Below are 56,391 nucleotides of genomic sequence, written 5' to 3'. Positions count from 1 at the left end.
CTTTGTCGCGAGGCGCCCCCTTCGCGATCGCGGCCCGTGCAGAGGCCAACGGATCGCCTGAAGGTTGTGCCGAGCTCTGCGGCTGAGCGGACTGCTGTACGGATTGTGTCGGCGCATTCGCCTGTGCAGCCTGCATGTGCGCCAGCATCTCCGGTGGGACCGGAACGCCGTTCGCCTGCATGATGCGGGTAATCTGATCGGCAGCGCCCGCGGACGAACCTTGCAAGGCTGCCAAGGCGGTGTCGCGCGCAACCTTCTTGTCGGCGATTGTCTGCGGATCGTCGCCCGGCAGCGGAATGAACACGCGAGCGTAGTTCTGGAATTCCTCGCGCCCGAATGCCGCGCCCGTATCTGGCCGCAGCACGGACAGCATGAAGTTCATGGCGGAATTGTAGAACTGCCGCCCCTCGGGAGAGACGAGGTTATTCGACAGGGAGAGCGGCAGGACATCGCCGGTCTTGCCGAGCATCAATTCGTAGTCGGCGGCGCCCGGCGCATAACCCTTGTTGTTTTGCAGATCCTCGAGGTTCGCGGCGGCAGATGCGGCGCGATTGTAGAACATCGCGTTTTTCTGCGTGAACTCGCTCTGTTTCATGCCGATCTGGTCGCTCGTGCCGACGGGCCGCGCCTTGTCGAAAACCTGAATGTCTGTGGGGATCGGCTGGCCGTCGGCAGTGCGATAAATGCTTTCGTTCGGGCGGCGGAAAACCTGCATCGTCTTGCCGTTCACAAGCGCCGTGCCCTCGACAAGCGACTTGTCGGCAGACTGGTCGTAAGGCTGTGCGCCGGTACGGGTGGCGGCGCCAGGCGTCATGAAGACCGGCGTCTTCCCATCCGGCCCAACTGCCTGGACGGGCGTCTCCTTGCCCATGATCGCATCAAGCAACTGCTGGTCGCCAATGGCGCCCGACTGGCGCAGACGCTCCGCGTTTTGAGCCTGCCATTCGTCCGTCGTGAGGGGCTTGGCCGCTCCCTTGGCCTCGTCGATCGCTGGCAGACCGACGTGAGCGGCGATATCGGCCGGCACGGCGGGCCTTACCTGTCCTTCGCTCAGCGGGCCGTAAAGCGACGCGATCGCCGAGCGCTGATTGTCCATGGCGCTCGTCTGGAGAGCGCGCGCGTTGTCTGCTGCGTTGTTTGCCGTCGACGTTTGCGCCGCGATATCCTGGCCGCGCCGGGTCGTCGCGTTGCCTTGATCCACGCTGTAGTAGGACTGGCTCGGTGCATATGCGCCCGCGCCCACACCCATGCGGTCAAAGACGGTCTGGTTGAAATTCGGGTTCTTGGAGTAGTCGAAAAGCTCGGCTAGCCGCGCCGCTTCCGCGCGCTTTGCGCCGGCCGCTGCGTATCCCGCAAGGTCGCTGCCGCTAGGCGGAGCGAAAAGGGTCGCCAGCGAACTGAATGCCTGGCCGATTTCCGGATTGTTGTAGTAGCGATTGGCGACAATGGATGACATCGGGGGCGCCTTACTGGAGTGAAACGTTGTGGTCTGCCGGCGCTTCCCATGCGCGCTGCGCGGTGACAGCACGCCCGAGGGGATCATTCCGACGTTTGAGTTCAGAGCGGCAGACGGCAGCCCTAAGTTCAGCGGCTATAAGCCCGGCGTGCAGAATTCGATCGGCGTGCAGGTTGTCCGGTTTGGCTGTCAGCAATGCAGCCCCGGCGGCCAGGCCAAAATAGACGCGATCTGCGGCAATCGCGCCGGCAACGCCTTCAGCGACGCGCGGCGCTATCGCGAACGCGAGCTCGCTTACCCTGGCCGCCAATCCGGGTTCGTGGTCGCCGAGATCGGGCCAAGCGACCGCCGCCGTCACCAGATCGTCGAGCGCGCGAATTGCCGGAACGACTGCGTTCTCTGCCGTCAGAGCGGAGCGAAAATGCGCGATTGCCGTTTCGACGAGGCGGCGGGCGGTAGTTGGCGCGTCCATCGTCATGCCGCTGCCTTCCGGAGCATGTCCGCGACAAGTTCGCTCCGGCGTTCAACGGCGCGTTCGCGGATCTCGTTAAGCAGGCAGTGGTTGTGACAGGCGTTTCGCAGGCGGCGCGCATATGCCCGCATGTCGAGATAGACATGCTTGTGCCGAGCGCTGCGCTGCGCGTCGTCTTCATTCCAGTAAAAGATCAGGCCGGCCATTGCATCGACGCCCCGTGACGCCAACTCCCGTTCGCCTGGGCTCGGGAAAAGGGCGAGGATTGCCGGGCGCGCAAGGATCAGAGCTTCAAGCAGCCGGTCGCGCTGGCCTTCTGTGATACGCGGCGCGCGACGGGATATTCCGGTCTGGAGAAAGAGCGCGGCGTGGGACGCGTTCCACGCGACGTCATCGCCCCGAGCAACGTGGCCGAGATAGGTTTGCAGCATGTTGACGGAGTAATCGAGCTCCGTCTCGCCAGCGCCTATCACGATGTTGTCGGGCGGCAAGCCGTCGTAATCTTCGCTGTGGTGCGTCCAGATCGTCATGCACTGAATAATGGTCGTCCGGTTTGTTCGTCTCAAACAGAAACGACGCACGCAAAGTCGAACAAATCTCCCAGATAGTGCGGTCAAAAGTTCCAGCGTGGCGCAATTTTGTGTCGGCGGCGGTTGCTGCTTTTTAGGAATAAATTTGGACTATGCCAGGGGGCGACCCCCGGTTTTGGAGTATGTCCAGACGCGCTGTCGGCGAAACTGGAGAAAGTTGAAAGTATGTTTGTTGGTTGTGTCCGCTTTGTTGGCCAACATTGGCAGACAATACGCAACATTGACCGACGCGTTTCTTGCGAGTTAGGCATGTTATTAAATATATTCGAACCACGTGTGAAGATAATGCTTGACTTAACGAACCACGTAAAAGAATCTAGCAGCACTCACCGCTTCACAGAGGGCTGCTATGAACAACGTTATCGATCTCGCCGAATACCGCTCACGCAAGAGCGCGTCCAGAACGCCGCACGAAAGGGAACTTGCATTGCTGAAGCGCGCCTTGGCGGCAATGGAGCTCGCAAAAGCGCAATGCGACGCGGACGAACTTGCGGACTGGTGCGACGAACTCGAGGTACTGGCGCTTTACACCGAACACTTCGACGTCCGCGAGAGATGCAAGCTGGCCTTGAGGGCTGGCTAGTTCTTTTGGGTCTACCTCAAGGAAACCCCTTGTTACCCCATAGAACCGCCGCCGAAATCATCACTGAAACCACCCAAAACGAACCGGATGCAAACGAACCATCCAAATCGAACTACGAGGGGAATGGACATGTTTATACGGGCGTACCTCCGCGCGAGTACAAAGGAACAGGATGCTCTGCGCGCAAAGGCTCAACTCGAGGACTTCGCCAAAGAGAAAGGTTTTCCGATCGCCGCGTACTACGTCGAGAATGAAAGCGGTGCCTCTCTGAAGCGGCCGGAACTCTTCCGATTGCTCAGCGACTGCAGCCCCAATGACACGCTGCTGATAGAGCAAGTGGACCGCCTAAGCCGACTTAATGAGGCTGATTGGGAGGCGCTTAAACGCGAGATCGATGGCCGCCAGGTGCGCATCGTTGCACTGGATCTGCCCACCTCGCACGCAATGCTGACGAATAGCGACGACCCGTTCACCGGCCGCATGTTCCGCGCGATCAACTCCATGATGCTCGACATGCTCGCGGCGATCGCGAGGAAGGACTACGAAGACAGACGACGCCGGCAGGCGCAGGGGATCGAAAAGGCGAAGGCTACAGGGCGCTACAAGGGCCGCCCGGAAGACGCTGACCGAAACGCTGCCATCACCCGAATGTTGAAGGCCAAAGCGAGCTGGAATGACATCGTAAAGGCGACAGGCTGCTCGCGGTCCACGCTGCTCCGACTGTCCAAGCGGCTCAAGGAAAGCGAGAGAGCAGCGTGACACAACAACGGTTTTTGACCGAGCCGGAAGTCGCCGCCATTCTTCGCTGCAGCCGGGAGAAAATTAAGCGTCTGCGCCTGGCGGGGAAGCTCGCTTATTTGCCGGGGCGCCCCGTCTTGATCGACGAGGCGGATTTGGCGAGCTACATCGAAGCCGAGAAAGCACGGATCGCCGCAAAAGCCGAAGCCGCTAAGCCACGTCCGCGGCTGACTGAAACGGATGCGCGGAAATGGGCGTTGGAACAAGTGTTGCTTCGCAGAGGGAGACGAAAGCCCTAGCGACCCCGCGCGGTCGAGAGTATCTTTCGCAGATCCAACAATAACTCCGACCGACACATGAGACCGACGACATGGTTCTACCCGCCGATCAGCGCGCGCATTACATCACCCGTGTGACGAAACTTCTTACTGACCAAATCCGGGCCTGTAATTTGCCCACCGAAACGAGCACCCGAATTTTTGGGCTGCTTGATCAGATAAGCGAGAGCGCGGACGCTCTTCGCAACGAGCTCAACCCATATCAGAGCACCGCCCCGGCTCGTCCCTCGTATGGCGTCGACCTATACGGCGGCAACGTGGTGCCCCTTCGGCGCGCTTAGCCAAAAACATCTTCATCGGCGCCTTTGTCTTGTGACCGGCGCGCCAAGCGAGCGATCTCGTCGTGCAACTCGCTGGCAGTCATCTCGTGAGGTTCTTTTGCTTGGTCGCGTTCCTGGCGGTCGAAATAACCTGCGACGCGGAACAATGTGGCCGATGCCGTCGCTCGAGCCGGAGCGGGGGCTTTAGGATCGCGGGCGACCGCTAGGCTTGCCTCATACGCCGCTTGGACGCCTTCAGTGTGAATTCTGGTCAGTAAGTCGCGTTGAATGTCCGCGACGTTCCGTTTGTCTGTCATGGCGTTACCTCAATCAAATATATCGAAAAGGAGGGACGCCGCGCGTCGCTCCAGTTCTGCAATCTGGCGGTCGATTTCAACGAGTGCAGGATCTCGCGGTCGCTCTTCGGCAAGTAGGGCGCGCGTCTTCGCGGCCTCTTTTCTGGCTGCGCGATCGGCCGCGCGCTCCTTGGCCGGGCGCGGCCTGGCGGCTCGGCTCTTGGCCGCGCTTCGATCGCGCTCTTCGGGCGTCATTCTGGCAAGGCGAGCGTCGCGCTTCCGTTTTGCCCGTTCCAAATCGCGCAGTTTGCGTTGCAGCCGCTTTTCAGCGTTGGACGCGTCGCCGTTCGGCCATCTCGGCTTATGCCACTCGTCACCCTTGGGAGTTCGACCGCCATGATATGCGCACCGACCGTTGCTCATGGCGAGTTGCTGACACGGCTGCCCGTCATGCTTTCGTTTGGCCCCGCACTTGGGGCGTGAAGAACGGAGGCTCCGGTGCCAGTGCAGGATCGCGCCGCGCGCCTGGTGGCGTTGTTGGACCGTCGCCATATCCTAACCGCCGATCCGCCTACAAGGCGTTTGAGGTATTCGCGCGATGCCAATGCCCAAGCCCAAGCCATTGGAAAAATCAGGCTGTCTTTCACTGGCCGAGCCGCGGGTTGGTCGCGTGGTCGCCTTATAAGGCGGCGACCACGGCGACCACCAAAACCCGTTGCAGTCGGGACCACTGCGACCAGTCCGCGACCACTGCGACCACTTTTGGCATAAAGCATTGAACATACGCGTCTTTCCTTGGATTTGCGAATGCGACCACGTGCGACCCACGATGCCTAATTAACCTGAACCGGGCGCCTCTGGCTTATCGCCAGTGGTCGCGCTGTTTTCCGGCTCTGCTTCGTGGCTTTCGAACCAGTTCTCGGGCTTCTTGTCCGGACAATCTGTCCTAAGTGACCAACGTCCTTGGGCGTCCTTTCGGACAAATCCCGCTGTCTTCATCCGCTTCAATCGCTGAAGTACGGTGTTGTCCGATACGCTTGGGCCGAGAGCCTGGCGGATATCCTGAACGCTGAAGGCTTCGCCGGGGTCGCCCATGTCGGCCATCGCGGCCATGACTTCGCGTTGCGGTTCAGTCGGTGCGGACCCGCGCTGTGCTTTCTCTGCCGATACCCTGGCAACGCAGGAGGAAGCCTCTCTGTGATCACCGCCGCCAAGCTTGACGGTTTCGAGCGTGAAGGCGCGTGAAAAACTGCCGTCCATATCGCGCTGCTTTGTCGTGGTGATGGTGCCGCCGGTTGCGCTTTCCTCGTCGGTCTTCCGCAATTCAATTTCCGTATCGGTCGCCGCGCGCAATGCCGAGCTTCCTCGAGCGCCCTTCGTCTCGTCCTTGCCGCTGTGGTGAACGAGCATGACATGGGCGCCGGTCGCCTTCCTGAGATTGTCCAGATGCCCGACGACAACGCTCATGTCTTTGGTGGCGCTCTCGTCGCCGCCGTCCATGCTGCGAGCGAGAGTGTCCACAACGATCAGGCCGATATTTTCTAGGCCATAGGCTCGCGCTTCCGTCAGCAGTTCTTTCGCGTCAGCGTCTGATTTGTAAAAATTGAGTTTCGACCGCAGAAGCACGAAGTCCTTGGCGCCGGGGCGGCCATGGATCTGGTTGAGCGCCAGGACGCGGCCGAGCACGCCGGTGCCGCCTTCTGCCGCGATGTAGAGGACGCCCGTCTTTCTAGTCGCCTGACCTGCCCATTGCCGCCCTTGGGCGATGGCCCATGCCATATCCAGGCAAATGAACGTCTTCCCGACATTCGACGCGCCATAGACGACGGAGAGCGTGCCTTGATCTAGCAATCCATCGATCAGCGGCTCTTTCGGTTCGACCAAGAACGCCCGCTCTATGTCGTCTAGCGACATGAACTCGAACCTTTTCCGTCCAGTCGTCGCCTTGGCCTTGTCTGCGTTTGGCGTGCCGTCAGCGTGCGCGTCGAGCGGGAGTTGCTTATCCTGCGCAGCTATCTCGGCTTCATCATCTTCTATCGGCGAGAAATGCTCCTTGGGTTTCGCGTTCCCCCATGCTCGAGCGATTTCGCGCTCGGATAGTTTTGCCTCGCGATCGTCGTGCGGACCAACTGCATGGTCCCATACCCAAAGTAGTTGAGCGTAGTCGTTGACGTCGAATTCGACACTGCCCTTTTCTGTCAACCAGCGAAGCCAGCCAGCAAGAGCAAAGCGGCCGCCCGAATAACTATCGTCGTTGCCATTGTGCTCGCCGCTGTCCCACAACTTGGCCAACTTCTTGAAGTGCCCGCGGGCATCGTTGAACCTGTCCTGAAGATCGGCCGGCAGATCCTCGTAGCGACCGGCGTGTAGCAGGCTTTGATCGAGATCGCGTTCGGCCTCCGCAATGGCACCGCTTTTGTCTTCCTTCGCCGCGGCGGCATAGGCAGGGTATTGGCTATCGACGTCCGCCAGCGAGTAGCGCGACGGGTTCGTGAAAAGGAGTTCAGACTTTCTCGCAACGCGGCCCTTGGACAGCTTGATAGCGTTCGGGATGTTCGTAGTGCCCGGCAACCGCATAACGCGGCAGATGTCCTGCACCGGGTCGCCGTCCAGCGCATGGGCGATGCCTCGTCCGATGTCCTTGGCTTGCTGCACCCACACCGCTGGGTCCAGCTTTTCACGCATTTGCCAAAACGACTGCACACCGCTTCCGCTGTCGATCGCGAATGTTGGCGGGACGGGCCCGGCCGCAAGGTTGTCTACCTGTCGCCGGAGACGCACTCTTTCACTATCAAGTATGTCGGCCCCGTCCTCAGGATCGACGTCGCAGCATAGAGCGCGAATGGCTCCGATATCCTCCTCGCGCAATTTCTTGTCCGGCGCGCGGGGCCTCGGCTCATTGACACTGAAATAGAGGTTCCATTCGCCCTGGCGCGCGTTGATCCAATCTTCCATCTCTTCCCATTGGCCCGGAGCAAAGGTCTTGCCACGCACCTCCGCATGGGGTTTGCCATCCTTGCCGGTGTACGTCCTTGTCGGGTGAATGGCGGTCAAGTTATGCCAGCCGTCAGGATCGAATTTCTTCAGGAAGGCTATCGCGGTCCTGGTGCCCAATGCTTCCGGGCTTGCAGTCGCGGCGGCGGGCTTGGCAGCGGCCGGCGCGGGCATGGGCGATGCAGGAGCGCTCAAGGTCCCAACCGCAGCGGCCTTGCGCTTGCTGGCCAAATACGCATCCCAGCCTCTGTTGTTGTCGGTTGCGTGCACGAAACGCATTTGACCAACGTCGGCTGTTAATTCCGTCGTGTCCGACTTCGGCGCGGCGCTCATCTTCGGCGGCGGCAAAGGAGCACCCTGGCGGGCCGCATACTGCGCGGCGAAACTACCGTCCGATTGCCTCGATGCACCGGAATTGCTATAGTCTTCAAGCATTACTGGACTACCTTTCGGACCGGTCGAGCCTATCCCGCTCGGCCGGTCTATCGTTTTTCAAGTGTTGTCGACGGCGAGCCGGAGATGATTTCGCTGTTTGAAGCGCGGCCGTCTCGGTGACTGCAGGGCTTGGCGTTGGCGTTCATCTTCGATGACGTTGGTAAGGCTGGCCACGGTTACGTGGATCTTGCCACCGGAAGAAAAGCGGCGTGCGTCGAGCCGGCCATCGACAGCGCAGTCACGCGCCCATGAATAGGAACGCCCTGCGATCTTCGCGGCTTCAGCAAGAGTAAGGAAATTGGCGTCGGCGCCAGAATAAGCATTTGCGGTCATCGCGGCTCCTTTGGAGGTTTTAGAACCGATGCTCGCGCAGGGCCGTGTTCGACTACAGCGAAATCAGCACACGCGGAGACGAACAGGCCGGCTACGCCGCGCGCTTGCCTATCTGTCGGTCGTATTCTGCCAGTCTCTCTATGGCGACCCGTACCGCGGCAAAGAGTGCCGCACGGTCAAGCTCCGGAAGCATGCCGGCCCGCCGTCTAAAATCCTGGTCTGTACGGCGAACCGCTGCACGGTTTACGCCGAGCCGTCGCGCCGCGCGCTCATAGTTCGCGTTGGCTGTGATGGTGCCGTCATAGCGGTCGTACAGCGCTGCAAGCACCACCATTACCACGGCCCACGATATGTCGGTCGTCGGCGCCAACCGCTCCCGCGCCGACGCTTGTCGCTTCGCGTCTTCGCAAATCAGGTCAACGTAATGGTCAAGTACATTCGGGACCTGACGCTTCATCGCGTCGGCGGCTTGCCGTCCTTCGATGCTGGCAATGGCTGGCAACACTAGTTCGTCCCGAACAAGCTCTCTCGGAAGCACCCAGATGCGGCGCTCTCCCCTCAATTCCGCCCAAACGCCAAGGGCCCGAACGTCTTTATTGTCCCACTGCCAAAATGGCATTGCGTCGCGGGCTTCGGCAATCAACCGACGAACGTAATCTCCTATGCGCGAGCCCTTGGGCAGTTCCTTTTTAAGCGGCCTGGTCATGTCAGGCCGCCGCATTGGCGCGTTCGCTCATCCACGCCTCGACGGCGCGCAGAGACCAGCGCGAAGAGGCGCCGAGCTTGATCGGCTTCGGGAACTCGCCGGCCTTGATCATCTGATAGATGCGGCTGTCCTTCAGGCCGATCATATCCTGGACGTCGGCGAGGCGAATAAAACGGTCAGTGGCAGTCATCTTTTGCTCCTGGTTTCCTACGGACCCATATGGCCCGCTATAAGTGCAAAGATAACCGATCTTGCCGCTCGCCAAAAGCGCCAGGAGGCAAAATAGCTTGATATTTCAAAGAGTTAGTGTAATACAACCGACATACAAAGTGGTCCAGCCGATTGATTTCGCGCACCAATTAGGCTGCGATCACGAATTGTTACACGCTTGACGTCGCCGAGCTGTACGGTCCCAAGTCGCCGCCCACCGACGAGCGCAAATTAGTGTTGGTACTATTGTTGGTACTTGCGGCAATGTATGCAGATCTTTTGATTGAATATCAAAAACTTATCTCTTGAATTTACTGCCTCTTCTGGCACCATTCCCTAATAAATGCAAAATGAAAGCCGATACCAACGGCTTCCTATTTCTTCCCCGAAATACGTTACCGGGGCAGGTAATGATGCCCGATCAGGCTGCCGATTGTAGTAACGGCCGCGATCGCGAACCACGAAAAGCGGCCTGTCGCCCCAAGGCGATGGGCCGGTCGCCGCCGCGATCCTGCCGGCGTGATCATCGCCGGGCCTGGGGGTGGATATCGACCACCTGATTGCGCGCCATTTTGGCCGAGGAGCCCAATCAGCGGACCGGCTGATAGTGTCCGCGTAGCGGCACCTGCGTGCCGGTGCTCTCCACGCCGTCACGATCGCAGACGTAGACAAGGGTCGGCAGCCCGCCAGTACGGAAGATCTTGTCGTATCCGCGGCGAAGTGGCCGCGTCTCCGTCCGGCAATTATATTGTTCCTCGTCCTTTGGATCCGGCTGCGCCTTGACCCCCGGCAGGTTTGCGTAGGGATATGCCGAGTGGGCCTGGGTTTCGCCAGCACGCCGCCAGTCCGTGGCGTAGCTTGCTCCGGGCGCTAGGCTTGCGCCGGCTGCCGTGGCTATCAACAACACTTGTGCGAACCGCATCTCGTCGCCTTGCCGGATTTCTGGACTTCATCTTCTCCCACGGATGTAGGCGCGGCGGCGATCCACATCAAGCAATCGGATCGCTCTGTCGGCCATCATCTCGAAAGCGTGACTTCGACGCGGCAATTTCCCTGCCGTGTGTTGTACGGCGGGGATACGCGTCTTGACGACGCAAGCGGAACGGAGTTTTGCGCGCTCTGCCGTAAGTTGGTCGCAACGGGGAGACGCGAGAGCGTGCAAGCTTCTGACGGTTTCTCCTGCCGATAGTTGCACGAATGAAGGCACGGTGGTCTATCCGTGACTTTCGCTATGATCTAAGCAGGCCGGCCAGCAGGCGCCGCAAGAAGGACGGACACATGACGAGCTATGTATTGACGGTGACGTGCAAGTCGACGCGGGGGATCGTGGCAGCGATCGCGAACTATCTGGCGGATCAGGGCTGCAACATCGTCGATTCGTCGCAGTTCGACGACCTCGATACCGGCAGGTTCTTCACCCGTGTCAGCTTCATTTCCGAAGAAGGTGTGGGCCTTGGGGCGCTGAAAGAAGGCTTCAAGCCGGTCGCCGAGAAATTCGAGATGGATGCTGAAATCCATGATGGCGCCAGCCGCATGAAGGTGCTTCTGATGGTGTCCCGCTTCGGCCACTGTTTGAATGACCTGCTCTACCGCTGGAAGATCGGTGCGCTGTCGATCGATATCGTCGGCGTGGTGTCCAATCACTTCGACTATCAGAAGGTCGTCGTAAATCATGATATCCCGTTCCACCACATCAAGGTGACGAAGGAAAACAAGCCGCAGGCCGAGGCGCAGCTCCTCGATCTCGTGGATCAGACCGGCACCGAGTTGATTGTGCTCGCCCGCTACATGCAGGTTCTTTCCGACGCCATGTGCCGCAAAATGTCGGGCAAGATCATCAACATCCATCACTCCTTCCTGCCGAGCTTCAAGGGTGCCAACCCTTACAAGCAGGCCTATGAGCGCGGCGTGAAACTCATTGGCGCCACGGCCCATTATGTGACGGCGGATCTTGATGAAGGTCCGATCATCGAGCAGGATACTGCCCGCATCACCCACGCTCAGAGCGCCGACGACTATGTCTCTATCGGCCGCGACGTCGAAAGCCAGGTGCTGGCGCGTGCCATCCATGCCCATATCCATCGCCGCGTTTTCCTGAACGGCAACCGCACGATCGTATTCCCCGCAAGCCCGGGCAGCTATGCGTCCGAGCGCATGGGCTGACAGCCGCGGCGGCTTTGCCGTCGAGCGACTGCGATCTCCTCGCTTGCCGGTGGCAAGGATTCGATTATCTGCTTAGTCTGCAGAATCGAATCATGCCGCGGGGGATGCCATGACTGACGAGACGCTTGCCTATCGCGCGACGTTGCCACGCCCGGACGTGACCGCCGCGGAAGCTGGCGACATTCTTCAGTCGCGATATGGCTTGTCGGGAACGATCGCCGAGCTCGGCAGCCAGCAGGATCGCAACTATCGCCTGGATACCGGCGAACAGCGCTATGTGCTCAAGATATGCCACGTGACCTATGAGACGCTGGAACTCGAGGCACAGAACGCAGCGATCCACCACATCTGCACGAAAGAGAATGCGCCGCGCGTTCCACGGGTCATCCCATCGACGGACGGGCAGGACATCGTGGCCGTGAGCGTGCGCGACCAGACCTTTCAGGTTCGGCTGCTGGAGTATCTCGAAGGCGAGGGGCTGACGCATCGCAAGCACTTGCCGAAGGAATCGGTTTCCGCGCTTGGGGGTCTGTGCGCCCGCCTGGCGCAGTCGCTGGCCGATTTCACGCATCCTGGCCTCGATCGCAGCCTGCAATGGGACCTGCGCCGCGCAGGCCCGGTCGCCGTTCAGCTGCTGTCGGCGATCACCGACAGCGCCGCACGCGATCGCATCGCCAAGACGATGGTGGCCGCGGTGCGGCGAATCCAGCCTTTGGCGCCGTCTTTGCGCTTGCAGGCCGTGCATCATGACGTGACGGGTGACAACGTCGTCAGTCATCGCGACAGCCGCGGCCGTCTGGTTCCCGACGGCGTCATCGATTTCGGCGATATCATCCGCGGCTGGCTGATCGGGGATCTCGCGGTCACCTGCGCCTCGCTGCTGCATCAGGCGGATGGCGACCCGCTCTACATTCTTCCGGCGGTGAAGGCCTATCACGAAGTCTATCCGCTCACCGAAGAAGAGCTGCGCGCTCTCTGGCCCCTGGTGGTTGCGCGCGCCGTCATCCTTGTCGCCAGCAGCGAGCAGCAGATTTCGATCGACCCCGAGAACGACTATGTCCGCGGCAATCTCGAGCTCGAGCGCCTGATATTCGACACGGCGGTCTCTGTTCCGTTCGAACTCATGGAGATCGCTGTCCTGAAGGCGGTGGGCATGGAAACGGCCACGCTGCCGACGAAGGACTGGCGTCCGCTGTTTCCCGACATCGACCCGGCGACGATTTCCTTTGTCGATCTCGGTGTCCAGAGCCCGCATTTCGCCGCCGGTAACTGGTCGCAGGCCGACATGGATTGGCGGTTACTTGCCCGCGCGGCGGCCGAGACCGGCACTGCGGCGACACGCTACGGCGAATACAGATTGTCGCGCTCCAAGCTTCACAGTGCCACGCCGTCCGCGACCTTTGCACTGCATTCCGACATTTGCCTCGCCGGTGGCAGCACGGTTGCCGCCCCGTTTGCGGGAAGGGTCAGTTGGAGGAACCACCATTTCATTCTGGCAGGCGAGGGCGTCAACCTTCATCTGGACGGAATTGAGCCCTCGCTTGGGGATGAGGCGGAGGTCGAGCCAGGGCAGGCGCTCGGGACGATCTCCGGTGAAAGCGGATCTCTCGGCGGGCTTCGCGTGCAGCTCTCCACCTTGCAGGGCGCGGAGCCGCCGCTGTTTTGCGGTCCGCAGGAGGCCGTGGCCTGGTCGGAACTGTGCCCGTCGCCGGCGGCCCTTCTCGGCGCTGGCGTCGATGCGCCGAAGCCGGCGTCGGCGGAGTTGTTCGCACTCAGAGAGGCTCATCTCGCAGGGCCGCAGAAGAACTATTACGAGACGCCGCCGCAGATGGAACGCGGTTGGAAAGAGCATATGTTCGATGTCGAGGGGCGCTCCTATCTCGACATGCTCAACAACGTCACCATTCTTGGTCACGGTCATCCGCGCCTGGCCGAGGCGATCAGCGAGCAGTGGCTGCGGCTGAATACCAATTCGCGCTTTCATTATGCCGCGATTGCCGAATTTTCAGAGCGTCTGGCCTCCCTTGCCCCGGAGGGACTGGACGCAGTCTTTCTCGTCAACAGCGGATCGGAGGCCAACGACCTCGCCCTTCGGCTTGCCTGGGCCCACACGGGCGCCAAGCCTATGCTCAGCCTTCTTGAGGCCTATCACGGTTGGTCGGTTGCCAGTGATGCAGTCTCCACGTCGATCGCCGACAATCCGCAGGCTTTGACGACGCGGCCCGACTGGGTGCATGCCGTTCTCTCGCCGAATACATATCGGGGTGCCTTCCGTGGTTCGGAATCAACGACCGGCTACCTGGAAGCGGTGGTTGAGGTCCTTGAAGCCATCGACGCAAAAGGCGAGGGGCTGGCGGGCTTCATTGCCGAACCAGTCTATGGAAATGCCGGCGGCATTTCGCTTCCGGACGGTTACCTTGCGGCGGTTTACGGACAGATCCGGGCCCGTGGCGGCGTCTGCATCGCCGACGAAGTGCAGGTGGGCTACGGACGGCTTGGGCACCATTTCTGGGGCTTCGAGCAGCAGGGTGGTGCCGTCCCCGACATCATTACCATCGCGAAGGGTATGGGAGACGGGCATCCGCTCGGCGCTGTGATCACGACCAGGGCCATCGCCGGTTCGCTGGAGAAGGAAGGCCATTTCTTTTCGTCCACCGGGGGCAGTCCGGTCAGCTGTGTGGCCGGTATGACGGTGCTCGATATCATGGCCGATGAAAGGCTGCAGGAGAACGCGCGCGATGTCGGCGATCACCTCAAGGGTCGTCTGGTGGCGCTGATCGAGCGTCATCCGATCGTCGGCGCCGTGCATGGCATGGGGCTTTATCTCGGCCTCGAACTGGTCCGCGACAGAACGACGCTGGAGCCGGCGACACAGGAGACGGCGGCAATCTGCGGCCGCCTCCTCGATCTCGGCGTCCTAGTGCAGCCGACCGGCGATCACCTCAATGTGTTGAAGATCAAGCCGCCGCTCTGTCTGACAGTCGACAGTGCCGATTTCTTCGTCGACATGCTGGAAAAGGTGCTCTCGGAGGGATGGTAGGCCGTTTGTGGCAACGTTAACCATTTCGGTCATTTCGCGGCTTTGCATTTTTTAATCAAATGCCCCATTGCCGGAATCAGCGGCACTTCCTATGTCTGCTCCGTGATCGAAAGAGAGCTTCGGACCGTCACGCGAATTGCACAAAGACTTGATAGGGTTCTTGCAGTCAATTCGAATATGATGGAATGAAATTTTCCGAATGGTCGATTTTTTGACATGTTTCGGAATATGTTTCTGATCGACTGCGACGTATAGTCTACCAATGAAGTAGATTAATAGCGCAGTCATCGCCGACCCTGGAAAGCCGGGGCCTCAAGCAAGCGCAACGCCAGAGAAAGGAACGAGACATGACGAAAATCGATACTCTCGCCGATTTCCTTGGGCGATCCGTGCTTGGCAATGACCGTCCGGGCGCCCTCTCCCGCCCGAACTGTCGAATGTGACCTTCGTCCACCTTTAACGGAATCAGACAAGTCAATTCGCCATCGCCAGCGCATACCGCGCGGCAGGAGTTCTACGCATGAAAAAAGAAGTAATCGAGTATGCAGGCGTTCCCGTCGGGATCGTCATCCCGGATGAGAACCGGTTGAAGTTCATCGCAGTGAAATTTCACGTCCACGATCTGGACGAGCAGCATTTCAGCTCGCCGGCAGAAGTAAAGCTCGCGATCCATGATCTGATGACGCGTCGTCACCCGAAGCCCATTCATGCCTGAGGGCATGAAGCATGGCCTAACCAGCCTTGACAGATTTCAGACCGGTCTTGCCAAAGGTGAGGCCGGTCTTGTCTTTTGATCGCCATTGCGGTCCTATCGCGCGCTCTTGCTCAAACCAGGATGGTGCGGTTGCTGAATCTGATCACCGACATTGAAGGCGTCTCGGTCGGAAACGCGACGGATCTGAAGCTCGGCTCAGGTATAACCGTCATCGTCTTCGACGAACCGGTCACGGCCTCCGGGGTCGTGCTGGGCGGTGCGCCCGGTGGCCGCGACACAGCGCTTCTCGATCCGTCGATGACGGTCGGCGCGGTTGACGCGTTTGTGCTCTCCGGTGGGTCGGCCTTCGGCCTGGACGCCGCGGGCGGCGTCCAGGCAGGTCTACGGGAAGTCGGCCGAGGCTTTCCTGTCGGCGATGTGAAGGTGCCGATCGTTCCCCAGGCAATCCTGATGGACCTGCTGAACGGCGGCGACAAAGACTGGGGTCTGCAGTCGCCCTATCGCGAAATGGGCTATCAAGCTTTCAAGGCGGCGGACAAAGAGCAATTCGCGCTCGGCACCGTCGGTGCGGGCGCGGGCGCAACCACCGCGACCTTCAAAGGGGGGCTCGGTTCGGCAAGCGCCGAAACCAGCACCGGCCTGAAGATCGCGGCGATCGTCGCCGTCAATGCGCTTGGCTCGGCGACGGTGGGCGAGGGGCCGCATTTCTGGTCCGCGCCTTTCGAGCAGAACGGAGAGTTCGGCGGCCTCGGCTTGCCCTCGCCAATCTCGCAGGTCGACACGCACATGCGGCTGAAAGGCATGAGCACCACGGCGACGACGATCGGCGCCATCGTCACCGATGCCGACTTGACCAAGCAGGAGGCGCACCGCCTTGCGATCATGGCACATGACGGCTTCGCCCGCGGTCTGCTGCCGGCGCATCTGCCCCTTGATGGCGACACTGTTTTTGCCGCCTCGACGGGCAGGAAGCAGCGGCCGGATCTGCCTGCATTTCTGGAACTCTGCCATCTCGCCACAATGGTGATGGCACGCGCCATCGCGCGCGGTGTCTACGAGGCCACTGCACTTCCGGTCGTCGGCGCGCAGCAGGCCTGGCGAGATCGCTACCCGGATCGCGTAAGATCGCTTAAACAGGGCGATATTGCCTGAAGCGGCGGAGACCACGAAATGCAGATCCGGGCCCTGATGTATTTCGACGAGCTGGTGCGCACCAACTCCATGCGCCAGGCTGCGGAGAATCTGAACGTTGCGCCGACGGCGATCAGCCGGCAGATCGAGAACCTGGAATATCACTTCGGTGCGCCGCTTGTGGAGCGCAGCGCCCGCGGCGTCAAACTGACGGCGGCGGTGAGTTGCTTGCTGCCCGTGCGGGTCGGACGCTGCGCGAACTCGATCACGTCGGCCAGCTGATCGAGGATCTGAAGGGGCTGCAACGCGGCCGGGTCAGCATCTATGCCAACGGCGCCACGGTCGCCAATCTGCTCGCTCCGGCGCTGGCGGAGTTCAGCTTGAAGTATCCAAAACTGCGCTTCGAAGTCGCGATCACAAGCGCGCGCCATGCGATTGAAGCGGTGAACGGCGCTGAAGCCGATATCGCGGTCACGCTGTTTGCGCCGCCGCTCTCCGGCACGAAGGTACGGTTGCGCTCGGAAATCGCCTATGACCTGATCGTCGCGCCAACGCATCCTGCTGCGGATCGGGCCGAAATCCAGCTGAAGGATATCGCCGAGTATTCGCTGGCGCTTCCCGATCAGTCCTTCAGCTTCCGGCAGGCCTTCGATGCACGCATTGAGAAGGAGGGCTTGAATGTCGAACCTGTGTTCGTCACGAGCTCGCTCGAAATGCTCAAGGAACTGGTTTTGAGCGACGCCGCAGTTACCTTGCTGCCGGCACTGACCGTGCGCCGCGAAGTCGAGGCGGGCCACCTCCGCGCCATTCCGCTGGCTGGAAAAAACGCGATACGCACCTATGTCGATCTCTGCGTCGCTCCTGATCGCCAGCTTTCCTTTGCGGCCACAAAGCTGGTCGATTTCATTGAACGGTTTATGCGCGAGCGCGCAGACGCAAGACCGCGAGCAAAAGATTAGTCCCTGGGCTTGCTCGGACCGCATCTTCGAGTGTAGCACTTTCGGCTACGCCGAGAACACATAATCGTCATTGTGTGTGCACTCCGGGAATGACACTTTAGCTCGCAAAGGTCGAGGCTACGGCAGCGGCCAGACAGGGGAACACAATGATGAAGGTTTGGCTGGCGCCGTCGGCACGGCTGGTTCGGCGACTTTCGCTCGGGGCGGCCGTTTCTGTCGGTTTCGTTTTCTTTGGGCTCACCCCGGCGGAAGCGGCCAAAACCACACTGACCCTCGGCATGACCGTGGAACCGACCGGTTTGGATCCGACGATCGCAGCCCCTGTCGCGATCGGGCAGGTGACCTGGCAGAATATCTTCGAAGGCCTTGTCGCGATTGATGAGGCCGGCAAGGTCCAGCCGCAACTCGCCAAGAGCTGGGAAGTCTCCCCTGATGGTCTCGTCTATACCTTCAAGCTACAATCCGGCGTCAAATTTCACGATGGCGAGGCTTTCGATTCGGCTGCGGCGAAGTTCGCGCTTGATCGTGCCCGCGGTGCCGACTCGGTAAACCCGCAGAAGCGTTTCTTCACCTCGATCGCTTCCATCGAGACCCCCGACCCGGAAACGCTCGTGCTGCGCCTCTCCGCACCGACAGGCAGTCTCCTCTATTGGCTTGGCTGGCCCGCCTCGGTCATGGTGGCGCCGAATTCCGCCGCCGATGACAAGACGAATCCCATCGGCACAGGACCGTTCAAGTTTGTGAACTGGGCCAAGGGCGACAAGGTCGAACTCGAAAAGAACGTCGACTATTGGAACAAGGACGTTTCGGTAAAGCTCGAGAAGGTGACCTTCCGCTTTATTGCCGATCCGCAGGCCCAGGCCGCGGCGCTGAAGTCTGGCGATGTCGACGCCATTCCCGAGTTCGCGGCGCCCGAGCTGATGAGTTCGTTTGACGGTGATGCGAAGCTTGCGACCAGGATCGGCAATACCGAGCTCAAGGTCGTGGCCGGGATGAACAACGACAGGAAGCCGTTCGACGACAAGCGCGTGCGACAGGCCCTGATGATGGCGATTGATCGGAAGACGGTCATCGACGGTGCCTGGTCAGGCCTCGGCACGCCGATCGGCAGCCACTACACGCCGAACGACCCCGGCTACGTCGATCTCACCGGCGTTCTGCCCTACGATCCTGAAAAGGCCAAGGCGCTGCTTGCCGAAGCCGGCTATCCCAGTGGTTTCACCTTCACGATCAAGTCGCCGCAAATGGCCTATGCGCCGCGCAGCGCCCAGGTCATGCAGGCGATGCTGGCCGAAATCGGGGTGACGATGAACATCGAGCCGACCGAGTTTCCGGCCAAATGGGTGCAGGACGTCATGAAGGACCGCGCCTACGATATGACGATCGTCGCACATGCCGAGCCGCTCGACATCGACATCTACGCGCGCGATCCGTACTACTTCAATTACAAGAATCCGGCGTTCGACGACCTGATGAAGAGGGTGCAGGAGACCTCGGATCCCGCGACGCAAGCCCAGATCTACGGGGAGGCCCAGAAGGTTCTGGCCGAGGATGTGCCGGCGCTCTATCTCTTCGTCATGCCCAAGCTCGGCGTCTGGGACAAGAAGCTGAAGGGTCTCTGGGATAACGAGCCGATTCCCTCGAACGTCCTCACGAACGTCTCCTGGGAAGACTGATTGCGGATGGATGACATGGCGGGGCGGCGAACAATACCGGACGTGAAATGATAGCGCTTCTGTTCCGTCGCCTCGCCGGTCTCATCGTCACGCTCGCCGTCGTTTCACTGCTGATCTTTGCAGTGATGGATCTTCTGCCGGGCGATCCGGCCTCCATCATGCTCGGCACATCGGCTTCCCCGGAAACGCTTGCAACCCTCCGTCACGAGCTTGGTGTCGATCAGCCTCTCCTTTGGCGCTATGGCGAGTGGCTCGTCGGCGTATTTCGCGGCAATCTCGGCCAATCCTATACATATGGGGTGCCGGTTGCCGGCTTGATCCTTGAACGGTTGGCGGTCACGCTGCCTCTGGCGCTGTTGGCGATCGCTCTCTCCGTCGCCGTCGCCATCCCTCTGGGTGTCCTTGCGGCGTCTCATCGAGGCGGGCTGCCGGACGTTGTCGCTTCGATGTTTTCGCAGATAGGCATCGCTGTCCCGGGCTTCTGGGTGGCGTTGCTGCTGATCATGCTGTTTTCAACGACGCTCGGCTGGATGCCGGCCGGGGGATTCCCGGGATGGAGTTCCGGCATCTGGTCGGCTCTCAAAGCGCTTGTCATGCCCGCAGTGGCGCTTGCATTACCACAGGCGGCCGTCTTGGTACGGGTCACGCGTTCGGCCGTCCTGGAGACCATGCATGAGGATTTCACGCGCACGGCGCTTGCCAAGGGACTGTCGAAGCAGCGAGTCTTATGGCGCCACTCGGTGCCGAATGCCCTCGTTCCTGTTTTGACGATCCTGGGGCTGCAGTTCACCTTCCTGGTTGCGGGAGCGGTTCTGGTCGAAAACGTCTTCAATCTTCCTGGCCTCGGGCGTCTTGCCTACCAGGCGCTGTCGCAGCGTGACATCATCGTCATGCAGGATGTCGTGCTGTTTTTTGCCGGACTCGTCATCGTCATGAACTTCATCGTCGATCTCTCCTACCTGGCGATCGATCCGCGCCTGCGAAAGGGCGTCTGACATGGCGCCGGTCGCATCCAATCAAGCGATCATTCGGCGCCGGCAATTCGAAATTAGCCGGAGAATGAATCTGATCGTTGGCGGCAGTATCATCGCGCTGCTCATTGCCGTGGCTTTGTTGTCGCTGGTTTGGACGCCGCTGCCACCCGCGAAGATGCAGATCATTCACAAGCTGCAGCTGCCTCTTGCCTTCGGCATTCTCGGCACGGACCAGTTTGGGCGGGATGTCCTCTCTATGATGATGGTCGGCTGCTGGAACTCGCTTTCGATCGCCATCGCAGCCGTTGCGATCGGCGGCATGCTCGGTTCGTTTGCCGGCATTTCGGCGGCTGCGGTACGGGGAACCTACGAAGCTCTGCTGATGCGCGCCTGCGATGTCGTCTTTGCGCTGCCGCCGATTCTTTCGGCAATGATGCTGGGCGCCTTTCTCGGTCCGGGTCGGCTCACCGCCATCATTGCCATCGCAACCTTCATGATCCCCGTCTTTGCTCGCATCACGCTCGCCACAGCGCTCCAGGCCTGGAGCCGGGACTATGTGCTGGCGGCCCACGCAATCGGGAACAGCCGCTTTGCGATCTCAGTCCGTCATGTGCTGCCGAACATCATGAGCCAGATCATCGTCCAGGCGACGATCCAACTGGGGTTGGCGGTGTTGACAGAGGCCGGGCTCAGCTTCCTTGGCCTCGGCATTGCGCCGCCTGCGCCGACATGGGGTCGTATGCTTGCCGACGCACAGACCTACCTTGCGCTTGCGCCGTGGCTGGCAATCCTTCCTGGCCTTGCCATCGCGCTCTGCGTCCTCGGCTTCAACATGCTCGGCGACGGCCTGGGCGACTTGCTCGACCCGCGCGAGGCGAGCCGCGTTCGTCTTAGAAACCACACGCCCGGATGACAATGCCATGTCCGAAACCGATTTAACGATCCGCGAATTGAGGCAGCGCTTCGCCGATCGCAGCCTATCCCCGCATGAGTACTGGCTGGCGCTGGAGCGACACATCGAAGCGTGGGAGCCCAGCATTTGCGCCCTCTATGCCTATGATCCAGAGGCGGCGCGCAAGCAGGCGCAAGCTTCGACCGACCGATGGATGAAAGGCACGGCGCTTGGCATGCTCGATGGTATCCCGGCGACGCTGAAGGAGCTGATTGCTACCAAAGGTCAGCCGGTGCCGCTCGGGACCAGAGCGATTGAGTTGCTGCCTGCGACCGAGGATGCCCCCGCCGCCGCAAGGCTGCGCGAGGACGGCTCGGTGCTCTTTGCAAAGACCACCTGCCCGGACTATGGGATGCTCTCCTCAGGTCTTTCGAGCTTCCATCCTCTGAGCCGAAATCCCTGGGACATGACGCAGAATCCTGGAGGCTCGAGTGCCGGCGCGTCTGCTGCCGCAGCTGCGGGTTACGGGCCCCTGCACGTCGGTACCGATATCGGCGGCTCGGTGCGTCTGCCGGCAGGCTGGACAGGCATCTTTGGTTTCAAGCCGAGCCATGGCCGCATTCCGGTCGATCCGTTCTATGTCGGCCGCTGTGCGGGGCCGATGACGCGCACGGTTGAGGATGCGGCCTTTGCGATGGCGACACTTTCGCGCCCGGACTGGCGCGATGGCACCAGTCTGCCCCCGAACGATTTCGATTGGATGGATCTCGGGATCGACGTACGCGGACTGAAGATAGGGCTTATGCTGGACGCCGGATGCGGTCTCGCGGTTGACGACGAGGTGCAGGCGTCGGTCGAGGCGGCGGGTCAGCGATTTGAAGATGCCGGCGCGATTGTCATCCCGGTTCAGCCCGTTCTGACGCGGGAGATGCTGGACGGCCTGGACACGTTCTGGCGTTCCCGCTTCTGGGGCGATATCGAGAACCTGAGCCAAGAGCGTCGCAACAGCATCCTGCCCTACATTTACACGTGGGCCGAGGGCGGCGCGTCGATCAGCGGCGCCGATGCCGTCAGGGGGTTCAATCAGACGATCGAGATGCGCAAGAGCTGCGGCAGGCTGTTTACGAAGGTCGACGCTGTGATTTCGCCGACCAACCCCATCGTTTCCTATCCCGCCGAATGGGCGTCCCCGACGAACGATCCGGCACGCCCCTTTGAACACATTTGCTTCACGGTGCCCTGGAACATGTCCGAGCAGCCCGCTTCATCGATCAATTGCGGTTTTTCACGATCCGGAATGCCGATCGGACTGCAGATCGTTGGCCCGCGCTTTGACGATATGCGTGTCCTGAGGCTGTCGAGGGCTTTCGAGAGCTGGACAGGCGGGATCAGGTCATGGCCGAAGCCGCCGGCCGGGTGAGCGGGCGACGATAACCTGTCGGCTGCTCGTAAAGCCAGCCGATGCGCTTGATCGCGTCCTCGAGGTTTTCGCGCGCGACCGTCATCGTATGGCCGTTGGCGTGAATAATCGTTTCCGGATCTTCAAGGACGGCAACGTGCCCCTTCCAGAAAACCAGGTCGCCGCGGCGCAGCTCGGACCGGTGGATCGGCTCCCCGAGGGTTGCCGCCTGCATGTCGGTGTCGCGCTGCGCGCTGCGTCCCGTCATCAGCATTGAAAGCTGGACAAGGCCTGAACAGTCGATGCCAAGTCCGGAGCGACCGCCCCAGAGATAGGGGGTTTCAAGGAACCGGCTTGCCACCTCGACATAGTCGCCGCCTTCGCCTTCGCCGATCGGCTGCAGATGCTTGGCAAAAATCGCTGTGCCGTCTTCCAGCATCGCATAGCGGTTGCCGCGCGTATCGGCCTCGCCGACAATCCGAACTCTGCTGCCCATGGATAGAATGGCCTTGCATGGTTTGCGCAGCTCCGCCTCCTGATAAAGGAACGTCCGCTGGACCGTGACGATATGTGTCGGCGTCGCAAGCGCGTCTGAAAGCGCGGTCTCCGGCAGATAGCCGACATAGCCATCAGAAGCGGCTTTGACCCAGCACCAACCGTTTGCGCGGTCGAACACCGTGACGTCCTCGCCAAGGAGCAGTTCGGTATCGATCCCCTTGGCAAGGTCGGGCGCGGGCCTGAGCCCGATGACCGGCACGGCTACCTGCGCCGGCGCACCGGCAACGAAGCGCAGGGCATCGACGCGACCCTCAAGCCCTGCTTCTGCAAGGTCCGCTCGGTAGGCATGCAGGCGGCGGTCGAGCATCGTCATTCTATCCCTTTCACGGTGTCAGGCGGCGACCCTGGTCACGCACGAGATCACCAAGCTTTTCCAGATAGAGCGCACCTCCCACGGTGCGCTTTATCACGACGTTTCGCCGGTCCCGTTCGTCGCGCAGCGGTCAACCAGACCCAATTCGCCCATCGTATCCAGTGCCCGGGTGATGACAGGCTTGGTCACGTTGAGCGTCGCCGCCAGACCGCGCACGGTGTGTGGCGGCGGCACGAGATAGATATGCAGCAGGATGGCCATCTGGCGCAACGTCAAATCGCGATCGTCGAGCCTAACCTGATCGAGCGTCACACCATGCCACAGGCCCAATGCCTGCGAAGCCGTCAGTTCGATCGGCATGGGTCCTCCGGAAAACTCGTTACGTCTGCGTTCCATTTTCCGGCAGTGCACCGTGCGACGCAATGGGCGACAGATTATGTCGCCCGTCACGGTGAATAGAATTTTAATGATCGGCGTTCAACGCACGCTCTGCCGGATGTGATGGTAGAGCGCGCGAATTGCCTGCGCCTCGCCACCGCCGGGGGAGTGAGGTCTTTCTGAAGGCGCCCAGCCGTAGATATCGAAATGCGCCCAGCTCGTGGTGTCGGAGACGAAGCGCTTGAGAAACAAGGCGGCCGTGATCGCACCAGCCATGCCACCGGCCGGGGCATTGGTAATATCGGCAAACTTGGCGCGGATATCCTTTTCATAGCCGCCATAGAGCGGCAGTCGCCACAATGGGTCGTCCGTCTCAAGGCTTGCTTCGGTCAGGTCCTGAGCAAGTTCACCGTCATCGGTAAAGAAGGGCGGCAAATCGGGACCGAGGGCCACACGGGCAGCACCCGTCAGCGTCGCCATGTCGATCAGCAGGTCAGGCGCATCCTCATCCGCATAGGCAAGGGCATCAGCCAGGATCAAGCGGCCTTCGGCGTCGGTATTGTCGATCTGCACCGTCAGCCCCTTGCGGCTCCGGTAGATGTCGCCTGGACGGAAGGCATTGGCTGAGATCGAGTTTTCGACCACAGGAATGATCACCCTGAGATCGACCTTGAGCTTGGCGTCCATGATCATCAACGCGAGGCCCATGACGTTTGCCGCGCCGCCCATGTCCTTCTTCATCAGCAGCATCGACGATGCCGGCTTGATGTCGAGGCCGCCGGTGTCGAAGCAGACGCCCTTGCCGACGAGCGTGATCTTGCGGTGGCCCTTCTTGCCCCAACGCAACTCGAGCAGGCGCGGTGCATCGGCGCTTGCGCGGCCGACGGTGTGGACAAGCGGGAAGTTCTGCCGGAGGTCGTCGCCGCTGACGACATTGATCTCGGCCTTGTAGTGGGCAGCCAGGCCACGGAAGGCGGCTTCCAGCTCGTTCGGCCCCATGTCGTTGGTGGGCGTATTGATCAGGTCGCGTGCCAGGAAGACGCCCGCCAGTTGCCGCTTGATATCCGCTCCGTCGGCATCGCGCGGGATCATCAGCGTCGGAGCCGAAGACTTCTCCGACTTGTACCGGTCGAAGCGATAGCTGCCGAGGCCGAAGCCTAGAGAGAGGCGGTTTGCCGTCAGCGGCGCTGTTTCGATATGCCAGTCGCCGGCCGGCAGCGTGCGGGCAAGCTTGCCGGTGATGTAGGGTTGTTCGGACGGATTGGTGCCGAGCCCGAACAGTGCGCCGCCGAGATGACCTTCCTCAGTTGGAATGAGCAGCAACGAGCCACTATCGGCCTTGTAGCCCGCCTTCTTGGCCCAATCGAGTGCGATCGGGTCGATCGTGCCGGTTTCTATGTGGGCCGGGGTGACGGCAAAGATCGGCAGGGTCGAGCCGCCCTTACTGTTGAACGGGGTCGGTCTCTCGATGAACTGATAGGGTGCCATGTTTATCCTTCGGGGCGTCCGGGAATCACGTCTTAACGGTCTGTTAGGGTTAACAGACTATTGCTGGAGTGAAGATTACGTCAAAACCTTTCCCTGTTCCGCTTTGAGGTCAGACGCCAATTTGGATCTCAGGGACGCACAATGCCTGCTTCGGCCAATACTTTTCTCAAAACCCGTGTTTTTCAGGGCGTTGCGACCGCGCTCGTCATGCTGACACTTGCCGGCTGCACGACGACCAAGGATCGGATGACGACGGGATCCGTGCCGACACTCACCAAGCCGGTCGAAACGATGAATGAAGCCGAGCTGCGCAGCTCGACCGAGCGTGTAGGGCAGACGTACGAAAAGAACCCACGCGATGCCATCAATGGCGTCAACTATGCGAATCTCCTACGGATGCAGGGTCGCGATGCGCAGGCGCTCGCCGTCATGCAGCAGGTTGCAATCGCCAACCCGACCGATCGAAACGTCCTGGCGGCCTACGGAAAGGCGCAGGCGGCGGCCGGTCAATTGCAGCAGGCGCTCGATACGATCGGCCGCGCCCAGACCCCTGACCGTCCGGACTGGAAGCTCACATCGGCGGAAGGCGCGATCCTCGATCAGCTCGAGCGCTCTGCCGAAGCGCGCCAACGCTACCGCGAAGCGCTCGATATCCAGCCGGGCGAGGCCTCAATCCTGTCCAATCTCGGCATGTCCTATGTGCTGACCGGCGACCTCAGGACGGCCGAGACCTATTTGCGCCAGGCCGCAGGGCAGCCCACGGCGGACAGTCGAGTCCGCCAGAATCTCGCTCTCGTCGTCGGCCTTCAGGGTCGGTTCCCCGAGGCGGAAAAGATTGCGCGCGGAGAGCTTTCGCAGCAGCAGGCCGATGCCAACGTCGCCTATCTTCGCTCGATGCTGTCGCAACAGAATTCCTGGCAAAAGCTCGCGGCCAAGGATAGCGGCAGTAGCCCTCCCACCAGCACAAACTGACCTTAGCGGCCGGCCAGCCCCGAGGTGACAAGCTGCACGCCGAGGCCGGCCATGACCGTCCCGGCCAGGCGATCGATCCAGGTCTTCGAAGCGAGGTATAGCCGCCTCGGATGTTTTGCCGAGAATGCGAGCGCCACGACCGTGTACCAACCGGCTTCAACCGCAAAGACGCCAATCGGCAGCGCGAAAACAAGCCCAAGCGGGACCGTCTTCGGCAGCAAGGCTGCAAAAATACTTGCGTAGACGACAATCGTTTTTGGGTTGCTAACCTGTGTCAGGAGAGCCGTGGTAAAGCTTCGGGCGAGTGCCCGATGATCGCTTACCGCATCACCGACGTGGATCGGCTCGCGTGCGCCACGCCAAATTCTGAAGGCGATGTAAACGAGATAGGCTCCCCCAGCCACCTTCAGAGCCAGATAGAGCCATTCGAATTGCGAGAGCAGCGCCGTCAGCCCCGCCAGCGCCAACACGCTGAAGGCAACGCCCCCAATGCCCATCCCGAGCGCCGCCGCAAGCCCGTCCAGGCGTGAACGCGACATCGCAATGCGTGAAACGACGACGAAGCTCGGACCGGGACTCATCGCCCCGATCGACAGGGCCGCAATGATACTCAGGAAGATGCTTGTGGACGACATCGTCGGGCTCCTGCTTGCTCACGGAGATGCCGGCCAACCTATGCCCGATGCGTTGAGATGGAAAGCCCTACGGAAATGGAAGCCTAGAAGCGATCGGCCACCTGAATGCCGGCTGGCCCGAGAATGACAGCGACGAGAACCGGCAGGAAGAACAGGATCATTGGTACCGTGAGCTTCGGCGGCAGGGCAGCAGCCTTTTTCTCGGCCTCGTTCATGCGTTCGTCACGGCCTTCCTGCGCGAGGACGCGCAGCGCCTGCGAAACCGGCGTGCCGTAGCGATCCGCCTGGATCAGGGCCTGGGTGACGGACTGCACCAATGGGATCTGCGTGCGCAGGCCGAGGTTTTCCAACGCAACGCGCCGATCGGGAAGGAAGGAAAGCTCGGCCGTCGTCAGAATCATTTCTTCCGCCAGCGGCGGGGAAGCCTCGCCTAGCTCTTCCGAGACACGACGCATGGCTGCCTCGATCGAAATGCCCGACTCGACGCAGATCAGCATCAGGTCAAGCGCGTCCGGCCAGGCGCGCTTGATCGAATGCTGGCGTTTCGACATCCGATTGGAGATGAAAATGTTCGGTGCATAAAAGCCCGCATAGGCGATCCCCAGGGTCAGCAGGAAGCGCATCATCGTCGGCTTATCGGCGAGATTATCGAGACCGAAGACCCAGAAAACCGCAAGGCCGAAGAATAGGAACGGCAGCAGGAAACGCGCGACGAGGAACATATTCAGCGCATTTTCCGAGCGAAAGCCGGCGGCGCGCAGTTTGTTCATGGTGTTCTCGTCGACCAGCGCCTCGCGAAGGTTGAACTTCTCGACGATCTGCCGGACCGAACGGTTGTTCTGAGTGCGAAGCGAGCCCTTTCCGGCGGAATCGGCGTTCATGCGGGCGCGTTCGCGGGCGCGAATCTGTTCACGCTCCGTCGATACAGCTTTCATGCGCTTGTTGAGATCGCCGCGCTCGAAGAACGGAACGGCGATCGTATACAGACTGGCGAACACCGCGATCGCGACGAGCACCGCGATCAGCATGGAGGGGTCTGTCAGTTTGGTCGCGAGATCAGATGACATCGCCCGTCTCCATCAGATGTCGAAATTGACCATGTTGCGCATGACGAAAATGCCGATCGACATCCAGACCGCCGAAACGCCCATGATCAAATGGCCGCGGGGGTCGGTAAACAGGATCAGCATGTATTCGGGCGATGTCAGATAGACGAGCATCGCAACGATGAACGGCAGCGCACCGATGATGACGGCCGATGCTTTCGCTTCCATCGACAACGCCTTGACCTTCGCCTTCATTTTCTTTCGATCGCGCAGGACCTTTGCCAGATTGCCGATGGCTTCCGAGAGGTTGCCGCCGGCCTGCGATTGAATCGCGATGACGATCGCAAAGAAGCTGACTTCCTGCAGCGGCATGTGATTGACCATGCGCGCGCAGGCGTCAGGCACGCTGAGGCCGACCTGCTGCGATTCGACGACGCGGCGAAACTCGCTCTTCACGGGATCCTTGCCCTCGTTGGCGATGAGCCGGATGGCATCGTTCAATGGCAAGCCGGATTTGATGGAGCGCACAATGACGTCGAGCGCGTTGGGAAATTCGTCGAGAAACTTGTTCTGGCGCCGCTTGATCAGAAAGCCGAGCACCCAGCGCGGCATTCCAAGTCCGGCAATGATGGGCAGACCGAGCACGACCATAAGCGGTGCATCTGCCAGGAAGGCGACGAACATCAGGATGAAGCCGAAGATGGCGCTGAACGTAAAGAAGCGCCCCGGCGTGATTTTAAGACCGGCCTGTGTCAGCCGCGATTTCAAGGACAGCTTCTTCCTGGTATTTTCCTGCTGCCGCTTCTCAAGGTCCTTCAGATTATCCTGCACCGATTTGCGGCGCTTCGACATTTCCTGGACGCGGTCGCGGGCCGCCTTCACGTTCGCCTTGTCTGCCTCCGCCGAAGCGACGCGGCTGACGCGGCTTGCCGATTTTTTTTCCGTCTCCATCCGCGTGAAGAGAAGGCCATAGCAGACGGCGCCGGCCGCAACGGCGGCGAGCACGACAATGGCCAACACAACAGGATCGAACCCGAACATCTCACTAATCCTTGGACTTGGCTTCCATTTCGTCGAGCGCGGCAGCAAGGCGCTTTTCTTCGTTGAAGTAGCGGGCGCGGTCCCAGAAATGCGGCTTGCCAATTCCGGTCGACTTGTGCCGGCCGACGAGCTTGCCGGATGCGTCCTCGCCCTCGATCTCATAGCGCATTAGATCCTGGGTGATGATCACATCGCCTTCCATACCGATCACCTCGGTGATCTGCGTGATACGGCGGGAGCCGTCACGCAGACGCGCCGCCTGGATGATCACGTCGACCGAGCCGGAAATGATTTCGCGCACCGTCTTGGCCGGCAATGTGAAGCCGCCCATTGCGATCATCGACTCGATGCGGCTGAGGCATTCGCGTGGCGAGTTCGAGTGGATCGTGCCCATGGAACCGTCGTGGCCGGTATTCATTGCCTGCAGCAGGTCAAAGACCTCCGGTCCGCGGACTTCACCGACGATGATACGTTCCGGACGCATACGCAGGCAGTTCTTGACGAGATCGCGCATCGTGATCTCGCCTTCGCCTTCGATGTTCGGCGGGCGAGTTTCAAGGCGCACGACGTGTGGCTGCTGTAGCTGCAGTTCGGCCGTGTCTTCGCAGGTAATGACGCGCTCATCCGCATCGATGTAGCGGGTGAGGCAGTTGAGCAGCGTCGTCTTGCCAGAGCCGGTACCGCCTGAGATGACGACGTTACAGCGAACGCGGCCGATGATCTGGAGCAGCGTCGCACCTTCCGGCGTGATGGCGCCAAAACGAACAAGCTGCTCGAGGGTGAGCTTGTCCTTCTTGAACTTACGGATCGTGAGTGCCGGTCCGTCGATGGCGAGTGGTGGCGCAATGACGTTGACACGGGAACCGTCGGGCAGGCGCGCGTCGCAGATCGGGCTCGATTCATCGACGCGGCGCCCGACCTGGCTGACGATGCGCTGGCAGATCGAAAGCAGCTGCGAATTGTCGCGGAAGCGAATCTCGGATTCGATCGTCTTGCCGCCGACTTCGATGAAGGTCTGGCCGGCGCCGTTGACCATGATATCGGCGATGTCGTCTCGAGCAAGCAGCGGTTCGAGCGGGCCGTATCCCAGAACGTCGTTGCAGATGTCTTCGAGCAGTTCTTCCTGCTCGGAGATCGACATCGCGAAGTTCTTGATCGTGATGATGTCGTTGACGATGTCGCGGATTTCTTCGCGTGCGCTTTCACCGTCGAGCTTGGCAAGCTGCGAAAGGTCGATTGTATCGATGAGCGCGGAAAACACCTGCGCTTTGGTATCGTAGTATTCGTCGGTACGGGCAGGGCGCCTGCGCTGCGGCGTCTGCATCGGCGGCGGCGAGACCTGCTGGCGCGAAGCTTCGCGCTGCGGTTCGACCAGAACCGCAGGTGCCGACGGGGAGGATTGTTGCGCCGGCGGAGGCGGTGCGATCGTGCCGCCCGCCTTGCCAAATCCTTCGTTTCCGCGTTTTCCGAACATGCCTTAATCCAATTCACTCTTGGCGGGCGTCATTTACGCTTTAGAAGGCCGAGCAAACCGCCCTTCCGTGCCTTTTTGATAGCTATCCGCCCGGTTACGATGTGCGATATCTGCGCGAACGTCTCGGCCGTTGGCGACTTCGCATCCATTTCAGAGATCATCCGACCGCTGTTGGCCGCGTTGCCGAAGAGGTTGGCGTCGAAGGGGATGATCGCGATCGGGTCGGTTTCCAGCGGCTCGCAGAAATCGGAGGGGCTGATCTCCGGCCGTTTCGGCATACCGACCTGGTTGAGGATCAGATGCGGCATCTTGTCGTTGGGGCGCATCTTGCGCAGCGCATCCACCATGTTCTTGGCGTTGCGCAGGTTGGCGAGATCGGGGGACGCGCAGATGACGACCTCGTCGACGCTGGCCAGCACGGAACGCGTCCATTCCGACCAGGCATGCGGCACGTCGAGGACGGTGATGGGGGCGTTGCGCTGCAACACTTCGAGAACAGGCTGGAACGCCTGTCCCTCGAAATCATAAGCGCGGTCGAGAAGCGAGGGTGCCGCAAGCAGCGACAGATGCTCGGAGCACTTCGTCAGCAGGCGGTCGAGAAACACTTCATCCAGGCGGTCGGGCGCGTAGACGGCCTCGGCGATGCCCTGGGTCGGGTCCTGGTCGAAGTCGATATTGGCCGTGCCATAGGGCAGATCGAGATCGGCCAGGATCGTTTCGGTCGAAAACAGATTAGAGATGCCAAAAGCGCAGTTGTGGGCGATCGTCGAGGAGCCGACGCCGCCCTTGGCGCCGATGAAGGCGATGCTGCGGCCAAGCGGCTCCGCATCCGGGTCAACGAAGATCGTCGCCATTGCCATCATGATGTCTGACATGGCAACGGGCTGGACCATGTATTCGGAAATCCCATTGCGTACGAGTTCGCGGTAAAGCGCGATGTCGTTGTAGTAACCGACGACAATGACCTTGGTGGAAGCGTCGCAAACGGCGGCAAGCGGCGCTAGCTCGTTCAGCAGATTGGCGGCTCCCGCCTTGGTTTCGAGAATGATCAAGTTCGGTGTCGGCGCAGTCGCGAACATGTTCGCAGCTGCCGCTGTGCCGCCGCTGGTGATCCGCAGGCCGACCTTCGACATGCGACGGTCATGGCTGCAACGCTCCATGACCCGCTGCAATTCTTCGCTCTCGCAGAAGGCGTGTACCGATATGCGAGGAAGTGGGCGCATGTTCTCGAGTTCGGCCATGCGAATAGCATCCTCGGCGTTGCGCAGCTCCGTCGTATTCTTGATCTCGTATTCGACTGTACTCATCGTTCGGTCCTAAACTGATCAGAAGGTGCTGGAGCCAATTTCTTCGATCGTGCTTGTTCTTTCGCGATACTCCTTGATCGCGGCGTTGCGACGGGTCGCATCGATCGGAGTCATGCCACGAGGCGCGATCAGGTCTTCCGGGTTTGCAACCTGTGCAGCCAGGTTGTTCTGCGTTGCGCAGCCGAAATTGTAGTAGTTCTGGTTGCTGAAATCGTTGATCATGTCCCTCGGCCACTGACCGCACTGTGACGTCATTGCCGTCGTGCCGACGAAAGTCAGGCGAATGGGCGCTGCGTCGCCCGCACCGGTGGCTGCGTAAGAGCTGTTGACGATCTTGGAGCTCGCGATGCCGCGGGCCGAGAGTTCGGCGCGCACCTGGCCGCGCAGCTGCCGTGCGGCTGCCGCATTCGGCGATCCCTCGGGCGTCAGCAGGTAGACCGGTCCGGTCGCTCGCGCCGTGTAGTTCTGCGCGAAGCCGCGGATCATGTCGCGCTGAGCGATGTTGAGACGGCGATCCGTCGAAGCGATCGGGATATCAACCGATTGCTCGGCTTCGGCAACCACGATCGGGTGGCGCTTGCGATAGTCGTCAGGGATGCCGCCGGTCGTCAATTCGTCGTGGGAGGCGCAGCCGGAAAGCAGGGTGGCCGCCACCGCGACCAGGGTCAGCAGCGATTTCGAAAGGCGGGATTCATGCGCGGTGTTCTGCTTGTGGGCCATCGGCTGATCTCTGTGTTGTGCGATTGCTGATCCTGGCGCGTTCATTTGTAGATGAACCCGATGGAGCCATGGAATTGAGCGTCGGCGACGGGTGTTTCGCGGCCGCCGTAAACCTTGTTGACGCGATTGAGGAGGAAAGCCGCAGCGTCATTTTCCGGGCTGAAGTTGTCGTCCGGACGGTTGAGCTGATTGCGGGCAACCGGGCGAACGAGATAGGGCGTTGCGATGATGACCAGTTCGGTCTCGTCACGCTCGACCGTACGCTGCCGGAACAATGTGCCAAGCAGTGGGATCTTGTTGACGCCGGGCGTACCGTTTGAGGTTTGCGCAACGTTGTCGCGGATCAGGCCGGCAAGCGCGATGGAACCGCCGGAGGGAAGCTCGACGGAGGTCTCGGCAGCACGGCGTTGATAGGTTGGCGTCGAACCGGAAACTGAAGGTGCAGGCTCCGATACGTTCGTCTTGATCTCCAGGCTGATGCGACCGGAGGAAAGCACTACCGGCTTGAACGCGAGATTGATGCCGTAATTATACGGAACGATCGTGACGTTGCCGTCATTGTCCGTCGTGGAATAGAGCACCTGACCGCCCGAATTGAAGGTTGCTGCCTGGCCGGAGATCGCCGTGAGCGTTGGCTCGGCCAGCGTCTTGACGACCTTCGCCTGCTCAAGCGCGCTCAAATAGGTCGAAATATCGTATTTTCCGATCGAGCTCTTGAAGAGGGCGGCAAGGCCGCCGCCGATTGTCGCCGCCGCGCCACTGGAAGCGGGCGCGCCCAATTGAGCAACTGAAAGGCCCTTGGAGTTGGAGACCAGATTGTCGAAGCCGAGCTGTTTCAACACCTCTCTTCGGACTTCTGCGATGGTGACCTTCAGCGTGACCTGATCTTCGCCCTGGATCTGCAGGAGATTGACGACCTGCGAGACCTGGCGACCTTCAGCGAACAGTGCCACCGAACCTTCTCCGCCCGAGCCACTGGCCGTTTCCGTGCGTGTCGTCGCTTCGCCACCTTTCAGGAAAACCTGTGCCAAATCCGCGGCCTGGGCAGCATCCTGTGGCGTGCGTACCGTGCCGGTCAGCACGATGTTGTCTGACACGATCTCGACTTTGATGCAGGAGTCCGGGATGAAGCGCCGGAGATTGGTTTCGAGGCCGGCGACGTCGCGCTCGATCGCGATATCAAGGCTGACGATCTGCTGGCCGTCGGCGCCGAAAATGAAAATGTTCGTCTGGCCCACTGTCTTGCCGAAGAGGTAGATACGGCGGGAGCTACGGGTGACTGCGTCGGCCATGGAAGGGTCTGAGACGAGGATATCGTGGGCATCGACCGGCAGATCGACGACGATCGCCTTCTTCAGACCGAGTTTCAGGCTGCGATGAGCACCGGGACCCGCCTGGGTTATCGTGACCATGCCGTCGGAATTAGCCCAAGCGGCGTCAGGACCGAGGACAGGAGCAACAAAACGCGGCGCTACGCCGGAGAACCCAATCGCAAAAGACAAGCACCCTGCCATCAAGGGCTTCATGTGGCGCTTCAAAGTGCCCATTCCCATTTCCTTTACTCGGCCTTCGGCGCGCTGATGCTGTCTGTAACGATTGAGCCTGATTTGATGACCTGAACGATGGCGCTGCCGTTGTCACCGCTGAGGAGGTAGTCCGCAGCACTGGTATCCTGCTCCTGGGCGTCGGCCACGGAGCGCAATGCCAGCGACAGCCGGTCGGCGATTTGCTGTGCGACGGCCAGCACCTTGGTCTGGTCGGGCGTCAGCTCCAGTGTCGCGGTGGTGCCGACCACGGCTTTTGAGCCGTCTTCCTTTTCCTGGATCTGCTGGTCGATCGCGAGCACGCGCACATTGTTGAGCACCGTCTCGGTCAGATACTTATCGGCTTCCTTGGATTTGCGAACCATGATCACGTCGACGCGGTCGTTCGGCAGGATAAAGCCGCCGGCACCTGTGGAGACCGAGATTTCGGTTGCGACCGCGCGTTTGCCGGAGGGCAGGAGGGAGGACATGATCCGGCTGCTCGAATCCGCGACCTTTTCAGCGCGGATCGGCTCGCCTTCGAAGATCGGCAGGCGAACAACGGCACCCTGCATGTTTTTCAGGGCATCGGGCTTGTCAGCCTCGGTGATGAAGCCCTGGACGACTGCGCTCTGCGGCCATGCCATCCAGTGCACGGCCTTGTCGTCCAATCGTGCGCCGACCGGCAGATTGGCGCCGGAGACGAGCACGTTGACCGTCGGCTCCTTCTCGACCACAGATTGAACCTGGGTGACGACGGAACCGCGTCCCGCGAGGCTCATCGCCAGCACACCGGCAAGGCCGGCTGCAACGACAGCCACTCCAAGTATCAAAAGGCGGGCGGGTCTCATCGAATGTTCCTCGGGGATTCGCGATATTCGCCCGAAGAATGGCCCGCAATTGGTGTAATTATGGTTAATGAAAGCCTTCGATTTTAGGTTAACGGCGGCTTAACTTGCCGTTACTTCAGGCTTTCCAACGCCGCAGTGAAGAGCGGGGAGGAAGGGAAGGCAATAAAGCCGCCTGCGGCGATAGCAATGCCGTAAGGGATCTTCTTGGCAAGAAGGATGGAGTTGGGAATCGGTAGTCCTACGGCGAGGATGACATGAGCCTGTGTACGGATCAGAAGGATCACAAAAGTCGCAATGCCGCCAAATATGCCGACATAGACCAGAAACTCGACAAGAGCAGGATCGAAACCAAACCAGAGAGATGTTGATGCTAGCAGCTTCGCATCGCCGCCGCCCATGATATTCAGGGCAAACAGGACAAAGCAGACGGCGAGAACCGAAAATGCGGCCGCGAGATGCGTTCCCATCACCAAGAGGGGCATTCCTGCCAGCGTCGCGACTCCCAGGAATGCGATAGCGAGAATGATCGACACGCGGTTGGGGATCGTCATCGTAAACAGATCCGAGAACGCGGCGATCGCAAGGCAGAGCGGGAAAATCACAAAGACGGCGGCTGCGAGCATTCCGTAAATCCCGGTGAACAAAAAAGGCTCACAGCGTTAGCCTGTGAGCCTGCTTTTTGGCAAAGCGCCCTCAAGTCTCGCCACTATCCCTGTCGATCAAGGAAGGGTAACGTTAGCCTTGCCAGCCGCCGAGTTCATCGTGACAGACAGGTTGTTGAACAGGATGTTCAGTTTGCTACCCAGTGCGGATGCACCGGTGATGAGCGCGACGGAGATCAGCGCTGCGATCAGGCCGTATTCAATTGCGGTCGCGCCGGATTCGTCCTTCAGAAAACGGCTAACAAGCTTGGTCATGGTAACTCCTAACTCCAGTTGAGGTTCAGCACGTCCGCCAACTGTTGCCGTTGATCGGATTGCCACAATTTAGCCCGCGCCTGTTTCTATCAACTTAAAGAGTTGGGTTACCACTTCGTAAATGCCGACCGACACTTAAGAATGGTAAGTATTCTCTTTCCTGAATGTTTAGAAATCTAGGAAAGGCCCCGCGTGCCTTGCAGTAATTTAAGTTTCCGTTGCTTGTCGGGGAGCTCCACCGATGTTCGGGGCGGTCCAGCAAACTCACTGCATCACGAGGGAATTGTCTTTTTATGGGTGCGAGCCGCTGGAATCCTGCGCACGTCAGAAGAGAATTAAAGCTTCATTCACCAATTTTTCTCATGCTGTTCTGCAAAAATCGCCGCAACTCTACAGAAGAGAACCAAAATGCCCCTGAGTGGCAAGAGGATTTTTCTAGCCAGCTTTCTTGTCGCTCTCGGCCTTTGTACGTCTGCGCACGCGCAGCAGGATGTACTGCGGGTCTATATGGACCAGGCGCGTGTATTGAAGCTGGATCGCCCGGTAAGCAAGGTCATCGTCGGCAATGCCAAGGTAGCGGATGCAACCGTCGCTGATTCCAAGACGATCGTGCTGACGGGACGCAGCTTTGGAACGACCAACCTCGTGTTGCTCGATGCTGACGGTAACGCGATTTTGGACGAGAGCATCCTGGTGTCGATCGACGAGGCAAACACCGTCCGCGTCTTTCGACAGACGGAGCGGTCGGTCCTTTCCTGTACCCCGAATTGCGAGCAGCATAGCCAGCAAGGAGCGGAGGCGACAGCGGCAGCTCAATAGTAGCCGCCAAATCGCGTTTGCCAACGTCCGTTAAACTTCTGATCCGGCTTGAAACGGAAAATCAACGATCACCCTTTAAAACGGTGTGGTCGAAGCTGTCCCGGATGCATGTCATGAAGGAAACGGATCAAACAGCGGACGCGGCCTCCCGCCCCCATCGGCGGAGGCGGCCGCGGTTAACCGCATTTGCGCGCTCTCGCGACGGGTCGGCCGCTATCGAATTTGCACTCCTCGCCATACCCTATTTCCTGGTGGTCTTTGCGATCATCGAGACATTCATTGCCTTTGCCGGCGAGGAGCTCTTGTCCAATGCCGTGGATACGATGAGCCGCAAGATGCGGACCGGCCAGATCACACCCGCGAACACGGATGTGACATCGTTCAGGACGGCGTTCTGCGATGAGATTTCAATTCTGATAAAATGCTCTACAACGGAAGTGGCCACTCCGAGCAAGCTGTTCATCGACGTACAGAACTTCTCCACATTTGCGGCCATTCCGACGACGATACCGAGGACGTCCACCAGCGCCTACGCGGACATCAAGACCTCGGACTTCAAATATCTTCCTGGCGGTTCTGGCACGATCAACATGGTCCGGGCCTATTACCGCTGGCAAGTCATCACCGACCTGATAAGGCCTTACATTACGAACGTCCGCCCTACCGACGGCTCTTCCTCATATTTTCTAATGGTCGCCACGACGGCCTTCCAGAACGAGCAGTACCCCTGATGGCAGGTCGCGGCGTATTGATCAGGCTTCATCGGCTCGCAAGACGCTTCATCGGCGACCGGCAGGGCGTGGGCGCGATCGAGTTTGCGATCCTGTTCCCGATCCTGGTGATGCTTTACATCGGTGCATTCGAGATCACGATTGGTCTCAGCATCAGCAAGCGCGCAAGCCGGGCGGCTGGCATGATCACGGATGTTGTGACCCAACAGAAAAGCGTGACCAAAGCTTGGCTCACCGATATGCCCTCGGTGGCCTCTGCGGTATTCGTCCCCTACGGTTCGACCGGCCTTACGATCAAGATCACGGGCATCGCTCTCGATGGTACTGGAAACCCGACAGTGGCATGGTCGTGGGCGCAGGATGGCAGCCGTCCATATGTGGTTAATTCCGCTACGACGGTGCCGGCCGATATGAAGAAAGCCAATATCTTTTTGGTCCGTACCGAACTCAGCATTCCGTATAAGCTCTTCCTGTTTGCACCAAACTTGGTGCCGAACGACAGCACGATCACCATCAGCCGCAGTTACTTCTATCTCCCCCGTGCGAGCGCTACTGTCACGTGCGGCGATTGCTGACTGAGCCGGATGCAGGTTTGCCAAGCGCGCTCTGCCGTTATAAGGCTTGAACAGTGGCCCACTGCGTGGACCGTGAATTCGCTGGGTGGAGCATGGCGCGAGCGTTTCTTTTCGTTCTGGATTCTTTTGGCGTCGGCGGTGCTCCGGATGCTGCGGCTTACGGCGATGAGGGCGCCAACACGCTGGGACACATCGCGGAATTCTGTGCGGCGGGTGTTGGCGATCGCGAAGGGTTGCGCTCCGGCCCGCTCCAGCTTCCGAACATGTCGGCTCTTGGTCTGGTGCATCTGGCAAAGGCCGCGTCGGGCCGCGTTCCGGCCGGGATGCCAGTTCCGGAAAAAGTCTACGCGATGTTCGGCTCCGCCAGCGAAGTTTCGCATGGCAAAGACACCCCGTCCGGCCATTGGGAGATCGCCGGAACGCCTGTAACATTCGACTGGGGCTACTTTCCAACCGAAGGGGAAGCCTTTCCGCCGCAGCTGGTCGAGGCGCTCTGCAGGGCTGCGGACGTTCCGGGGATACTCGGCAACTGCCACGCCTCGGGCACCGACATCATTGCCCGCCATGGCGAAGAGCATATCCGGACTGGAAGGCCGATCTGCTACACCTCGTCCGACTCCGTCTTCCAGGTTGCCGCGCACGAGGCGCATTTCGGCCTCGACAGGCTCATGACCTTCTGCACGATCGCGAGGGCGTTGCTGGACCAATACAATATCGGCCGCGTCATCGCTCGGCCGTTTGTTGGGGAAACCGTCTCCAAGTTCCAGCGCACCGGAAACCGGCGCGACTTCTCTGTGCCACCGCCGGAGCCGACGCTTCTCGACCGACTGGTCAAGGAAGGTCGCAAGGTCCATGCCATTGGCAAGATCGGCGACATCTTTGCGCATAAGGGGGTATCGCGGGTGGTCAAGGCGAATGGCAATGAGGCGTTGATGGATGCCAGCCTCGCAGCCATGGACACCGCCGAGGATGGCGAACTGGTTTTCACAAACTTTGTCGATTTCGACATGGTCTACGGCCATCGCAGGGACGTGGCAGGCTATGCCGCCGCGCTTGAAGCCTTTGATTCCAGGCTGCCCGAAGTGGGCGGCAAGCTGAAGCCCGGCGATCTCGTGATCCTGACCGCCGACCATGGCTGCGATCCGACGTGGCGCGGCACCGATCACACGCGCGAACGCGTGCCGATCATTGCCTACGGGCCGGGGTTGCGTTCTCGCGATATCGGCATCCGCGCCACCTATGCGGATATCGGCGAGACGATTGCGCGCCATCTGCGCATTCCGCCGGGGGCGCACGGGAGAAGTTTTCTATGACATCGCATTTGAAGAAGGTCGAGCTGCACTGCCATCTGGAAGGTGCGGCGTCGCCAACGCTTACCTGGGCGCAGGCCCGCAAGTACAACATCGACATCAGCCCCTATCTGGCTGATGGCGCCTATGTCTGGCACGATTTCGCAAGCTTTCTGCAATGCTACGACAAGGTCTCCGAGGTCTACAAGACCGAAGAAGACTATGCGCTGCTGACTGAAACCTATCTTGAGGAACTCGCCGCCGTAGGCACGATCTACAGCGAGCTGATCGTGTCTCCTGATCACGGCAAGCGAATCGGGCTTGGCGCGGACGCTTACATCGAAGGTGTGTGCGAAGGTATTCGTCGTGCGAAGGCGAAAAGCGGTATCGAGGCACGTCTGATTGTCACGGGGGAGCGTCATTTCGGCCCCGAAAGTGTCATTGGCGCCGCGGAATATGCTGCTAAGGCGAAAAATCCGCTTATCACCGGATTCAATCTTGCCGGCGAGGAGCGAATGGGTCGGGTTGCCGACTACGCGCGTGCCTTTGACATCGCGCGCCATGCAGGGCTCGGCCTCACCATCCACGCGGGCGAGGTGTGCGGCGCTTTCAGCGTTGCCGAGGCGCTCGACGTCGTCAGGCCCTCCCGCATCGGGCACGGCGTGCGCGCTATAGAAGACATGAATCTCGTCCGGCGGATCGCCGACCTCGGAACGGTGCTCGAAGTCTGTCCCGGCTCCAACATTGCGCTGAACGTCTTCCCGGATTTCGCCTCTCATCCGTTGCCACGGCTCAAGGAGGCCGGTGTACGCGTGACGATCAGTTCGGACGACCCACCGTTCTTTCATACGTCGCTGAAGCGCGAGTACGAATTGGCCGCCGATGCCTTTGGCTTCAGCGACGCCGCAATTGATGAGATGACGCGAACCGGTATCGAGGCAGCCTTCGTCGACGAGCCGACGCGCCAGGCAATTTTTGCCCGGATGTGACCCCTCTCGCCTTGGGGAGCGCATTGCAAAATTGCCTCCGCTCTTGCAGTGGAGGCAATTTCCATGGAAGAAACATCCGATAAGAACAACGATAGGAAGGGCTCGGCCATGGATGGCGTAACGGTCATTGATCACCCGCTTGTGCAGCACAAACTCACGATCATGCGGCGCAAGGAGACCTCTACCGGGAGTTTTCGTCGGCTCCTGCGCGAAATCTCTACGCTGCTCTGCTACGAAGTGACCCGCGATCTGGAGCTCACGATGGAGACCATCGAGACGCCCCTGCAGACGATGGAATCGCCGATCCTCGAAGGCAAGAAGCTCGTCTTCGCCTCGATCCTGCGTGCCGGTAACGGCCTTCTCGAAGGCATGCTCGATCTCGTGCCGTCGGCGCGCGTGTCGCATATCGGCGTCTACCGCGATCACGAGACGCTGCAGCCGGTCGAATATTACTTCAAGGCTCCCGAGGATATTTCGGAGCGCCTGATCATCGTCGTCGACCCGATGCTTGCCACCGGCAATTCGTCGATCGCCGCAATCGACAAGCTCAAGGAACGCGGAGCCCACAATATTCGCTTCCTTTGCCTTCTGGCGGCACCCGAGGGCATCAGAAATTTCCGCGAGGCGCATCCGGATGTTCCCGTCTTCACCGCCTCCATCGACAGCCATCTGAACGAGAAGGGCTACATCATGCCTGGTCTCGGCGACGCCGGCGACCGCATGTACGGCACGAAATGATTTGCACTCCGTTTACCAAATAGAGGCAGTTGATGGCCCGGACATGCTTGCCGGGCCATTTGCTTTGCCGGCATTAGCAACTTGTCAGCAAATATGGCGTAGCAGCTAGAAGCATGGCCACGCATGACGCGGGGTTTATACAGGAAGGATTTCTGTCCCGATGCTCCTGCGCACCGTCATTTTTGCAAGCATCGCCGCGGTGCTTGCCACACAAATTCCGTCCCTCATGGGAAAACCCGGCAGCGAAGCAGTTGTTTCGGCCAACTTCGTAACCGGCAGGACCGAACAGAGACCTGCCACCGCGGTGAATGGTGGCACGACGCGCCTGCAGGCCGATGCCCAGGGACATTACTCCGGAGACTTCAAAATCAACGGTCGACAGGTGCAGGGCCTGATCGACACAGGTGCAACCTATGTCGCTCTGAACGAGAGCTTCGCCCGACGCCTTGGCTACACCGGCAACCAGCTTGATTTCCGCTACTCGGTGGACACGGCCAATGGGCAGACAAAGGCGGCGCACATCACATTGGATCGGGTGGAAATCGGTGGCATTCGTGTGCGCGACGTGGAGGCTTTCGTGCTGAAGGATGATGCCCTTTCCTCCACGCTCGTCGGCATGAGCTTCCTCAGGAAGCTTGCCTCCTATTCCGTTGCAGATGGATCCCTCAGTTTGAAGCAATAGACCGGGTATCGAGGACTTTCCACAGCCTACGGGTCATCAAGACCGCACATCATCTCCTCACCGGCGTTTCGCCGTCGTCGAAAACCTGTCGAGGCAAATCCACGCCCGGGCGTAATGCAGGTTGGGCATGACGTCACGGCGTCGATGGCCGATCAATGTTTCTTGCCTCGTCGGCTGTCAGCGCGTTCTCGCGGGTTCCGGAGACAATTATCTCCAAGACCTCGTGCTCGTCCGTGTTTTTGACGTAGCGGTCGCCGACATACTCTCCGCGCTTGAGGACCATGACACGATCACCCACGGCAAAAATATCAACAAGGCGATGCGAGATGATGATTTGGGCGACGCCTTGCTTCTTCAGCTCCAGCATGGTTTCGAGCAGCCGTTCGGTCGCCATCACGGAAAGGTTGGCAGTCGGCTCGTCGAGGATCACGACGCGCGGTTCGAACGAGATCGCGCGGGCAATCGCTACAGATTGCTGGCGACCGCCTGACAGGCTTTCAACCTTTTGATAGACGGAATTCACGTCGACTTTAAGCCGTTTCAGAACGCGGTCGGCCTCGGCATACATCTTTCGTCGGTTGACGAAGGGGCCCTTGAGGGGCCAGCGGCCAAGGAAGATGTTCTGACCGACATCCATGTTCCCGCAAAGCGCGAAGTCTTGATAGATCATCTCGATTCCGGCGTCGCGGCTCTCGTGCGGACCCTTGAAATACACCGGTTGCCCAGCAACCAGGATTTCGCCGGAATCGCGCTGATAGGCACCGGTCAGAATCTTCATCAGCGTCGACTTGCCGGCCGAATTGTCGCCGACTAGGCCGAGAATCTCGCCTGGATAAAGCACGAGATCGACTTTGCGCAGTGCCTGCACGGCTCCGAAGGCCTTCTCGATGCTCCGCATTTCGACAATCGGCTGTAAGGGTTGCGCGTCAGCCATGGATGCGTTCTCCCGTTGGCACCGCTTTCGTAAAAAGGGCCCGCAGGCGCGCGAAGACATTGGCCTGACGCACCCATATGTCGATCAGCACTGCGACAATGAGGATGACCCCAATGAAGACATTGATCCAGTGCTGCGGCATGCTGAAGCCCTGGACGTTGAGCTGCAGGAGTGCCCGGATGAGCGTGATGACGGCCGCTCCGGCAAGCGAACCGATCATCGTGCCATAACCGCCGAAGATCGATCCGCCGCCGATGATAACGGAGGCGATGGCGTCAAGCTCCCGGAACTGGCCGGCAACCGGGTTGAAGCTGCGGAAGTAAGCGACGTTGATGATCCCGGCCACGGCTGCGCAAAGAGCGGCCAGCATGAGTGAAGTGAAACGCACGCGGTTCGTGTTGATGCCGGCATAAGCGGCCGCGCGGACGTTGCCGCCCGCCGCGCAGACCTTTAGTCCGAATGGTGTGTAGGCAAGCACGATACCAGCCGTGACGGCGACCAAAAAAATAAATATCGTCTGGATGCTGACGACCTCGGCCACCGAGCGAATGATCCCCGGCGGCAGCGATAGGCCGAAATGCAGGAGAACGTCATTCACCTTGCGACCAAGCAGGTTGTAGCCTTCAGGCCAACCGGTCAGTTGCTGGCCGGCGACGAACCAGGCGGCGAGACCTCGGGCAATGTAGAACATGCCGAGCGTGGCAATGAAGGCCGGTAGCTTGAAGCCGACTGTGACGACGGCGTTAACGAGGCCCGCAGCGCTCCCCGCGAGCAGCCCCATCGCTACGGCAGTGAACGGATCGGCGCCCAATACCTTCAAGAAATAGGCTGCGGTGCTGCCTGCAAGCGCAAGCACTGCGCCAACGGAAAGATCGATATCGCCGGCCGCAATGACGTAAGTCAGTCCGACGGTAATGAGTGCCAGTTCTGTGTAGTTGAGCAGGATCGCGAAGGTGTTGGGCAGATTCCACCAGTAATCTGGCCTCAGCGCCAAACCGGTCAGCCACAGCACCGTGGTCAGGATGATGGCGAGCGCGTCACGGCGCGCGAGGAACTTGCCGAGCCCGGTAGCCGAGAGTGCGATGTCGGTCGCCATCGCCCCTTTCGTCTGCGCGCCCTCCAGGGCCACGCCGCCGGTCTCGTAGGCTGGCGGCGGTGGTCTGCCGCGGATCCAGGCCCAGAACCTGGCCGCGATCTGGCGGCGAATGAGGAACGGCTCGATGAGCACGGCCGTGACGAGAAGGAGACCCAGGAAAACCAACACGGCACCGGCGGGTAGGGTGAACCTGGCACCGACGGCAATGCTCTCCCCGTCGATAACGACGGTACGCGTGATCGGCCAGCCCTCGCGCAATACCTTGTCGATCAGCACGACGGCTGCGGCCCCAAGGCAAGACCCGATCACCCGACCGCGCCCACCCAGGATCGATGCACCGCCTATGACGACCGACGCGATAACGGTGAGTTCCCAACTGACGCCGTAAAGAGGAGTGACACCCTTGTCCTGCGCAGCTGACAAGAGAGCAGAAAGGGTCGCGCAAAGCGATGAGAGCAGGTAAGCGCGAATGCGCACCCAGCGCGTGCGGATGCCGGCATAGGCTGCAGCCTGCTCGTTTCCGCCCGTAGCAAAGGTCTCATAGCCCCAACGGGACTTGGCAAGCACATAAGCGCCGATGACAGCGATGAGAAGGAAGATCGCGATCTGGTTGTTGAAGCCGAGAGCATTGATCTCGCCGAGATGAAAGAAGAGCGGATAGTCTTTCGCCTTGCTGGAGTAATAGATCGCCTGACCATGCGAAAGCGCAAGAACGAAGCCGCGACCGATGAAAAGCATCGTCAGCGTAGCAATGAAGGCAGGCACTCTCAGGGTCGTCACAAGCACGCCGTTGACGAGGCCAATCACCGTGCCCAGCAGCACACAGAAGATTGCGGACTCCATGACCCCAAAGTCGAGAACGTTCGACGCAAAAAGCCTGGCGAAAACCACGGCGATCAGTCCGTAGGTGGAGCCGACCGAAAGATCGAGATCCTTGTTGGCGATGACGAAGGTCATTCCGACCGCGATGATCCCGACACGGGATGTATCGCGCAGCAGCGCGTGAAGGGCTTCCGGAGAGCCAAAAAAGGCCGGATTGACGAAAGCGCCGCCGAGATAGAGCAACGCGAGGAAGACCAGCAGCCCAGCCTCCCAGCCGCCGACGAGCTGCGGCGGCGCGCGGCCTAACGATGTTGTCGTGGACGCCATGGTCTCTGCCGATCAACCTTGCCGTTGCGATGCGGGAGGCTTGCGTCCTCCCGCATCGATTTCAGGCGTTTCAGGTGGTTAGTTCTCGAAGCGCTTGCCAACGTTTGCGACGGTCTCCTTCGTCACTAGTTGTGCACGCGTGTCGAGGTTGGCGGCAGCAATGCCGCGATCGATCTGCAGGTAAAGCTGCATGACAGGCCAGAAGCCCTGCAGGAAGGGTTGCTGTCCCAGCGAGCCGGTCAGGTTTCCAGCGGCAATGCCCTCTTGCTGCGCCGGGCCGAGATCGAAACCAAATGCGCAGAACTTGCCGGTCCGCCCCATCTGCGCGACCGCCTTCACGAGCGGTGGCGTGAAGACGTTGTTGGCTGTGAAGGCGCCGACCGCGTCGCCGCGGGACTCGAAGAGCGAAACGAGCGCATTGACCGGATCGTTCGGGTTCGTGTCGATCCCGACATTCTCCGGCCCGGCGTCGACCTTGAAAGCGTCAAGCTTGCCGGCATCCTTCAACGTCTTGACGATGGCGTTGAAAGCGGCGGTCACGCGGTTGTTCACCTCAATGTTGCCCATCGCGGTCGACGACGGCAAGAGAATCGAGCCGCTGGTCGCGCCGCTCGCAAGCACGCAATTGGCGAGTGCCTCGCCGCCGATTGCTGCGGCCGATGCGTCCTGGCCGGTATGACTTATATTGTTGCGATGGAGGATGGTCGCATCGAACGAGTTGGTCGTCGCGATCGGTATGCCTGCCGCCTCGGCCGCCTTGACGATGTCATTATAGGCGCCAATCTGCGGCGTCGTCATGATAATGCCGTCTATTGTCGGGTCCTGGACAATCTGGTTCAGGATCTCGATCTCACGCGCTGGATCGTCTACCGGTGATTCCGAACCGAGCAGCAGGATCTTGGCGCCGATCATGTTGCCGGCGACGGTCGCGCCGACATAGACAGGATCAAAAAAGCCGTTGCCTGCCGTATGCGTCACGATCGCGAAGGTCAAATGACCGTCAGCCGAATGGAAATCTTTCGTGCCGGGCGCTTCCTTGGCAGCTTCGGCAAAATTGTAGCCGCCAACCGCTTTCTCAACGCTGCCCGACTGCGCAAATGCCTGCGAGACGCCGAGCGATAGTACCGCAGCTGACGCCGCGTACAGCAAAGTCCGCCTCATGATTAATCCTCCCTTGAGCCAAGGGAGGAAAGCCGTTCGGGCGCAATTTATAGAGAGTGAGGGCCGAAGGCTTCCTCCCATGCGCTAATATTCTGCGCAATTCTGATGCAAGTAAACGATGAACTCATCGTAAGGGCGAATTTGCTTGCCGTGTGCGCATCTTATACTTGTGTTGCATGGCAAATAGCCGTCGAAGTCGTGTTTGGATGCCTCGAGGCAGCCCGGCGCGCATTTCGCCAGCGCTGGCGGGCGTCGGTATTCGAAATCCAGGACCGGGCATCACCGGTTAATCCGGCATCAGCAGCAGTGGACTTTCGACCCGGCGCAGACCGACGGATACCGGGTATGGCGATGGCTGCGGGATTGACCGCCCGCATCGGGTTGCCACTATCATCTAGCCGCGATGCGCTGGCACACGACTGTGGGAATTGCCGGTTGCCGTTCATCGATCCGGTAGTTTGCGGTCAGGGCTGCCACTGCGGCATCCGCCGAAGCCTCGCTTGCGGCATGCACCAACGCAATCGGGTCGCCTTGTTCGACAGCCGTGCCAAGCGGAAGAATGTCTGAAATCCCAACGCGATGATCGATCCTGTCGTTGGGATGCCGTCGTCCGCCACCGAGGTCGACAACGGTCATGCCGATCTCGCGAACGTCGCAGCCGGAAAGCCAACCGGACCGAGGCGCGGGAACCGGCTTCGTGACCGGTGCCTTGACGAGATATTTGTCCGGCGCTTGCAAAAGATCGGATGGGCCGCCGAGAAGGTGGACCATGCGGGCAAAATTCTCGGCGGCCCTGCCTGAAGCAAGGGCGTCTGCGGCCCGCGTTTCACCGTCCCGCAGTGACGAGGCCAGGCCGGATTTCATCAGCATCTCGGCCGCAAAGGCCAGCACGGCCGCCTCGAGGCGTGTGTTCTTCTTGCCGCCTGCCAGAAATTCCAGGCAATTGCGGATTTCGACGGCATTTCCTGCCGCATCCGCGAGCGGCTGGTTCATGTCGGTGATCAGCGCCGACGTCCTGACGCCTGCGCTATTGGCGACATCGACAAGCGCGCGGGCGAGTGTCTCGGCGTCTTTCGGCTTGGCCATGAACGCGCCGCTACCGACCTTGACGTCGAGGACCAGGGTCTGCAGCCCGGCCGCAAGTTTCTTCGAGAGGATCGAGGCGGTGATGAGCGGGATCGAGTCGACGGTCGCCGTCACATCCCGTACGGCGTAGAGCTTGCCATCGGCAGGAGCAAGGGCTCCGGTCTGCCCGATGATAGCGCATCCGACATCCTTCACGACCTTGCGAAAGAGGGTTGCGTCGGGGGTGATGGTGTAGCCGGGAATGGCTTCGAGCTTGTCCAATGTTCCGCCGGTATGGCCGAGGCCACGACCGGAAATCATCGGAACCGCCAGGCCGCATGCTGCGGCGATCGGCGCGAGCATCAGGGAAACGTTGTCGCCGACGCCGCCTGTCGAATGCTTGTCGGCGATCGGACGGTCGATGTCGGTCCAGCTCAGCGTGTCGCCCGAGTGCGCCATTGCAAGCGTCAGGGCCACGACCTCTTCGCGCGACATGCCCTTGAACCAGACTGCCATGGCAAAGGCGCCGATCTGCCCCTCCGAGAGCTGGCCGGACGCAAGTGCGGCAATGAACGACTGAATGTCCCCTTCGGAAAGCGTCTCGCCGTTTCGTTTCTGGCGGATGATCTCCTGCGGGATCATTTCAATAGCTCGATGCAGCGGCGGGCGCGGATTGCGTGCCGCTAAGAACGGCAAGGATATCGTCGAGCAATCCGGACGCACCGAAGCGGAAGGTGGACGGCATGGGCCAATCCGGTGCCATGATCGTCTCCGCAAGGCTCAGATAGAGCGCAGCGTCTGCCACCGACCCGATACCACCCGCCGGCTTGAAGCCGACCTTACGGCCACTCTGGCGGATGACCCGCAACATGATGTCGGCAGCTTCCAACGTCGCATTGACGGACACCTTGCCGGTGGACGTCTTGATGAAATCAGCGCCGGCCTCGATGGCGAGTTCGGAGGCGCGACGGATCAGCGCCGCGTCCTTGATTTCGCCAGTCTCGAGAATGACCTTCAGAAGAACCGGATCCTTGCACTCGGCGCGGACGGCCGCAACCATGTCGGTGACGGCCTTGCCGCTACCCGTCATGAACTTGCGATAGGGGATGACGAGGTCGATTTCGTCGGCGCCATCGGCAATCGCCTCGCGAGTTTCGGCGGCGACGTCGGCAACTTCCATCTCGCCGGAGGGGAAGTTGACCACGGTCGCAATGCGCACCGGATGGCCTGTGCCGAGGACGGCGCGGGCGCGGGCAACGAAGCGCGGCCAGATGCAGATCGCTGCCGTGCTGCCAAAAGGGGTCTGAGCCCGGGCGCACAGCGCATCGATCTGCGCCTCGGTGCAATCATCCTTGAGGTTGGTGAGATCGAGGAGGGAAAGGGCGACGGCGGCCGTCTCCTTGCTGGAATGACTGGTCATTGTTCGCGTTCTCCTGCAATCATTTCTTTCAGTATGGCAGCGAGGCGAGCGCCGCCGATCGGAGCCATGTCCTTGGTTTCGTCATGGCTCAGTTCGCCGCCGGTCATGCCGGCTCCATAGTTGGTGATAACCGACGCTGCCGCAACCCTTAAGCCCAGCATTCGCGCGATAATGACCTCCGGTACGGTCGACATGCCAACGGCATCCGCGCCGAGAATGCGGGCCATCCGGATTTCAGCGGGCGTCTCGAAGCTCGGACCGGAAAACCACATATAGACGCCTTGCGACAAGGCGATGCCGATCGTCGCTGCAGCCTTGCGCATCTTATCGGCAAGGCTTGCATCATAGGCGCTTGTCATGCCCACGAAGCGTCGGTCACTTTCCTCGCCGATCAGCGGATTCACGCCGGAATAGTTGATGTGATCGGTGATCTGCATCACCGAGCCGGGCGGCATGTCGTTTCTCAAGGAACCGGCGGAATTGGTCAGGATCAAGGTTTCAATGCCAAGACCCTTGAGTACCTCGATCGGCAGCCGCATCGCGCTCGCATCGCCTTTCTCGTAAAAGTGGACGCGGCCTGACAGCATGACGACCGGGACACCACCCAGCGAGCCGGCAACCACCTCGCCGGCGTGGCCCGAAACAGCGCTGACCGGAAAGCCGGGCAAATCATGGTAGGGAATGCGATGCGCGTCTGTCAGTTGGCCGACCAGCGAACCGAGGCCGGAGCCAAGCACAATGCCGTAGCGCGGCGAAAGGCCGCCGAGCTTGCCGGCAAGGACGTCCAGCGCGGCACTCATCCGAGTTCGGTCTCGAAGCTGAAGGGCAGGAGCTCGTCCATGGTCATCGTTTTCTTCACGCCGGCTTCGTCGCAGAGATAGATCTTCGTATCCTTGGAAGCGAACTCAGAGATCTTTTGCCGGCAACCGCCACAGGGCGGGCAAAGGGGCAGCTTCTCGGCAATAACAGCCATTTCGACGATCTTCTTGGCACCGCCCATGATCATGGCGCTGATAGCGGTCGGCTCCGCGCACCAACCCTGCGGGAAAGACAGGTTCTCGATATTGGCGCCGGTATAGACCTTGCCATCCTCGGCGCGGATCGCTGCACCGACCGGGAACTTCGAATAGGGGGCATGAGCGAAAGCCATGGCTCCGCGAGCGGCCTCGAAAAGATCGTGGGACATGTTCTCAACGTTCCTTCGTATAGGGGACACCCCCCGCCTTCGGCGGGATTGCGACGCCGATGAAACCGGCGAGCAGAATGCAGGTGAGTATATAGGGCAGCGCCTGGAAGATCTGCACCGGCACTTCGCCGATCAGAGGAACCTGCTTGCCCTGCATGAAGTTCGCCAGCGCATCGAGGAAGCCGAAGAGCAGGCAGGCGAACATGACGGGCACCGGCTTCCACTTCGCAAAGACCAGCGCCGCAAGCGCAATGTAGCCCTTACCAGCCGACATATCCTTGATGAAGGCTGCCGATTGCGCGATCGCCAGGTAGGTTCCGGAGAAACCGCAGAGGATGCCGGCGCACATGACCGCACGATAGCGCAGCCAGCTCACCGAAATGCCCGCCGTATCGACCGCGCCGGGATTCTCGCCCACCGCCCGCAGTCGCAAGCCGAAGCGCGTGCGATAGAGGATCCACCAGGAGAGGGGAACGGCAAGGAAGGCTAGGTAAGTCAGGATGTTGTTGCCCGAGATCACGTTGGCATAGAGCGGACCGATGACGGGAACGCCGCGGATTGCATCGGCACCGGGCAGCACGATCGGAGCAAAGCGGGCGTCCGGAAGCAGCTGCGGCGTGCGACCGCCCTGGCCGAACCAGGCGCCGCCGAGAACGATCGTGATACCGGCGATGAAGAAGTTGATCGCCACGCCCGAGATGATCTGGTTGCCGCGATTGGTGATGGAGGCGAAGCCATGCACGAGGCTGAGCGCCACTGAGCAAATGATGCCGGCACCAAGACCTAGCCAAGCTGAGCCGGTCAGGTAGGCGACGCACGCCGCCGCGAACGCCGAGCCAAGCATCTTGCCTTCGAGGCCAATGTCGAAGATGCCGGCACGCTCGGAAAACAGACCTGCCAACGCCGTGAAGATCAGCGGGATCGACAAGCGGATCGTGGAGCTCAGGACGCTGATGAAGATGTCATAGTAATCCATCGTCCGTTCCCCCTCACGCGGCCTTGAACTGTTGGTAGGCGCGAACCATCGCAGGTCTGAACATGTATTCCAGCGCGCCCGCGAAGAGGATGACGAGACCCTGGATAACCAGGATCATTTCGCGCGTGATGTTCGGCATCTCGAAGGAGATCCAGTCGCCACCCTGATAGAGGATACCGAAGAGGATCGCCGAGAAGATGATCCCGACAGGATGATTTCTTCCCATCAGCGACACGGCGATGCCAACGAAGCCGGCTCCACCGACAAACTCCACCTGCAGACGGGCGGAGGAGCCCATCACCGGATTAAGCGCCATCATGCCCGCCAGCGCGCCGGAGAGCAGCATCGCGATCATGACGGTACGGGCGTAGGGGATGCCGGCATAGGCTGCCGCGCTTTGGCTGACGCCAAGCGTCCGCATTTCGAAGCCGAGCTTGGTGCGCCAGATCAGCAGCCAGACGAAATAGGCGGCAATGAGCGCGATAAGGAAGGAGACGTTGAACGGTGCGGCGCCGAGCTTGGCGCCGAAAAGGTTCATAAGCCAGCCGAGTTTCGGCAATTGACCGCCTTCAAGGAATGTCCGTGTTTCCGGAGCCATCTTGCCAGGCACGATAAGCACATGCACCAGCAGGTACACCATCAATGCTGCGCCGATATAGTTGAACATGATGGTGGTGATGACGATGTGGCTGCCGCGCTTGGCCTGCAGGAAAGCCGGGATGAAGGCCCAGGCGGCACCAAAGAGGCCCGCGCCCACCACCGCCACCGGCATGGTCACATACCATGGCACATAGTGGTCGAGTGCCAGCGCCACCAGCGCGCAGCCGAGGCCGCCGAGATAGGCCTGGCCTTCCGAACCGATGTTGAACAGGCCCGCGTGAATAGCCACCGCTACGGAAAGTCCGGTGAAGATGAAGCTCGTCGCATAGTAGAGCGTAAAGCCGATGCCTTCGCCGCTGCCGAGCGCGCCATCGATCAGCAGCGACAGGGCCGCAAGCGGGCTCTCCCCGATCAGCCAGACGACGAAGCCGGAGATCAGGAAGGCGACGAACAGATTCAACAGCGGGATGAGGCCGTAGTTGATCCAATTTGGAAGTGGAACTGAAGCAGTGCTCATGAAGGCCTCACGCGGCAATGCCGGCCATCATCAGGCCGAGGGTCTGTTCACCGGCATCGGGCGTCTTCTCGCCGACGACATGGCCGGCAAACATGACAAGGATACGGTCTGAAAGGGCGCGGATTTCGTCAAGCTCGACGGAGACAAGCAGGATCGCCTTGCCTTGGTCGCGCATCTCGATGATCCGGCGATGGATGAATTCGATGGCGCCGATATCGACGCCGCGCGTCGGCTGGCCGATGATCAGCGCCGTCGGATCGCGCTCGATCTCGCGCGCCACGACGATCTTCTGCTGGTTGCCGCCGGAGAAGTTCGCGGTCTTCAGCCGCGGGTTCGGCGGACGGATGTCATATTTCTCGATCTTCTCCATGGCGTCCTTGCGGATCGCGTCGAGATCGAGCAGCGGGCCTTTGCTGTAGCCAGGATTGCGGTGGTAGCCGAGAACGGAGTTCTCGTATTCCTCGAACTTCAGCACCAGCCCCATGTGATGCCGGTCTTCCGGAATATGGGCAAGGCCAAGCTCGCGCAAGCGCGCCGGATCGGCTTTGTCGATCGTTTGCCCGTCGAGGAATATTTCGCCGGAATGCGGCTTGCGGATGCCGGCAATCGCCTCCAGCAATTCGGACTGCCCGTTGCCGGCGACGCCAGCAATGCCGACAATCTCGCCGGCGCGGACATCGAAGGACACGTTGTCGACCATGATGACGCCGCGATTGTCCTTAACGGTGAGGCTGCGGACCGACAGGATCACCTTGCCAGGATTGGCCTCACCCTTCTGTACGCGCAGCAGGACGCGGCGGCCGACCATCAGCTCGGCCAGTTCCTCGACGGTCGTCTCGGATGTCTTGCGGGTCGCCACCATCTCGCCGCGGCGCATGACGGAAACGGTGTCGGTGATCGCCATGATCTCGCGCAGCTTGTGGGTGATCAGAATGACGGTCTTGCCTTGGTCGCGCAGGACGCGAAGGATCTTGAACAGATGGTCGGCTTCGGCCGGCGTCAGGACGCCCGTCGGCTCGTCAAGAATAAGGATCTCGGCGCCGCGGTACATGGCCTTGAGGATCTCCACGCGCTGCTGCAACCCGACCGGAAGCTCTTCGATCAACGCATCGGGATTGACCTCGAGGCCGTAGTCTTTTTCCAGGCGCCGCAGCTCGGCACGCGCGGAAGAGACTCCCTTGGCGAGCAGCGCACCGCCCTCGGCCCCAAGCATGATGTTTTCGAGCACCGTGAAATTGTCGACCAGCATGAAGTGCTGGTGCACCATACCGATCCCGGTGGCGATCGCAGCCTGGCTGTCCTTAACGGTCACGGGATTGCCGTTGACGCGAATCTCACCACTATCGGCATGGTAGAAACCGTAGATGATCGACATCAAGGTCGATTTCCCGGCACCGTTTTCCCCGATGATGCCGTGAATCGTACCCTTGGTGACGGTAAGATTGATATCTTTGTTGGCGTGAACGGCACCGAATTTCTTGTCGATGCCCACAAGTTCGATAGCGGGCGTGTCTGTCACAGCAGGCTCCAAATACGAAAAGGGCGTATGACGGAGTAACTCCGCCATACGCCCGTCTCAGTCACGGATCACTTCGGGCAAGCGTTGTCCGTCGTGTAGTCGTGAACCTTGATGGTTCCCGCGATGATGCCTTCCCTGGCCTTGTCGAGCGCAGCCTGCATTTCCGGCGTGATCAGCGCCTTGTTGTTGTCGTCGACGGCGGCGGCAACGCCGTCCTCCTTGACGCCGAGCGCCTGGACGCCGGCCGTGAACTTGTCACCCTTGACGTCGCTGAAACCGTTGTAAACTGCGAGGTCAACACGCTTGACCATCGACGTCAGGACGGAGCCCGGGTGAAGGTGGTTCTGGTTGCTATCGACGCCGATCGAGAGCTTCTTGTTGTCGGCGGCCGTCTGCAAGACGCCGAGGCCGGTTGCGCCCGCTGCAGCGTAGATGACGTCCGCGCCCTGATCGATCTGGTTCTTGGTGAGTTCGCCACCACGTACCGGGTCATTCCAAGCAGCGCCTGTCGTGCCGGTCATGTTCTGGAACACTTCGACATCAGCCTTGACGGAGCGTGCGCCCTGCTCGTAGCCGCATTCGAACTTGCGGATCAGCGGAATGTCCATACCGCCGACGAAGCCGACCTTGCCGGTCTTCGAAGCGAGGCCAGCAAGTGTGCCAACGAGGAAGGAACCTTCTTCTTCCTTGTAGACGACGGAACGGACGTTCGGTTTGTCGACGACGGCGTCAACGATGACGAACTTTGTGTCGGGAAATTCAGCTGCGACCTTCTCGATAGCCGAGGTCCAGGCGAACGAGACGGCGATAACCGGGTTGAAGCCACGGCTTGCGAAGTTGCGGATTGCCTGTTCGCCCTGGGTGTCACCGGTCGGCTCGAAGTCGCGATAAGCGATCCCCGTTTCCTTCTTGAACTTCTCGGCGCCATTGTAGGCTGCTTCGTTAAAGGACTTATCGAACTTCCCGCCGGTACCGTAGACGAGCGCCGGCTTGACGTCGGCGGCGAGCGCCGTCGTGGACATGGCAGCCACGGCCAGGAGAGTCAGAAGGGATTTTTTCATGAGTTGCAGCCCTATTGTTTCTAATTGTTTGGGTCCTCCCGCAAGCCTGTTCCAGGCATGTCTGCGGAACCACCGACCTCCCCCCGGAGGCCTGGCTGGGCGCATCCTTGCATGGCTCAAAAAAAATTTCACGAGAAATTTTTCGGCTGGTAAAAATTTGCCGCAATTGCCAAAAATCAGCTCATGCGGGCTGATTTTTGCGCAAAATCATCGTTGGGCTGCGATTTTTCTAGCCAAGCGGGCAGCTTGAGCCGGTTTCGCGCAGGACCTATGTCCGTTCGGATCCAAGGCCAGCGAGATAGGTAGCGACGTGGATTATGCAGCAAAACGGCCCGCGACCGGCGGCTTTTTGTAGCCCGCCATCCACAACAGAAGCGATAGCACCAGAAATACCGCGAAGGCCGGCTGAAGCATGAGCCACTGGAAGGCAAGTGTGTAGAACCGCGGGTGGATATAGTAGGCAATGCTCGATTGCAGTGCTTCCAACGACGACGGATTCAAATCCTGCCATGCGTCACCCATGGGCGTTATGACCACAGACGAGGCGGCAACGGACTGGATTGAATCGATCGTTCCGGCAATCACGGCAACAGCCAGCGCAACAAGACTTGCCAAACGCAAAAGGAAACGCATCGATCTCTCCGGCCACTCATGCACCGGGCTCTCGCCCGGCCAGCCGCGCCATTCGCCATCCAAATGAAAGATAGTTACGGGTGGGTGGAACTGCAATGGAGGCCCTGGCCGCACTTTTACCGGAAGAAGTCAAAAAACTGTTAGATTTGGGTTGATCGGCGAAAATTCATCGGTATATATCGCGGCCGTTCCGACGATTTGCATCTTAGCAGATGCAGACCGCCTAAAGGACAGGTGGCCGAGTGGTTTAAGGCGCACGCCTGGAACGCGTGTGTACGTGAAAGCGTACCGTGGGTTCGAATCCCACCCTGTCCGCCATTTCTTTCAAAGAAGTGATTTGTCTACAACTGCTTGGGGCATGTGGCATCGGTTGCGCGTCTTGGGCCAACCATTCGCATGATGGCCGCTTAAAGTTTCCCGGTCGCCTGCTTCTTGATGTGCGTTACCTCCCGACATCGCCCCGAACTGCAAAGGCCTTGCCGTCAGGCAAGGCCTGCTTCGCGCGCACGCTCGGCTCATCCAACGGCGGCGGTGTCTTGCTGCCGTTTCGGCAATTTCCACCCGGGTCGGATAAAATGGCATGTGTATCCGTTCGGAATGCGTTCCAGATAGTCCTGGTGCTCAGGTTCCGCTTCCCAGAAATCACTTGCTGGAACGACTTCGGTAACCACTTTCCCCGGCCATAGACCCGATGCGTTCACGTCAGCAATGGTGTCTTCGGCAGTCAAGCGCTGTTCGTCGTTGGCGTAGAATATCGCCGACCTGTAACTGCTGCCGAGATCGTTGCCTTGCCGGTTGAGTGTCGTCGGATCATGGATCTGGAAAAAGAACTCAAGGATGTCGCGGTAGCTGATTGTCGAGGGATCGAACATGATCTCGATCGCCTCGGCATGGTTGCCGTGATTCCGGTAGGTGGCGTTTGCTATTTCGCCACCCGTGTAACCCACGCGAGTGGACACGACGCCGGGATAGCGTCTGATGAGATCCTGCATACCCCAAAAGCAACCGCCCGCCAGTACCGCACGCTCTACAGTCATTGGATCGTCCTTTCCGCCAAACAATGCGCGTCAACATAGGCAGCCCGCGCCTTGCCCCTAAATGGGGACGGGAACCGACTTTTGCCAGTTCATGCCCCGCTCCAGCCTGGGGATCTATGGTTCGAACTAGCGCTTCATATCGGGACAGACGTACGGAGCCTTCGCTGCAGCATAGGTCCGCTCGATAACATCCTTTCCCGCGGTGATCTGAAGAGTGAGACCATCCGAGGAAACGGCCTTTATTTTGGCCCGTATCGTCGCTCCGTCCTCGTCCCATGAAAGCTCCAATGAAAGAACACAAGGGGAGAACACCACCATCTGGCGGCCTATTCCTTGGGTTCTGTTGGTATGTGATCGGCATTTTCGCCGATCGGCTAAAAGTCTCTTATCCGCAGGACAAAAGTGTCCTGCGGTTCTCGAACCATTCTCCAATTCGTGACCCTGATGCCGCTTCTGGCTTCGGTCACAGAGTGGCGTTCAGCTCCCGGTTTCCCATTCTCCCTGAGGAGCGCAGCCCAGTCCTGTCGGGCTCGCTAGACAGTCATCAGGACAACCGGGATATCGTCGACGCGCCTTCCGTGGTGCTTTCACCGCGCTGCTCGTAAGCGCGTTGGTCACGCAGGATCTGGAA

The 56,391-nt window shown here is 60.3% G+C and carries 55 protein-coding genes, 1 tRNA gene and 2 pseudogenes (1 of these 58 only partly in view); 22 read left to right on the top strand and 36 right to left on the bottom strand.

Translation table 11 applies throughout. The features are described from left to right. The 3 genes in view from BSG20_RS10860 to BSG20_RS10850 are tightly spaced (at most 10 nt apart) and all read right to left on the bottom strand, a layout consistent with a single transcriptional unit that may run on beyond the window. On the bottom strand, positions 1-1,456 hold the 5' portion of the coding sequence (locus BSG20_RS10860; protein WP_072375027.1) for a hypothetical protein. 47 nt of this gene lie to the left of the window's left edge; the window shows 1,456 of its 1,503 coding nt (coding positions 1-1,456); its start codon is at positions 1,454-1,456; the stop codon falls past the left edge of the window. Between the two features lie 10 nt (positions 1,457-1,466). Beyond that, positions 1,467-1,934 carry a hypothetical protein gene (locus BSG20_RS10855; protein WP_072375031.1) on the bottom strand — a complete coding sequence of 156 codons (468 nt, stop codon included), beginning with the start codon at positions 1,932-1,934 and terminating at the stop codon, positions 1,467-1,469. Further along, entirely contained in the window at positions 1,931-2,458 is a 528-nt protein-coding gene (locus BSG20_RS10850) for a hypothetical protein (protein ID WP_072375034.1), read from the bottom strand. The genes BSG20_RS10855 and BSG20_RS10850 overlap by 4 nt, the downstream gene beginning before the upstream one ends. Positions 2,459-2,867: 409 nt before the next feature. Between BSG20_RS10850 and BSG20_RS10845 the strand changes: the two genes are divergently transcribed. The 3 genes from BSG20_RS10845 (at position 2,868) to BSG20_RS10835 (ending at position 4,138) form a co-directional block, all read left to right on the top strand. Then, complete coding sequence (locus BSG20_RS10845) at positions 2,868-3,101, top strand: hypothetical protein (protein ID WP_072375037.1); 234 nt, start codon at positions 2,868-2,870, stop codon at positions 3,099-3,101. A gap of 129 nt (positions 3,102-3,230) precedes the next feature. Then, positions 3,231-3,860 (top strand): recombinase family protein, encoded by a 630-nt coding sequence (locus tag BSG20_RS10840; RefSeq protein ID WP_072375229.1) that lies wholly within the window; start codon positions 3,231-3,233, stop codon positions 3,858-3,860. A 14-nt stretch (positions 3,861-3,874) separates the two neighbouring features. Further along, complete coding sequence (locus tag BSG20_RS10835; RefSeq protein ID WP_244541315.1) at positions 3,875-4,138, top strand: helix-turn-helix domain-containing protein; 264 nt, start codon at positions 3,875-3,877, stop codon at positions 4,136-4,138. A gap of 316 nt (positions 4,139-4,454) precedes the next feature. On the opposite strand, the gene BSG20_RS10825 is transcribed toward BSG20_RS10835, so the two are convergent. From BSG20_RS10825 to BSG20_RS10795, 7 genes are all read right to left on the bottom strand, one after another. After that, positions 4,455-4,754, bottom strand: coding sequence for a hypothetical protein (locus tag BSG20_RS10825; protein WP_072375046.1), 300 nt, complete (start codon positions 4,752-4,754; stop codon positions 4,455-4,457). Between the two features lie 9 nt (positions 4,755-4,763). Continuing rightward, a complete protein-coding gene (locus tag BSG20_RS36410) occupies positions 4,764-5,156 on the bottom strand; it encodes a hypothetical protein (protein ID WP_072375049.1) in 393 nt (130 codons plus the stop codon). Between the two features lie 414 nt (positions 5,157-5,570). Then, entirely contained in the window at positions 5,571-8,162 is a 2,592-nt protein-coding gene (locus BSG20_RS10815) for an AAA family ATPase (protein WP_072375051.1), read from the bottom strand. Positions 8,163-8,219: 57 nt separating this feature from the next. Beyond that, positions 8,220-8,495, bottom strand: a complete 276-nt coding sequence (locus tag BSG20_RS10810) for a hypothetical protein (RefSeq protein WP_072375054.1) — start codon at positions 8,493-8,495, stop codon at positions 8,220-8,222. 91 nt (positions 8,496-8,586) lie between these two features. Further along, positions 8,587-9,201 carry a hypothetical protein gene (locus BSG20_RS10805; protein WP_072375057.1) on the bottom strand — a complete coding sequence of 205 codons (615 nt, stop codon included), beginning with the start codon at positions 9,199-9,201 and terminating at the stop codon, positions 8,587-8,589. Between the two features lies 1 nt (position 9,202). Continuing rightward, positions 9,203-9,391, bottom strand: coding sequence for a helix-turn-helix transcriptional regulator (locus BSG20_RS10800; RefSeq protein WP_072375060.1), 189 nt, complete (start codon positions 9,389-9,391; stop codon positions 9,203-9,205). A gap of 609 nt (positions 9,392-10,000) precedes the next feature. Then, entirely contained in the window at positions 10,001-10,333 is a 333-nt protein-coding gene (locus tag BSG20_RS10795; protein WP_072375063.1) for a hypothetical protein, read from the bottom strand. Between the two features lie 356 nt (positions 10,334-10,689). On the opposite strand from BSG20_RS10795, the gene purU reads away from it, so the two are divergent. From purU to BSG20_RS10750, 9 genes and pseudogenes are all read left to right on the top strand, one after another. After that, positions 10,690-11,574 carry a formyltetrahydrofolate deformylase gene (purU, locus tag BSG20_RS10790; protein ID WP_072375065.1) on the top strand — a complete coding sequence of 295 codons (885 nt, stop codon included), beginning with the start codon at positions 10,690-10,692 and terminating at the stop codon, positions 11,572-11,574. 109 nt (positions 11,575-11,683) lie between these two features. Continuing rightward, positions 11,684-14,614 (top strand): aminotransferase, encoded by a 2,931-nt coding sequence (locus tag BSG20_RS10785; RefSeq protein WP_072375068.1) that lies wholly within the window; start codon positions 11,684-11,686, stop codon positions 14,612-14,614. 520 nt (positions 14,615-15,134) lie between these two features. Further along, entirely contained in the window at positions 15,135-15,329 is a 195-nt protein-coding gene (locus BSG20_RS10780; RefSeq protein WP_007529092.1) for a hypothetical protein, read from the top strand. Between the two features lie 120 nt (positions 15,330-15,449). Further along, complete coding sequence (locus tag BSG20_RS10775; RefSeq protein WP_072375071.1) at positions 15,450-16,481, top strand: P1 family peptidase; 1,032 nt, start codon at positions 15,450-15,452, stop codon at positions 16,479-16,481. 18 nt (positions 16,482-16,499) lie between these two features. After that, positions 16,500-17,419: pseudogene (locus tag BSG20_RS10770) on the top strand (LysR family transcriptional regulator). Positions 17,420-17,565: 146 nt separating this feature from the next. Next, the gene (locus BSG20_RS10765; protein ID WP_072375074.1) at positions 17,566-19,095 is read left to right on the top strand and encodes an ABC transporter substrate-binding protein; all 1,530 of its coding nucleotides are present in this window, start codon (positions 17,566-17,568) and stop codon (positions 19,093-19,095) included. Between the two features lie 47 nt (positions 19,096-19,142). Continuing rightward, positions 19,143-20,090, top strand: a complete 948-nt coding sequence (locus tag BSG20_RS10760) for an ABC transporter permease (protein ID WP_072375077.1) — start codon at positions 19,143-19,145, stop codon at positions 20,088-20,090. 1 nt (position 20,091) lies between these two features. After that, complete coding sequence (locus tag BSG20_RS10755) at positions 20,092-20,982, top strand: ABC transporter permease (protein WP_072375080.1); 891 nt, start codon at positions 20,092-20,094, stop codon at positions 20,980-20,982. Positions 20,983-20,989: 7 nt separating this feature from the next. Next, positions 20,990-22,381, top strand: a complete 1,392-nt coding sequence (locus BSG20_RS10750) for an amidase (RefSeq protein ID WP_072375083.1) — start codon at positions 20,990-20,992, stop codon at positions 22,379-22,381. Here the strand turns inward: BSG20_RS10750 and BSG20_RS10745 are convergent. From BSG20_RS10745 to BSG20_RS10735, 3 genes and pseudogenes are all read right to left on the bottom strand, one after another. Next, a complete protein-coding gene (locus BSG20_RS10745; protein WP_072375086.1) occupies positions 22,350-23,231 on the bottom strand; it encodes a C40 family peptidase in 882 nt (293 codons plus the stop codon). The genes BSG20_RS10750 and BSG20_RS10745 overlap by 32 nt on opposite strands. A gap of 10 nt (positions 23,232-23,241) precedes the next feature. Next, positions 23,242-23,591: pseudogene (locus BSG20_RS10740) on the bottom strand (MarR family transcriptional regulator). 117 nt (positions 23,592-23,708) lie between these two features. Further along, a complete protein-coding gene (locus BSG20_RS10735) occupies positions 23,709-25,097 on the bottom strand; it encodes a leucyl aminopeptidase family protein (RefSeq protein ID WP_072375088.1) in 1,389 nt (462 codons plus the stop codon). 141 nt (positions 25,098-25,238) lie between these two features. Here BSG20_RS10735 and BSG20_RS10730 point away from each other — a divergent pair, with 141 nt between their 5' ends. After that, positions 25,239-26,069 carry a tetratricopeptide repeat protein gene (locus tag BSG20_RS10730; RefSeq protein ID WP_072375090.1) on the top strand — a complete coding sequence of 277 codons (831 nt, stop codon included), beginning with the start codon at positions 25,239-25,241 and terminating at the stop codon, positions 26,067-26,069. Positions 26,070-26,071: 2 nt separating this feature from the next. Here BSG20_RS10730 and BSG20_RS10725 read toward each other — a convergent pair whose 3' ends face one another. From BSG20_RS10725 to BSG20_RS10680, 10 genes are all read right to left on the bottom strand, one after another. After that, positions 26,072-26,704: a LysE family translocator gene (locus BSG20_RS10725; protein WP_072375093.1), complete on the bottom strand. Its 633-nt coding sequence runs from the start codon at positions 26,702-26,704 to the stop codon at positions 26,072-26,074. Positions 26,705-26,787: 83 nt separating this feature from the next. Next, positions 26,788-27,771: a type II secretion system F family protein gene (locus BSG20_RS10720; RefSeq protein WP_072375095.1), complete on the bottom strand. Its 984-nt coding sequence runs from the start codon at positions 27,769-27,771 to the stop codon at positions 26,788-26,790. Between the two features lie 12 nt (positions 27,772-27,783). Continuing rightward, positions 27,784-28,791 (bottom strand): type II secretion system F family protein, encoded by a 1,008-nt coding sequence (locus tag BSG20_RS10715; protein WP_072375097.1) that lies wholly within the window; start codon positions 28,789-28,791, stop codon positions 27,784-27,786. Positions 28,792-28,795: 4 nt separating this feature from the next. Next, a complete protein-coding gene (locus tag BSG20_RS10710) occupies positions 28,796-30,265 on the bottom strand; it encodes a TadA family conjugal transfer-associated ATPase (RefSeq protein ID WP_072375099.1) in 1,470 nt (489 codons plus the stop codon). A gap of 29 nt (positions 30,266-30,294) precedes the next feature. Then, positions 30,295-31,572 carry a CpaE/TadZ family protein gene (locus tag BSG20_RS10705; RefSeq protein ID WP_072375116.1) on the bottom strand — a complete coding sequence of 426 codons (1,278 nt, stop codon included), beginning with the start codon at positions 31,570-31,572 and terminating at the stop codon, positions 30,295-30,297. 18 nt (positions 31,573-31,590) lie between these two features. Then, positions 31,591-32,292 carry a CpaD family pilus assembly protein gene (locus tag BSG20_RS10700; protein ID WP_177309832.1) on the bottom strand — a complete coding sequence of 234 codons (702 nt, stop codon included), beginning with the start codon at positions 32,290-32,292 and terminating at the stop codon, positions 31,591-31,593. A 41-nt stretch (positions 32,293-32,333) separates the two neighbouring features. Continuing rightward, entirely contained in the window at positions 32,334-33,839 is a 1,506-nt protein-coding gene (locus tag BSG20_RS10695; protein WP_072375128.1) for a type II and III secretion system protein family protein, read from the bottom strand. An 11-nt stretch (positions 33,840-33,850) separates the two neighbouring features. Beyond that, a complete protein-coding gene (gene cpaB / locus BSG20_RS10690) occupies positions 33,851-34,666 on the bottom strand; it encodes a Flp pilus assembly protein CpaB (protein WP_072375133.1) in 816 nt (271 codons plus the stop codon). Between the two features lie 110 nt (positions 34,667-34,776). Further along, positions 34,777-35,289: an A24 family peptidase gene (locus BSG20_RS10685; protein WP_072375136.1), complete on the bottom strand. Its 513-nt coding sequence runs from the start codon at positions 35,287-35,289 to the stop codon at positions 34,777-34,779. Between the two features lie 96 nt (positions 35,290-35,385). Next, positions 35,386-35,583 (bottom strand): Flp family type IVb pilin, encoded by a 198-nt coding sequence (locus tag BSG20_RS10680; protein WP_024313413.1) that lies wholly within the window; start codon positions 35,581-35,583, stop codon positions 35,386-35,388. 408 nt (positions 35,584-35,991) lie between these two features. On the opposite strand from BSG20_RS10680, the gene BSG20_RS10675 reads away from it, so the two are divergent. From BSG20_RS10675 to BSG20_RS10645, 7 genes are all read left to right on the top strand, one after another. Then, the gene (locus tag BSG20_RS10675) at positions 35,992-36,402 is read left to right on the top strand and encodes a pilus assembly protein N-terminal domain-containing protein (protein WP_072375139.1); all 411 of its coding nucleotides are present in this window, start codon (positions 35,992-35,994) and stop codon (positions 36,400-36,402) included. 113 nt (positions 36,403-36,515) lie between these two features. Next, positions 36,516-37,133 carry a TadE/TadG family type IV pilus assembly protein gene (locus tag BSG20_RS10670; RefSeq protein WP_072375231.1) on the top strand — a complete coding sequence of 206 codons (618 nt, stop codon included), beginning with the start codon at positions 36,516-36,518 and terminating at the stop codon, positions 37,131-37,133. Continuing rightward, positions 37,133-37,708 carry a TadE/TadG family type IV pilus assembly protein gene (locus tag BSG20_RS10665; RefSeq protein WP_072375141.1) on the top strand — a complete coding sequence of 192 codons (576 nt, stop codon included), beginning with the start codon at positions 37,133-37,135 and terminating at the stop codon, positions 37,706-37,708. The genes BSG20_RS10670 and BSG20_RS10665 overlap by 1 nt, the downstream gene beginning before the upstream one ends. 92 nt (positions 37,709-37,800) lie before the next feature. Beyond that, on the top strand, positions 37,801-39,021 hold the full coding sequence (locus tag BSG20_RS10660; protein ID WP_072375144.1) for a phosphopentomutase: 1,221 nt from the start codon (positions 37,801-37,803) through the stop codon (positions 39,019-39,021). Continuing rightward, the gene (locus BSG20_RS10655) at positions 39,018-39,986 is read left to right on the top strand and encodes an adenosine deaminase (RefSeq protein ID WP_072375147.1); all 969 of its coding nucleotides are present in this window, start codon (positions 39,018-39,020) and stop codon (positions 39,984-39,986) included. Before BSG20_RS10660 ends, BSG20_RS10655 begins: the two co-directional genes overlap by 4 nt. Positions 39,987-40,094: 108 nt before the next feature. After that, positions 40,095-40,724, top strand: coding sequence for a uracil phosphoribosyltransferase (gene upp, locus BSG20_RS10650; RefSeq protein WP_072375232.1), 630 nt, complete (start codon positions 40,095-40,097; stop codon positions 40,722-40,724). A gap of 160 nt (positions 40,725-40,884) precedes the next feature. Further along, positions 40,885-41,406 carry a TIGR02281 family clan AA aspartic protease gene (locus tag BSG20_RS10645; protein WP_072375150.1) on the top strand — a complete coding sequence of 174 codons (522 nt, stop codon included), beginning with the start codon at positions 40,885-40,887 and terminating at the stop codon, positions 41,404-41,406. Positions 41,407-41,539: 133 nt separating this feature from the next. On the opposite strand, the gene BSG20_RS10640 is transcribed toward BSG20_RS10645, so the two are convergent. From BSG20_RS10640 to BSG20_RS10585, 12 genes are all read right to left on the bottom strand, one after another. Further along, positions 41,540-42,340: an ATP-binding cassette domain-containing protein gene (locus BSG20_RS10640; RefSeq protein ID WP_072375153.1), complete on the bottom strand. Its 801-nt coding sequence runs from the start codon at positions 42,338-42,340 to the stop codon at positions 41,540-41,542. Next, positions 42,333-44,585, bottom strand: a complete 2,253-nt coding sequence (locus tag BSG20_RS10635; RefSeq protein WP_072375156.1) for an ABC transporter permease — start codon at positions 44,583-44,585, stop codon at positions 42,333-42,335. Before BSG20_RS10635 ends, BSG20_RS10640 begins: the two co-directional genes overlap by 8 nt. Before the next feature lie 78 nt (positions 44,586-44,663). Further along, positions 44,664-45,746 carry a substrate-binding domain-containing protein gene (locus BSG20_RS10630; protein ID WP_072375159.1) on the bottom strand — a complete coding sequence of 361 codons (1,083 nt, stop codon included), beginning with the start codon at positions 45,744-45,746 and terminating at the stop codon, positions 44,664-44,666. A gap of 390 nt (positions 45,747-46,136) precedes the next feature. Continuing rightward, complete coding sequence (deoA, locus tag BSG20_RS10625) at positions 46,137-47,453, bottom strand: thymidine phosphorylase (RefSeq protein WP_072375162.1); 1,317 nt, start codon at positions 47,451-47,453, stop codon at positions 46,137-46,139. A 1-nt stretch (position 47,454) separates the two neighbouring features. Continuing rightward, positions 47,455-48,231 (bottom strand): deoxyribose-phosphate aldolase, encoded by a 777-nt coding sequence (deoC, locus tag BSG20_RS10620; protein ID WP_024313424.1) that lies wholly within the window; start codon positions 48,229-48,231, stop codon positions 47,455-47,457. Beyond that, entirely contained in the window at positions 48,228-49,031 is an 804-nt protein-coding gene (locus tag BSG20_RS10615; RefSeq protein ID WP_072375165.1) for a purine-nucleoside phosphorylase, read from the bottom strand. Before BSG20_RS10615 ends, deoC begins: the two co-directional genes overlap by 4 nt. Further along, positions 49,028-49,417: a cytidine deaminase gene (locus BSG20_RS10610; protein WP_024313426.1), complete on the bottom strand. Its 390-nt coding sequence runs from the start codon at positions 49,415-49,417 to the stop codon at positions 49,028-49,030. Before BSG20_RS10610 ends, BSG20_RS10615 begins: the two co-directional genes overlap by 4 nt. A gap of 4 nt (positions 49,418-49,421) precedes the next feature. Continuing rightward, on the bottom strand, positions 49,422-50,393 hold the full coding sequence (locus BSG20_RS10605; RefSeq protein WP_072375167.1) for an ABC transporter permease: 972 nt from the start codon (positions 50,391-50,393) through the stop codon (positions 49,422-49,424). Positions 50,394-50,406: 13 nt separating this feature from the next. Beyond that, positions 50,407-51,510 (bottom strand): ABC transporter permease, encoded by a 1,104-nt coding sequence (locus BSG20_RS10600; RefSeq protein WP_072375170.1) that lies wholly within the window; start codon positions 51,508-51,510, stop codon positions 50,407-50,409. A 7-nt stretch (positions 51,511-51,517) separates the two neighbouring features. Beyond that, on the bottom strand, positions 51,518-53,029 hold the full coding sequence (locus tag BSG20_RS10595; protein ID WP_177309831.1) for an ABC transporter ATP-binding protein: 1,512 nt from the start codon (positions 53,027-53,029) through the stop codon (positions 51,518-51,520). A 68-nt stretch (positions 53,030-53,097) separates the two neighbouring features. Continuing rightward, a complete protein-coding gene (locus BSG20_RS10590) occupies positions 53,098-54,090 on the bottom strand; it encodes a BMP family lipoprotein (RefSeq protein ID WP_024313430.1) in 993 nt (330 codons plus the stop codon). Positions 54,091-54,405: 315 nt separating this feature from the next. Beyond that, the gene (locus BSG20_RS10585; RefSeq protein WP_024313431.1) at positions 54,406-54,723 is read right to left on the bottom strand and encodes a hypothetical protein; all 318 of its coding nucleotides are present in this window, start codon (positions 54,721-54,723) and stop codon (positions 54,406-54,408) included. A gap of 228 nt (positions 54,724-54,951) precedes the next feature. Here BSG20_RS10585 and BSG20_RS10580 point away from each other — a divergent pair. Continuing rightward, positions 54,952-55,041, top strand: a tRNA-Ser gene (locus BSG20_RS10580). Positions 55,042-55,238: 197 nt separating this feature from the next. Here the strand turns inward: BSG20_RS10580 and msrA are convergent. Beyond that, a complete protein-coding gene (msrA, locus tag BSG20_RS10575; RefSeq protein WP_072375176.1) occupies positions 55,239-55,760 on the bottom strand; it encodes a peptide-methionine (S)-S-oxide reductase MsrA in 522 nt (173 codons plus the stop codon). Positions 55,761-56,047: 287 nt separating this feature from the next. On the opposite strand from msrA, the gene BSG20_RS36980 reads away from it, so the two are divergent. Then, positions 56,048-56,365 (top strand): hypothetical protein, encoded by a 318-nt coding sequence (locus BSG20_RS36980; RefSeq protein ID WP_210216954.1) that lies wholly within the window; start codon positions 56,048-56,050, stop codon positions 56,363-56,365. The last annotated feature ends 26 nt before the right edge of the window (positions 56,366-56,391 follow it).

Origin of the sequence: Rhizobium tibeticum (assembly GCF_900110205.1) — a bacterium.
Lineage (GTDB): Bacteria > Pseudomonadota > Alphaproteobacteria > Rhizobiales > Rhizobiaceae > Rhizobium > Rhizobium tibeticum.
Note: the sequence above shows the minus strand (reverse complement) of the source record. Positions and strands in the feature narration are given on the sequence as shown.

Bases quoted from the DNA above. Each gene is read 5' to 3' on its own strand.
- BSG20_RS10855 (WP_072375031.1), bottom strand. From the start codon at position 1,934: ATGACGATGGACGCGCCAACTACCGCCCGCCGCCTCGTCGAAACGGCA.
- BSG20_RS10850 (WP_072375034.1), bottom strand. From the start codon at position 2,458: ATGACGATCTGGACGCACCACAGCGAAGATTACGACGGCTTGCCGCCC.
- BSG20_RS10845 (WP_072375037.1), top strand. From the start codon at position 2,868: ATGAACAACGTTATCGATCTCGCCGAATACCGCTCACGCAAGAGCGCG.
- BSG20_RS10840 (WP_072375229.1), top strand. From the start codon at position 3,231: ATGTTTATACGGGCGTACCTCCGCGCGAGTACAAAGGAACAGGATGCT.
- BSG20_RS10825 (WP_072375046.1), bottom strand. From the start codon at position 4,754: ATGACAGACAAACGGAACGTCGCGGACATTCAACGCGACTTACTGACC.
- BSG20_RS36410 (WP_072375049.1), bottom strand. From the start codon at position 5,156: ATGAGCAACGGTCGGTGCGCATATCATGGCGGTCGAACTCCCAAGGGT.
- BSG20_RS10815 (WP_072375051.1), bottom strand. From the start codon at position 8,162: ATGCTTGAAGACTATAGCAATTCCGGTGCATCGAGGCAATCGGACGGT.
- BSG20_RS10810 (WP_072375054.1), bottom strand. From the start codon at position 8,495: ATGACCGCAAATGCTTATTCTGGCGCCGACGCCAATTTCCTTACTCTT.
- BSG20_RS10805 (WP_072375057.1), bottom strand. From the start codon at position 9,201: ATGACCAGGCCGCTTAAAAAGGAACTGCCCAAGGGCTCGCGCATAGGA.
- BSG20_RS10800 (WP_072375060.1), bottom strand. From the start codon at position 9,391: ATGACTGCCACTGACCGTTTTATTCGCCTCGCCGACGTCCAGGATATG.
- BSG20_RS10795 (WP_072375063.1), bottom strand. From the start codon at position 10,333: ATGCGGTTCGCACAAGTGTTGTTGATAGCCACGGCAGCCGGCGCAAGC.
- purU (WP_072375065.1), top strand. From the start codon at position 10,690: ATGACGAGCTATGTATTGACGGTGACGTGCAAGTCGACGCGGGGGATC.
- BSG20_RS10785 (WP_072375068.1), top strand. From the start codon at position 11,684: ATGACTGACGAGACGCTTGCCTATCGCGCGACGTTGCCACGCCCGGAC.
- BSG20_RS10780 (WP_007529092.1), top strand. From the start codon at position 15,135: ATGAAAAAAGAAGTAATCGAGTATGCAGGCGTTCCCGTCGGGATCGTC.
- BSG20_RS10775 (WP_072375071.1), top strand. From the start codon at position 15,450: ATGGTGCGGTTGCTGAATCTGATCACCGACATTGAAGGCGTCTCGGTC.
- BSG20_RS10765 (WP_072375074.1), top strand. From the start codon at position 17,566: ATGATGAAGGTTTGGCTGGCGCCGTCGGCACGGCTGGTTCGGCGACTT.
- BSG20_RS10760 (WP_072375077.1), top strand. From the start codon at position 19,143: ATGATAGCGCTTCTGTTCCGTCGCCTCGCCGGTCTCATCGTCACGCTC.
- BSG20_RS10755 (WP_072375080.1), top strand. From the start codon at position 20,092: ATGGCGCCGGTCGCATCCAATCAAGCGATCATTCGGCGCCGGCAATTC.
- BSG20_RS10750 (WP_072375083.1), top strand. From the start codon at position 20,990: ATGTCCGAAACCGATTTAACGATCCGCGAATTGAGGCAGCGCTTCGCC.
- BSG20_RS10745 (WP_072375086.1), bottom strand. From the start codon at position 23,231: ATGACGATGCTCGACCGCCGCCTGCATGCCTACCGAGCGGACCTTGCA.
- BSG20_RS10735 (WP_072375088.1), bottom strand. From the start codon at position 25,097: ATGGCACCCTATCAGTTCATCGAGAGACCGACCCCGTTCAACAGTAAG.
- BSG20_RS10730 (WP_072375090.1), top strand. From the start codon at position 25,239: ATGCCTGCTTCGGCCAATACTTTTCTCAAAACCCGTGTTTTTCAGGGC.
- BSG20_RS10725 (WP_072375093.1), bottom strand. From the start codon at position 26,704: ATGTCGTCCACAAGCATCTTCCTGAGTATCATTGCGGCCCTGTCGATC.
- BSG20_RS10720 (WP_072375095.1), bottom strand. From the start codon at position 27,771: ATGTCATCTGATCTCGCGACCAAACTGACAGACCCCTCCATGCTGATC.
- BSG20_RS10715 (WP_072375097.1), bottom strand. From the start codon at position 28,791: ATGTTCGGGTTCGATCCTGTTGTGTTGGCCATTGTCGTGCTCGCCGCC.
- BSG20_RS10710 (WP_072375099.1), bottom strand. From the start codon at position 30,265: ATGTTCGGAAAACGCGGAAACGAAGGATTTGGCAAGGCGGGCGGCACG.
- BSG20_RS10705 (WP_072375116.1), bottom strand. From the start codon at position 31,572: ATGAGTACAGTCGAATACGAGATCAAGAATACGACGGAGCTGCGCAAC.
- BSG20_RS10700 (WP_177309832.1), bottom strand. From the start codon at position 32,292: ATGGCCCACAAGCAGAACACCGCGCATGAATCCCGCCTTTCGAAATCG.
- BSG20_RS10695 (WP_072375128.1), bottom strand. From the start codon at position 33,839: ATGGGCACTTTGAAGCGCCACATGAAGCCCTTGATGGCAGGGTGCTTG.
- cpaB (WP_072375133.1), bottom strand. From the start codon at position 34,666: ATGAGACCCGCCCGCCTTTTGATACTTGGAGTGGCTGTCGTTGCAGCC.
- BSG20_RS10685 (WP_072375136.1), bottom strand. From the start codon at position 35,289: ATGCTCGCAGCCGCCGTCTTTGTGATTTTCCCGCTCTGCCTTGCGATC.
- BSG20_RS10680 (WP_024313413.1), bottom strand. From the start codon at position 35,583: ATGACCAAGCTTGTTAGCCGTTTTCTGAAGGACGAATCCGGCGCGACC.
- BSG20_RS10675 (WP_072375139.1), top strand. From the start codon at position 35,992: ATGCCCCTGAGTGGCAAGAGGATTTTTCTAGCCAGCTTTCTTGTCGCT.
- BSG20_RS10670 (WP_072375231.1), top strand. From the start codon at position 36,516: ATGAAGGAAACGGATCAAACAGCGGACGCGGCCTCCCGCCCCCATCGG.
- BSG20_RS10665 (WP_072375141.1), top strand. From the start codon at position 37,133: ATGGCAGGTCGCGGCGTATTGATCAGGCTTCATCGGCTCGCAAGACGC.
- BSG20_RS10660 (WP_072375144.1), top strand. From the start codon at position 37,801: ATGGCGCGAGCGTTTCTTTTCGTTCTGGATTCTTTTGGCGTCGGCGGT.
- BSG20_RS10655 (WP_072375147.1), top strand. From the start codon at position 39,018: ATGACATCGCATTTGAAGAAGGTCGAGCTGCACTGCCATCTGGAAGGT.
- upp (WP_072375232.1), top strand. From the start codon at position 40,095: ATGGATGGCGTAACGGTCATTGATCACCCGCTTGTGCAGCACAAACTC.
- BSG20_RS10645 (WP_072375150.1), top strand. From the start codon at position 40,885: ATGCTCCTGCGCACCGTCATTTTTGCAAGCATCGCCGCGGTGCTTGCC.
- BSG20_RS10640 (WP_072375153.1), bottom strand. From the start codon at position 42,340: ATGGCTGACGCGCAACCCTTACAGCCGATTGTCGAAATGCGGAGCATC.
- BSG20_RS10635 (WP_072375156.1), bottom strand. From the start codon at position 44,585: ATGGCGTCCACGACAACATCGTTAGGCCGCGCGCCGCCGCAGCTCGTC.
- BSG20_RS10630 (WP_072375159.1), bottom strand. From the start codon at position 45,746: ATGAGGCGGACTTTGCTGTACGCGGCGTCAGCTGCGGTACTATCGCTC.
- deoA (WP_072375162.1), bottom strand. From the start codon at position 47,453: ATGATCCCGCAGGAGATCATCCGCCAGAAACGAAACGGCGAGACGCTT.
- deoC (WP_024313424.1), bottom strand. From the start codon at position 48,231: ATGACCAGTCATTCCAGCAAGGAGACGGCCGCCGTCGCCCTTTCCCTC.
- BSG20_RS10615 (WP_072375165.1), bottom strand. From the start codon at position 49,031: ATGAGTGCCGCGCTGGACGTCCTTGCCGGCAAGCTCGGCGGCCTTTCG.
- BSG20_RS10610 (WP_024313426.1), bottom strand. From the start codon at position 49,417: ATGTCCCACGATCTTTTCGAGGCCGCTCGCGGAGCCATGGCTTTCGCT.
- BSG20_RS10605 (WP_072375167.1), bottom strand. From the start codon at position 50,393: ATGGATTACTATGACATCTTCATCAGCGTCCTGAGCTCCACGATCCGC.
- BSG20_RS10600 (WP_072375170.1), bottom strand. From the start codon at position 51,510: ATGAGCACTGCTTCAGTTCCACTTCCAAATTGGATCAACTACGGCCTC.
- BSG20_RS10590 (WP_024313430.1), bottom strand. From the start codon at position 54,090: ATGAAAAAATCCCTTCTGACTCTCCTGGCCGTGGCTGCCATGTCCACG.
- BSG20_RS10585 (WP_024313431.1), bottom strand. From the start codon at position 54,723: ATGCGTTTCCTTTTGCGTTTGGCAAGTCTTGTTGCGCTGGCTGTTGCC.
- msrA (WP_072375176.1), bottom strand. From the start codon at position 55,760: ATGACTGTAGAGCGTGCGGTACTGGCGGGCGGTTGCTTTTGGGGTATG.
- BSG20_RS36980 (WP_210216954.1), top strand. From the start codon at position 56,048: ATGAAAGAACACAAGGGGAGAACACCACCATCTGGCGGCCTATTCCTT.